The organism is Corynebacterium sp. ACRQK, assembly GCF_022345965.1.
Lineage (GTDB): Bacteria > Actinomycetota > Actinomycetes > Mycobacteriales > Mycobacteriaceae > Corynebacterium.
Map to the genome: position 1 here is coordinate 1 of NZ_JAKRMU010000006.1, position 57671 is coordinate 57671.

General features: G+C 61.5%; 50 protein-coding genes and 1 tRNA gene (1 of these 51 running past the window's edge). 23 read left to right on the plus strand and 28 right to left on the minus strand.

What is annotated here, in order from left to right; genetic code table 11:
- Positions 1–709: 709 nt before the first annotated feature.
- From MHX63_RS07540 to MHX63_RS07550, 3 genes are read right to left on the minus strand one after another with little or no spacing between them, the layout of a single operon-like run.
- Positions 710–2008 carry an ABC transporter permease gene (locus tag MHX63_RS07540; protein ID WP_239387961.1) on the minus strand — a complete coding sequence of 433 codons (1299 nt, stop codon included), beginning with the start codon at positions 2006–2008 and terminating at the stop codon, positions 710–712.
- A gap of 41 nt (positions 2009–2049) precedes the next feature.
- Positions 2050–2982, minus strand: a complete 933-nt coding sequence (locus tag MHX63_RS07545; RefSeq protein ID WP_239387962.1) for an ATP-binding cassette domain-containing protein — start codon at positions 2980–2982, stop codon at positions 2050–2052.
- Positions 2979–3353 (minus strand): GntR family transcriptional regulator, encoded by a 375-nt coding sequence (locus MHX63_RS07550; RefSeq protein ID WP_035010001.1) that lies wholly within the window; start codon positions 3351–3353, stop codon positions 2979–2981. Before MHX63_RS07550 ends, MHX63_RS07545 begins: the two co-directional genes overlap by 4 nt.
- 187 nt (positions 3354–3540) lie before the next feature.
- On the opposite strand from MHX63_RS07550, the gene MHX63_RS07555 reads away from it, so the two are divergent.
- From MHX63_RS07555 to MHX63_RS07565, 3 genes are all read left to right on the plus strand, one after another.
- Positions 3541–4926 (plus strand): NYN domain-containing protein, encoded by a 1386-nt coding sequence (locus MHX63_RS07555; RefSeq protein WP_239387963.1) that lies wholly within the window; start codon positions 3541–3543, stop codon positions 4924–4926.
- A gap of 80 nt (positions 4927–5006) precedes the next feature.
- Positions 5007–7043 carry a galactan 5-O-arabinofuranosyltransferase gene (locus MHX63_RS07560; RefSeq protein WP_239387964.1) on the plus strand — a complete coding sequence of 679 codons (2037 nt, stop codon included), beginning with the start codon at positions 5007–5009 and terminating at the stop codon, positions 7041–7043.
- Between the two features lie 183 nt (positions 7044–7226).
- The gene (locus MHX63_RS07565) at positions 7227–10691 is read left to right on the plus strand and encodes an arabinosyltransferase domain-containing protein (protein ID WP_239387965.1); all 3465 of its coding nucleotides are present in this window, start codon (positions 7227–7229) and stop codon (positions 10689–10691) included.
- Between the two features lie 351 nt (positions 10692–11042).
- Here the strand turns inward: MHX63_RS07565 and MHX63_RS07570 are convergent, their stop codons facing one another.
- The 3 genes from MHX63_RS07570 to MHX63_RS07580 form a co-directional block, all read right to left on the minus strand.
- The gene (locus MHX63_RS07570) at positions 11043–12470 is read right to left on the minus strand and encodes a glycoside hydrolase family 25 protein (protein WP_239387966.1); all 1428 of its coding nucleotides are present in this window, start codon (positions 12468–12470) and stop codon (positions 11043–11045) included.
- 123 nt (positions 12471–12593) lie between these two features.
- A complete protein-coding gene (locus MHX63_RS07575) occupies positions 12594–13586 on the minus strand; it encodes a PrsW family intramembrane metalloprotease (RefSeq protein ID WP_239387967.1) in 993 nt (330 codons plus the stop codon).
- Positions 13555–14367 carry a hypothetical protein gene (locus tag MHX63_RS07580; RefSeq protein WP_370644053.1) on the minus strand — a complete coding sequence of 271 codons (813 nt, stop codon included), beginning with the start codon at positions 14365–14367 and terminating at the stop codon, positions 13555–13557. Before MHX63_RS07580 ends, MHX63_RS07575 begins: the two co-directional genes overlap by 32 nt.
- 145 nt (positions 14368–14512) lie before the next feature.
- Between MHX63_RS07580 and MHX63_RS07585 the strand changes: the two genes are divergently transcribed.
- On the plus strand, positions 14513–16630 hold the full coding sequence (locus MHX63_RS07585) for a M13 family metallopeptidase (RefSeq protein WP_239387968.1): 2118 nt from the start codon (positions 14513–14515) through the stop codon (positions 16628–16630).
- A gap of 76 nt (positions 16631–16706) precedes the next feature.
- On the opposite strand, the gene MHX63_RS07590 is transcribed toward MHX63_RS07585, so the two are convergent.
- The 5 genes from MHX63_RS07590 to gltB form a co-directional block, all read right to left on the minus strand.
- Positions 16707–17540, minus strand: a complete 834-nt coding sequence (locus tag MHX63_RS07590; RefSeq protein WP_239387969.1) for a VOC family protein — start codon at positions 17538–17540, stop codon at positions 16707–16709.
- Between the two features lie 94 nt (positions 17541–17634).
- Positions 17635–18027: an RNA-binding S4 domain-containing protein gene (locus tag MHX63_RS07595; protein WP_239387970.1), complete on the minus strand. Its 393-nt coding sequence runs from the start codon at positions 18025–18027 to the stop codon at positions 17635–17637.
- Positions 18028–18047: 20 nt separating this feature from the next.
- The gene (locus MHX63_RS07600) at positions 18048–18743 is read right to left on the minus strand and encodes a LysE family translocator (RefSeq protein WP_239387971.1); all 696 of its coding nucleotides are present in this window, start codon (positions 18741–18743) and stop codon (positions 18048–18050) included.
- Positions 18740–20278, minus strand: coding sequence for a glutamate synthase subunit beta (locus tag MHX63_RS07605; protein WP_239387972.1), 1539 nt, complete (start codon positions 20276–20278; stop codon positions 18740–18742). Before MHX63_RS07605 ends, MHX63_RS07600 begins: the two co-directional genes overlap by 4 nt.
- Positions 20279–24886 carry a glutamate synthase large subunit gene (gene gltB / locus MHX63_RS07610; RefSeq protein WP_239387973.1) on the minus strand — a complete coding sequence of 1536 codons (4608 nt, stop codon included), beginning with the start codon at positions 24884–24886 and terminating at the stop codon, positions 20279–20281.
- Positions 24887–25239: 353 nt separating this feature from the next.
- On the opposite strand from gltB, the gene MHX63_RS07615 reads away from it, so the two are divergent.
- Positions 25240–27573, plus strand: a complete 2334-nt coding sequence (locus tag MHX63_RS07615) for an NADPH-dependent 2,4-dienoyl-CoA reductase (RefSeq protein WP_239387974.1) — start codon at positions 25240–25242, stop codon at positions 27571–27573.
- Between the two features lie 32 nt (positions 27574–27605).
- Here the strand turns inward: MHX63_RS07615 and MHX63_RS07620 are convergent, their stop codons facing one another.
- Positions 27606–28286 (minus strand): DNA-3-methyladenine glycosylase I, encoded by a 681-nt coding sequence (locus tag MHX63_RS07620; protein ID WP_239387975.1) that lies wholly within the window; start codon positions 28284–28286, stop codon positions 27606–27608.
- 448 nt (positions 28287–28734) lie between these two features.
- Here MHX63_RS07620 and MHX63_RS07625 point away from each other — a divergent pair, with 448 nt between their 5' ends.
- Entirely contained in the window at positions 28735–29040 is a 306-nt protein-coding gene (locus tag MHX63_RS07625; RefSeq protein ID WP_239387976.1) for a hypothetical protein, read from the plus strand.
- A gap of 42 nt (positions 29041–29082) precedes the next feature.
- Here the strand turns inward: MHX63_RS07625 and MHX63_RS07630 are convergent, their stop codons facing one another.
- The gene (locus MHX63_RS07630; protein WP_239387977.1) at positions 29083–29400 is read right to left on the minus strand and encodes a GlsB/YeaQ/YmgE family stress response membrane protein; all 318 of its coding nucleotides are present in this window, start codon (positions 29398–29400) and stop codon (positions 29083–29085) included.
- A gap of 267 nt (positions 29401–29667) precedes the next feature.
- Between MHX63_RS07630 and MHX63_RS07635 the strand changes: the two genes are divergently transcribed.
- Complete coding sequence (locus MHX63_RS07635; protein WP_239387978.1) at positions 29668–30015, plus strand: hypothetical protein; 348 nt, start codon at positions 29668–29670, stop codon at positions 30013–30015.
- A 25-nt stretch (positions 30016–30040) separates the two neighbouring features.
- Here MHX63_RS07635 and MHX63_RS07640 read toward each other — a convergent pair whose 3' ends face one another.
- Together MHX63_RS07640 and MHX63_RS07645 are read right to left on the minus strand one after the other, a co-directional pair.
- On the minus strand, positions 30041–30424 hold the full coding sequence (locus MHX63_RS07640; protein WP_239387979.1) for a DUF488 domain-containing protein: 384 nt from the start codon (positions 30422–30424) through the stop codon (positions 30041–30043).
- 12 nt (positions 30425–30436) lie between these two features.
- The gene (locus tag MHX63_RS07645) at positions 30437–31408 is read right to left on the minus strand and encodes a nitronate monooxygenase family protein (RefSeq protein ID WP_239387980.1); all 972 of its coding nucleotides are present in this window, start codon (positions 31406–31408) and stop codon (positions 30437–30439) included.
- Between the two features lie 120 nt (positions 31409–31528).
- On the opposite strand from MHX63_RS07645, the gene MHX63_RS07650 reads away from it, so the two are divergent.
- Positions 31529–31882, plus strand: a complete 354-nt coding sequence (locus tag MHX63_RS07650) for a hypothetical protein (RefSeq protein ID WP_035003382.1) — start codon at positions 31529–31531, stop codon at positions 31880–31882.
- 22 nt (positions 31883–31904) lie between these two features.
- On the opposite strand, the gene MHX63_RS07655 is transcribed toward MHX63_RS07650, so the two are convergent.
- On the minus strand, positions 31905–32438 hold the full coding sequence (locus MHX63_RS07655; RefSeq protein WP_239387981.1) for an NAD(P)H-dependent oxidoreductase: 534 nt from the start codon (positions 32436–32438) through the stop codon (positions 31905–31907).
- Between the two features lie 89 nt (positions 32439–32527).
- Between MHX63_RS07655 and MHX63_RS07660 the strand changes: the two genes are divergently transcribed.
- Positions 32528–33085 carry a gamma carbonic anhydrase family protein gene (locus MHX63_RS07660; RefSeq protein ID WP_239387982.1) on the plus strand — a complete coding sequence of 186 codons (558 nt, stop codon included), beginning with the start codon at positions 32528–32530 and terminating at the stop codon, positions 33083–33085.
- Positions 33086–33183: 98 nt separating this feature from the next.
- The gene (locus MHX63_RS07665; protein WP_239387983.1) at positions 33184–35580 is read left to right on the plus strand and encodes an acyltransferase family protein; all 2397 of its coding nucleotides are present in this window, start codon (positions 33184–33186) and stop codon (positions 35578–35580) included.
- Positions 35581–35586: 6 nt separating this feature from the next.
- On the opposite strand, the gene MHX63_RS07670 is transcribed toward MHX63_RS07665, so the two are convergent.
- On the minus strand, positions 35587–36273 hold the full coding sequence (locus MHX63_RS07670; RefSeq protein WP_370644067.1) for an NAD-dependent deacylase: 687 nt from the start codon (positions 36271–36273) through the stop codon (positions 35587–35589).
- Positions 36274–36495: 222 nt separating this feature from the next.
- Here MHX63_RS07670 and MHX63_RS07675 point away from each other — a divergent pair, with 222 nt between their 5' ends.
- On the plus strand, positions 36496–37266 hold the full coding sequence (locus MHX63_RS07675; protein ID WP_239387985.1) for an Eco47II family restriction endonuclease: 771 nt from the start codon (positions 36496–36498) through the stop codon (positions 37264–37266).
- Here MHX63_RS07675 and dcm read toward each other — a convergent pair.
- Positions 37246–38493, minus strand: a complete 1248-nt coding sequence (dcm, locus tag MHX63_RS07680) for a DNA (cytosine-5-)-methyltransferase (protein WP_239387986.1) — start codon at positions 38491–38493, stop codon at positions 37246–37248. The genes MHX63_RS07675 and dcm overlap by 21 nt on opposite strands.
- Positions 38494–38722: 229 nt before the next feature.
- Here dcm and MHX63_RS07685 point away from each other — a divergent pair, with 229 nt between their 5' ends.
- Complete coding sequence (locus MHX63_RS07685; RefSeq protein WP_239387987.1) at positions 38723–39040, plus strand: YbjQ family protein; 318 nt, start codon at positions 38723–38725, stop codon at positions 39038–39040.
- A 62-nt stretch (positions 39041–39102) separates the two neighbouring features.
- On the opposite strand, the gene MHX63_RS07690 is transcribed toward MHX63_RS07685, so the two are convergent.
- Positions 39103–39894: an SDR family oxidoreductase gene (locus MHX63_RS07690; RefSeq protein ID WP_239387988.1), complete on the minus strand. Its 792-nt coding sequence runs from the start codon at positions 39892–39894 to the stop codon at positions 39103–39105.
- A 145-nt stretch (positions 39895–40039) separates the two neighbouring features.
- On the opposite strand from MHX63_RS07690, the gene MHX63_RS07695 reads away from it, so the two are divergent.
- Complete coding sequence (locus tag MHX63_RS07695) at positions 40040–41035, plus strand: hypothetical protein (protein WP_239388095.1); 996 nt, start codon at positions 40040–40042, stop codon at positions 41033–41035.
- Positions 41036–41240: 205 nt separating this feature from the next.
- Positions 41241–42302: a hypothetical protein gene (locus tag MHX63_RS07700; protein WP_239387989.1), complete on the plus strand. Its 1062-nt coding sequence runs from the start codon at positions 41241–41243 to the stop codon at positions 42300–42302.
- 30 nt (positions 42303–42332) lie between these two features.
- Here the strand turns inward: MHX63_RS07700 and MHX63_RS07705 are convergent, their stop codons facing one another.
- Positions 42333–42749: a hypothetical protein gene (locus MHX63_RS07705; protein WP_239387990.1), complete on the minus strand. Its 417-nt coding sequence runs from the start codon at positions 42747–42749 to the stop codon at positions 42333–42335.
- Between the two features lie 12 nt (positions 42750–42761).
- The gene (locus MHX63_RS07710) at positions 42762–43925 is read right to left on the minus strand and encodes a cystathionine gamma-synthase (RefSeq protein ID WP_239387991.1); all 1164 of its coding nucleotides are present in this window, start codon (positions 43923–43925) and stop codon (positions 42762–42764) included.
- 169 nt (positions 43926–44094) lie between these two features.
- Between MHX63_RS07710 and MHX63_RS07715 the strand changes: the two genes are divergently transcribed.
- Positions 44095–44736, plus strand: a complete 642-nt coding sequence (locus MHX63_RS07715) for a DNA-3-methyladenine glycosylase (protein ID WP_239387992.1) — start codon at positions 44095–44097, stop codon at positions 44734–44736.
- Between the two features lie 7 nt (positions 44737–44743).
- On the opposite strand, the gene MHX63_RS07720 is transcribed toward MHX63_RS07715, so the two are convergent.
- Positions 44744–45520: an HNH endonuclease family protein gene (locus MHX63_RS07720; RefSeq protein ID WP_239387993.1), complete on the minus strand. Its 777-nt coding sequence runs from the start codon at positions 45518–45520 to the stop codon at positions 44744–44746.
- A 168-nt stretch (positions 45521–45688) separates the two neighbouring features.
- Between MHX63_RS07720 and MHX63_RS07725 the strand changes: the two genes are divergently transcribed.
- Entirely contained in the window at positions 45689–46456 is a 768-nt protein-coding gene (locus tag MHX63_RS07725; protein ID WP_239387994.1) for a PaaI family thioesterase, read from the plus strand.
- Between the two features lie 25 nt (positions 46457–46481).
- Here MHX63_RS07725 and MHX63_RS07730 read toward each other — a convergent pair whose 3' ends face one another.
- The 4 genes from MHX63_RS07730 to MHX63_RS07745 all read right to left on the minus strand — a co-directional run bounded on the left by MHX63_RS07730 (position 46482) and on the right by MHX63_RS07745 (position 48715).
- Positions 46482–46832 carry a transglycosylase family protein gene (locus MHX63_RS07730; RefSeq protein WP_034986285.1) on the minus strand — a complete coding sequence of 117 codons (351 nt, stop codon included), beginning with the start codon at positions 46830–46832 and terminating at the stop codon, positions 46482–46484.
- A 268-nt stretch (positions 46833–47100) separates the two neighbouring features.
- A complete protein-coding gene (locus MHX63_RS07735) occupies positions 47101–47682 on the minus strand; it encodes a hypothetical protein (protein WP_239387995.1) in 582 nt (193 codons plus the stop codon).
- Positions 47683–47760: 78 nt separating this feature from the next.
- Positions 47761–48051, minus strand: a complete 291-nt coding sequence (locus MHX63_RS07740) for a hypothetical protein (protein WP_239387996.1) — start codon at positions 48049–48051, stop codon at positions 47761–47763.
- Positions 48052–48157: 106 nt separating this feature from the next.
- Positions 48158–48715 carry an FBP domain-containing protein gene (locus tag MHX63_RS07745; RefSeq protein WP_239387997.1) on the minus strand — a complete coding sequence of 186 codons (558 nt, stop codon included), beginning with the start codon at positions 48713–48715 and terminating at the stop codon, positions 48158–48160.
- Between the two features lie 84 nt (positions 48716–48799).
- Between MHX63_RS07745 and MHX63_RS07750 the strand changes: the two genes are divergently transcribed.
- Both MHX63_RS07750 and MHX63_RS07755 read left to right on the plus strand, forming a co-directional pair.
- The gene (locus MHX63_RS07750; protein WP_239387998.1) at positions 48800–49768 is read left to right on the plus strand and encodes an NAD(P)/FAD-dependent oxidoreductase; all 969 of its coding nucleotides are present in this window, start codon (positions 48800–48802) and stop codon (positions 49766–49768) included.
- Positions 49761–50363: a DJ-1/PfpI family protein gene (locus tag MHX63_RS07755; RefSeq protein ID WP_239387999.1), complete on the plus strand. Its 603-nt coding sequence runs from the start codon at positions 49761–49763 to the stop codon at positions 50361–50363. The genes MHX63_RS07750 and MHX63_RS07755 overlap by 8 nt, the downstream gene beginning before the upstream one ends.
- A gap of 66 nt (positions 50364–50429) precedes the next feature.
- Here the strand turns inward: MHX63_RS07755 and MHX63_RS07760 are convergent, their stop codons facing one another.
- Positions 50430–51389, minus strand: a complete 960-nt coding sequence (locus MHX63_RS07760) for a TIGR00730 family Rossman fold protein (RefSeq protein WP_239388000.1) — start codon at positions 51387–51389, stop codon at positions 50430–50432.
- Between the two features lie 143 nt (positions 51390–51532).
- Positions 51533–51615, minus strand: a tRNA-Leu gene (locus tag MHX63_RS07765).
- 391 nt (positions 51616–52006) lie between these two features.
- On the opposite strand from MHX63_RS07765, the gene MHX63_RS10445 reads away from it, so the two are divergent.
- The 5 genes from MHX63_RS10445 to MHX63_RS07795 form a co-directional block, all read left to right on the plus strand.
- Complete coding sequence (locus MHX63_RS10445; protein WP_304504259.1) at positions 52007–53098, plus strand: DUF3662 and FHA domain-containing protein; 1092 nt, start codon at positions 52007–52009, stop codon at positions 53096–53098.
- A gap of 142 nt (positions 53099–53240) precedes the next feature.
- The gene (locus tag MHX63_RS07780; protein ID WP_239388001.1) at positions 53241–53738 is read left to right on the plus strand and encodes an FHA domain-containing protein; all 498 of its coding nucleotides are present in this window, start codon (positions 53241–53243) and stop codon (positions 53736–53738) included.
- Positions 53735–55330, plus strand: a complete 1596-nt coding sequence (locus MHX63_RS07785) for a protein phosphatase 2C domain-containing protein (protein ID WP_255710575.1) — start codon at positions 53735–53737, stop codon at positions 55328–55330. The genes MHX63_RS07780 and MHX63_RS07785 overlap by 4 nt, the downstream gene beginning before the upstream one ends.
- A 3-nt stretch (positions 55331–55333) precedes the next feature.
- Positions 55334–56641 carry an FtsW/RodA/SpoVE family cell cycle protein gene (locus MHX63_RS07790; RefSeq protein ID WP_239388002.1) on the plus strand — a complete coding sequence of 436 codons (1308 nt, stop codon included), beginning with the start codon at positions 55334–55336 and terminating at the stop codon, positions 56639–56641.
- A protein-coding gene (locus tag MHX63_RS07795; RefSeq protein WP_239388003.1) for a penicillin-binding protein 2 crosses the window boundary here: on the plus strand, positions 56638–57671 show its 5' portion. The gene runs 415 nt beyond the window's last position; the window shows 1034 of its 1449 coding nt (coding positions 1–1034); its start codon is at positions 56638–56640; its stop codon lies beyond the right edge, outside the window. Before MHX63_RS07790 ends, MHX63_RS07795 begins: the two co-directional genes overlap by 4 nt.

Sequence of the window (57671 nt, forward strand, 5' to 3'; positions counted from 1 at the left end):
AACTCTCCATAAAAATGCCATCAGACACATGGTGAGCCTGAAAACCAGGCAAACAAAAAAATTACTGACAAAAAAATTGAAAAAAGGATAAATAAATCACATCAACCAACACCAACAACACAAAACGCTGCTGGTTACTGATCAGACACAACATACATCCCAAAAACTTTTTCAAAACTTTTCCATCAGCCCAACAAGCACCCAAAAAAGGCAACTCCTGCTGGGATACGCACATTACATATCGTGGACACGTTAAAACCACGCTGGCGTAACCACCACCAACCCACAATCCATGCGAGCCAATGGAGCACTGAAACAAGTCACAAAAGCATCAAAGACATACAATGCATCAGAATCAACACAAAGGTTGGTCAACAAAGTATCTAAACTTGGTTCATCACGCTATTGAGTTCTCAAACAACCTACGCACACAACAAACACACCACACAATCGGTGGCAGCCACGTTGCGACGGATTACGAGTGTAAAGCAACCGTGAAGATAAAGCAAATTCCCGGTAAACAACCCGCTGCACTCGCACACACACGAACTGTTTTTACAGCTTTAAAATAATTGGCCAGACGCTTATGACTACCAGCGTTCCGAGAGTCTGTAACCCGCGGTGCTGTGTCGCGCTGACTTGGATAAATGTACACACACCCCACAACAAACACAAACCCGCAGGCCACAGGCCGTTTCTAAGAGGTGTTCTAGGCCTCCGAATCCAGGCCCAGATTCTCTTCGATTGACTCATGAGCCGTATCGAAGCGCCCGATGCCCCATCGCAGCGCTGCGAATACGAGCACTGTCACCACACCCACGACTCCAAAGATTGCGCCAACAGGCCCCAATAGGTCGATCCCAACCTCATCAATCTCTTGAACCGAGACGATGCTTACCGCCATCGCAGCAGACATCGGCATGATGGCCAGCAGGCTGACCACCCACTTCATCCATCCACTGAAGCGGTTGCTCACCCAGAAGCTCACGATTGCCATCAGGCCAAAGACCATTGCCACTGTCGCCGCAACGAGCAGGGTCATCAGTAGACCCTTTCCGCTTACGTGGAGTTCTAGATCGCCGGCCCCCGGGAAGAGCGCACTAAATAGCGCGAACTCCGCCGTCCCGATCAGCACTAGTAAAGCCACACCCGGCATCCACAAGACTAGCCGCCCCATAGCCTTCGCGTACCAGGGGCGTCGGTCACCCGAAAGCACGAGCCAAGTGCGCAAGCTCGAGTTCAGCTTCTCACCCAGGTAGTAGGCAGCTACCAGCAGAATCATCGCTGCTGGGTACAGCCACATCGCACCACTAGGCGTTAGCCCCGATGCGAACCAACCGATCACACCGATGACTATCGCAATGAATCCAGCCAGGTGCATCCAAGCCATGAACCCATCGATCCGCCAGGAGGCAAGGTAGTTGAGCGCCGTGGGGTTGTCGCCCTTCTTTTCTTGTCGACGCCACCTCGACTCCGCATTAAACAATCCAGCCAACGCGGCCTTATCCGCTTGGGCGGTCTCGTCTTCCTCGGCGTCGCTCGTGGAAGCCTTGACGACCTCACTATTATCCCCGACACGTGTCAGAGCCCCGATGATGCTGGCCACATGCACGAGGAAGACGAATCCTAGGACAACCCAGAATGCCGGGATGTGCCAACTGAAAATTAGCGCAAGAACGTAGCCTAAAAGCATCGCTCCGCAGACGACTGCCGATGCAACTGGCATGACTATCAGGAGGTTCCGGCGGATATCCGCCACACTCATTCCCAGAGCGCGAAGCTGCGCTTTGCCCCACACTGTATTGATCGGCTGCAGCCCCAGCGAGAGGCCAAATAGTAGGTATAGCCCCAGCTTAAACCCGTTGATTTCCTCTCCGCCCATTGCGAAGAAGAGGATCAGCAGGATAAACACGTTGCTAAGACCAAGGTTCCCAGCTTTAGGCAGCAGCTGGCGCATGGCCAGTTTCCAGTGCGTTCCCCAGGGCAGTGGCTGGGAAACGTTCGCCACTTTCGAGGTCGCGACTGTAGACGTTGGGGTTTGCATCGCGATTAGAACTCCCTTCCGGTCAGCGCTAGCACCGCCTGCTCTAGGTCCGCGCTGCTCACACGCACTCCACTGCCCTCAATGCGGGCGGCGAGGCCCTGCACGCTACCGGTTTCCAGCCCGTGAGTATCTAGGACTACCCGGCGTAGGCCGGAGGACGTGGCGTCATTAAGAACAGAACCAGTAGCCCCAACCTCGCCGAGTGTGGCTTCGACGGCCGCGGCGGAACCAGAGAGGATCGCGATGCGTTCGGTGATGGCGTCGAGGGTGCCGACTCCCGTAATGCGGCCCTTGTCGAGGAGGACGACGGAATCGAGGATGCGAGCAGCGTCGTCGACGTGGTGGGTGGAGAGGATGAATGTGCGCGGGTTGCGCTCGACATCCTGCAGCAAGAGCTTGTAGAACAGCTCGCGATTCTGCACGTCAAGGCCCAGATAGGGCTCATCGAGGAGGGTGACGGGACACTGCGCAGCCAGACCAATGACGATCGAGACCAGGGACTTTTGTCCGCGCGAGAGTTTAGACAGGGGTTTGCGCGTATCGACCTCGAAGTCTTCGCAGAGCTGGTCCGCATAGCGCTGATCCCAGGTCTCCCAGCGGGCGGCGACCACACTGAGTAACTGCTTGACCTTAATATCTGCGGGCCACGGCACATCGGGACCAGACAGGATCAAGCTGTTCAGTACTTCCGTGTTGTCGTACACCGGCTGACCACCAATAAGGACCTCGCCCTTGGCGCGCAGTTGTCCGGCAATTGTGCGCAGCAGAGTGGTCTTACCTGCACCGTTGCGGCCGATCAGGCCATAGACGCAGCCACCTGGCAGGTGCGCCGTCACGCCATCAAGAGCGTGAGTGAAGCCGAGCCTGCGCCTGACATCACGCAGCTCGATATCGGGGGCGACGCCAGAGGCTGCGTCGGGATACGTAGTGGCAATCATTCGTAGAGTCCTCGACTTTCTGCGACTTTGTCCATGAGGGTTTTCAATTGTGTGCGATTCATGCCCAACTTGGCAGCCTCGTCGACGAGGGGAACCAAATAGCTGGCGGCGAAAGCCTCCTTACGCAGGGCCAGGATTCGCTCGCGGGCGCCGTGCTCAACGAACATTCCCACGCCGCGCCTCTTGGCCAACACGCCTTGATCGACAAGCAGCGCCAACCCTTTTCTGGCGGTTGCGGGGTTGATGCTGTGAAATTCTGCGAGTTCATTTGTCGATGGCGCACGTTCGCCCTCAGGAAGCGACCCATCCACAATCGCATCCGCGATGAGGTCTGCTACCTGCTGAAAAAGCGGAGTCGACGATTCATTCACGGGGCACCTCCTTCGGTCTGCGTCTTAACAAGCTCCCAGTACGCTCTGCGCTTCAGCGCATTCTCAACACACTTAGTTAGTTGGTTGGTTACTTGTGTAACTAACCATACAACAAAGTTTTCAGGCATGCTAGAGGGAAAGAACACGCAAGAACTAGTTACGAACGAAACGAAAAGAGCAATGAACAATGTTGGAACGAACTCAGGTCTATGTCGACACGTCTTACCTGTTAGCGAGCTTTTATAACTCCTGGGACACCGGGGCCCGCGCCCAGTTAGAGATCGACCTCCCGGAGGTCGTGGCGGTCCTCGGCCAGATGATCCAGGACCAACTGAAACAGCCCGTCCACCGGCAGTTTTGGTACGACGGCATCCCCGATTCCGGCCCCCACCGCTACCAGCGCTCCCTGCGCAGCGAGCCAGGCGTGCAGCTGCGCGCAGGGCAGCTGATCGAATGGGGTGACCGCCGCACCCAGAAGGCAGTGGATACGCGCCTGGTCGCCGACATCGTTATCGCCGCAATGAAGCGCCAGGTATCCGACATCGTGCTCGTATCTGGTGACGCCGACATGCTGCCCGGTGTTGAAGAGGCCGTCGCCGCAGGCATCCGTGTGCACCTGTATGGCTTCGGCTGGGATTCCATGTCCTCCGCCCTACGCTTCGCCTGCGATACGACCACGATCTTGGACCCGCGCGAAGACTTCCGCGACACCATGCGCTTGCAAGTACTGGAAGGCCCCCTGCCAGCTGGCGAACAACCCGAACAGCCCGAAGACAAGCCACTGGGCGACGCAGAAGAGCCCACGGACTCGAGCCCATGCGTGCTTACCGCCGCCGATGCTCCCGGAGATGGCTCCGACGGAGACGACGCCGCCGGGAAAAGCTCAGCCAAGGAGGGCGCCGTCGGCAATGCGGATGCGACCGGGCCCGCGGACTCGACCAAACCACAGACTCCGGGTAGTCCCCAGATTCCGGAACCAGTGCGCAGTGGCCCAGCTGCCACCTCCCGGGGCGCCACCCATCCGAGCGTTAACCAGGAGGGCACCCCAACCTCGGCAGCTCAGCCCGCCACAGAAACCGCAGCTGAGGCGGTTGAGGCGGCCGAATCTGCACAAAATGCAGACAGCGCACACCCCACACCCGCGGAGCCCAGCACGTCGACTGAGGCGGCTGCCGAACCGGGGGCGGTGGCGTCACCAAACAAGACAGCAGAAACACAAGAAGCAGAAGCACCTAAGCCGAAACCGCGCCCGAACCCCGGCATGATGGCGCGCCACCGCAAGCTACGCAGCCGCTACGTGCCGCTGCCGAACGAGGTGTGGGCGACCGCGGGCGAGCAGAGCCCGTCTGACATTGGCCAGCAATACGCGGTGTGGTGGTACGACAATGTGGCGAACGAAGAACAGCGCGACAACGCTCACCTGCTTTCGGGCGGCGGACTGCCCCCGGAGATCGACCGGCCACTGCTGCAGTTTGCTTGCGAGACGCTGCACGAATACACGCTCTCCGAAGCGCAACGCGTAGGCCTGCGCGATGGCTTCCACTCGGGAATTAGGGCAATCATGCTGCGCTAACACAGCGGATCAGTGCGAACACGACCCGCACACGGCTTCGAACGACAGGGGTTGTCCGGGGCGTGTGCAAGAATGAAGCAATGAGCTCAAGTTCCGCCACGCAGGCCGATCGGACGGTTCCCTTCACCAAGGACGCACTGTCCGTCCGCCAGACCCTCGTGCGCCTCGTAGCAACCGCTGCGCTTGCATTCGCCGGAACCACCCTGGGGTGGTACCTGATGGCGCACACGAACTTCCCCGCCTTTACAAATAGCTTCGTGCTGCGCGGACTGACCACAGCGGCCATAGTCATCCTGATCGTGTTCACCGGACTGGCTTGCTACTGGTGGATCTACCCCGCGAAGTGGATGCTCAGCGGGCAAACTACCAGTGCCCGGGGCGCGGGTGCGCGGGGATCACAGCGACCAGCGCTACGCGGATGGGTCTCCGTCCTACTGCAGTTAGTCATGCACCTTGCGCCTGCCATGTTGGTGCTGGCAGCGCTGGGAATCCCCCTGGCGGCAACCCAGCTTTACCTCGGCGGAATCAGCGTAGACCAGGCATTTCGAACGCAATTCCTGACCCGCATGACCGACCAGCTGGGCTGGGAGGACATGGCTTACATCGACCAGCCATCCTTCTATCCCGGCCTGTGGTTCTTCAGCGGCGGATTGTTTGCCCGCGCCTTCGGTCTGACCGGCTGGGTAGCGATGCAACCCTGGGCACTCATCACGATGGCGATGGCCGCGAGCATGCTGGTGCCGGTCTGGCAACGCATCTGCGGATCCCTGCCGATCGCCAGCGCCCTAGCACTGATGACCGCGGCGGTTACCCTGACCGTCGGTGGCGACGAGCCCTATGCGGCGATCGTGGCCATGGGAATGGCACCGGCGTTTATTATTGCCCGGCGCGCGCTGCACGGTGGGCGCGTCGCGCTGCTGGGATCCATCATCTACCTAGGGCTTTCGGCCAACCTCTACACGCTGTATACCGCCATCTCGGCTCTGACAGTAGTGGTAGTTGCAGTGGTCGGCGCGATAACTGTGCGTGGCACAAAGCCGCTGATCCGACTTGTGGCTATCGGCGTAGGCTCCATCGCCATCGCCCTGCTGGGCTGGGCGCCGTACCTATGGAGCCTAGTCACCCAGCCCCATGGCTCCACCAACACCGCACAGCACTATCTGCCCGAGGTCGCCACACAGGTGCCCACCCCGTTCTTTGAGTCCGCGGCCATCGGCATCCTCTCCATCATCGCGTTGATCTGGATGGTATTCCGCCGCAAAGACGGCGACGTTCGCGCTCTGACGCTCGGCCTTGTCGTCTGCTACGCATGGGTGATTCTGTCGCTGCTGATGACGGTCTTCGGCACCACCCTGCTGGGCTTCCGCGTGGCCGTGCCAATCAGCATTATCCTCGCCGTTTCAGGCGTGCTGGCCATTGCGGATTGGCGGCTGGTGTACGTTCCGCAGCTCATGACCGCGGCAGGGCGCAAGCCTGAGAATGGCGTGCTGATCAGCCGCGTGATAGCTATCGTGATGGCCGTTTGTGGCATTCACTACGCAACGCAGATCCCCTACGAACACGAAAACCACATCGACACTGCCTACACCGATACAGACGGCGAAGGAAAGCGCGCGGACAAGCTTCCAGGCGATTCCGCCGTGTACTACTCGCAGGTCGACGAAGTGCTCTCCGAAGAGCTCGGTGGCCGGTCTGGCAAGGTGCTACTCACGGACGAGAAGAGCTTCATGGCTTACTACCCGTACCACGGCTACCAGGCCTTTACCTCGCACTATGCCAACCCGTTGGGTGATTTCGCTCGCCGTAACGAGGAGATCGAGGGCTGGAGCAAAATCACGGATCCCAAGGATCTGCTGGCTGCAATGGACGACGCAGAGAAGGCAAACGGATGGAAGACTCCCGACGCGCTGCTCATGCGCGGGCAATTGGATTCTGCCAAAGGCAGCGCTGACAGCACTGACGACGACGGCACATTTACCTACCTGGTGTCAGATGACATCTACCCCAGCCAACCGAATGTACGGTTCCGCGCGATCCACTTCGACGCCTCCGCGTTCTCCGAGGGGTGGAATCTGCACCAGGTCGGGCCGTTTGTCATCGCGGTGCGCCAGCGCTGAGTCACCCAGCGCTGAGCAATCCAGCGCTAGATAACGGAGCCGCGCACCAGCAGATCCCTGACGCTGCACACACTGTAGGTGGCGTCACAAAAACCTTCCTGAGTAACAGGAACTAACAGAAATCCCGGCGAATAGGCTAATTGAGTTCTGTGTTAGCCCGGCCGTAGCCTACAATTACCTGTTGTGTCTAAAGTTCAGCAGCCAACAGGGAAACTAAAGTTAGCGTCCATCGTCTCCGGCCTCATCGGCATGGTGATGTTCCTTTCTTTGCCTTTCCTGCCTGTAAACCAGGTACAGTCCTCGTTCAACTGGCCTCAGGACGATGAACTCACTTCCGTCCAGGCGCCCCTGATCTCCTACGTCCCGCAAGACGTAGACATCACGGTTCCCATCCAGGAAGTCCGCAACCTGGATGAAGGTGCGACAAATGTCTTGTCCACCCTCCCGCCAGAATCCACAGAGGCCACCCTGCGTGGCATGTTCGTCCGCTCCACCGACGACAGCCTCGACGTGGTCGTGCGCAACGTCGTTCCGCTGTCCATTAATAAGGACGCTCTGCGGGAGCTGCCGGACGACGCGCAGCTGCGCATCACCTCCGACTACGAATCCACCCGCGCCTGGGTACCGGACGCAGACAAGCACCTGGACTATGCACTGGATTCCACCATCGATGCCGACGTTCGCCCCGTCCTCACCGGCATCTATACGGATATCAAGAACACGGAGAAGAACTCCAACAGCACGATCGACGCGGGCTTCCAGGCACACGTCACCGTCGATTCGCGCTTCACCTCCTCCCCCTCGGTCATCAAGTACCTGGCCATCTTCGTAGGCATCATCGCCACCGCGATCGCCCTGTACTGTCTGTACCGCATCGATATCCTCGACAAGCGAACCACGTCCCGCCGCCTGTTCCACCGCAACTGGTGGAAGCCCCGACCTCTCGACAGCGTAGTCGGCTTCATCCTGCTGGCCTGGTACTTCGTCGGCGCCAACACCTCGGATGACGGCTACCTGCTGACCATGGCCAAGGTCTCCCATGAGTCCGGCTACATGGCCAACTACTACCGCTGGTTCGGCGTACCGGAATCCCCCTTCGGATCGCCGTTCTACGACCTGCTGGCACTGATGACGCAGGTCTCCTCCGCATCCATCTGGATGCGCCTGCCCTCCCTGATCGCGGGCATCGTCACGTGGCTGGTCCTTTCCCGTGAGGTCATGCCACGCCTCGGCGCCAAGATCAACCAGCGCCAAGTCGCCCACTGGACCATGGCGGCAACGTTCCTGCTGTTCTGGATGACCTTCAACAACGGCACGCGCCCGGAGCCGATCATCGCCGTGCTCTCCCTGCTGGCTTGGGTCTCCTTCGAACGCGCTATCGCCACCCACCGCCTGCTGCCCGCCGCGGTCGGCACGATCATCGCCACCCTGGCACTGGGTGCGGGCCCGACTGGCCTGATGGCCGTCGCTGCCCTGCTGGCTTCTCTGGGCGCGCTGATCCGTATTCTCACCCGCCGCCTACCTCTGCTGGGCGCGCCGAAGGGTGCCCCTAAGAAGACGGTCATCGCCGCCATTCTGGCGCAGATCGCACCATTCCTGGCTGCTGGCACTGCGATCCTCACGGCCGTGTTCGCAGACCAAACGCTGCGTACCGTCACCGAAGCCATCAAGCTGCGTGGCGACATCGGCCCGTCGATGCAGTGGTTCGAGGAGTTCCGTCGCTACGAAGCCCTCATGGAGCAGACCGTCGACGGCAGCTTCCCGCGCCGCTTCACCATGGTCATGCTGTTCTTCTGCATTGGCATCGTCGTGGCCGCCATGCTGCGCAACGGGCGCATCACCGGTGCCGCTAAGGCTCCGTCCACCCGCCTGTTGCTGATCGTTCTGGGCACGCTGTTCTTCATGACGTTCACACCCACCAAGTGGACCCACCACTTCGGCGTGTTCGCGGGTATCGGTGCTGCGTTGACGGCTCTAGCAGCCGTTGCCGCCTCGCGTTTCGCGCTGCAGACCAGGCGCAACCAGCTGCTGTTCCTGGGCTCTACCCTGATGCTGTTCGCCTTCACCCTCGCCGGCCCGAACGGTTGGTGGTACCTGTCCTCCTACGGCGTGCCGTGGTGGGATAAGCCGGTGCAGCTCTCTGGTATCACCGCTAGCACCGTGATGCTTGCTGTATCTGTTGTGGTTCTTTTCTGGGGTGTAATCGTTGGGTTTCTTGCCGACGCCAAACGCGCCCGTGCCACCACTGAATCTGAAGTGGCCGATCTGCAACTGGCCGAGAGTAGGAAGCTCCACCAGTTCCGTGGCCTGACGGCCGCACCGATCGCCGTGCTGACGGCTTTCACAGTCGTGTTTACTCTGGCTTCCCTGACGAAGGGCATGGTCAGCCAGTGGCCCGCCTACTCCGTGGGCAAGGGCAACACCATGGCTCTCACGGGCCAGAGCTGCAACCAAGCCGCGGACGTACTGGTGGAGACCAACACCAATGAGTCTTTCCTCGAGCCCGCCGACGGCAGCTCGTTGAAAGATTCCCTGACCAGCGGTGGTGGCCGTGGCTTCGAGCCAAACAACATCCCCGCGAAGATCGACTCCAAGTCCTCCGGGGACTCCCAGTCGAGCGTGGCCTCCGCCGACCAGTTCCGCAACGAGGATTCCAGTTCCGATGCCACGAGCTCTTCCTCTGAAAGTGACGACACGCAGGCTGCGGCGTCACAAGAAAAGACAACGGACGAAACCACCGGCGAGCAGAGCAACGATACCGGCAGCGACGCATCCGGCACCACCGGCGGCCTGAAGGCCACCAAGGGCGTGAACGGGTCCTACGCTGTGTTGCCGTTCGGCATCGATACGAACAAGGTGCCAGTGGTGGGCTCGTTTACTGAGGGACTACAGACGCCCGCGAACACCACGACCAGCTGGTACAGCCTGCCGGAGGACCGCGAGGGCCTGCCGCTGCTGGTGTTCAGCGTGGCCGGGCAGGTTGGCCACTTCGACATGGACGGCATCTTCAAGTACGGCCAGGAGATCAAGGTCCAGTTCGGCAAGTCCGGTGGTTCCAAGAAGGCTGAGGACTTTGAGGTGCTCGGCGAGCAGATTCCGCTGGATCCGGGCTACGCGCCCGAGTGGCGTAACCTGCGCATCCCGATGGACGAGGTTCCGGAGGACGCGGACTCGGTACGCATTGTGGCGAACGATCCGAACCTGACGCCCACACAGTGGATTGCCGTTACACCGCCGCGCGTGCCGGAGATGGAGTCGCTGAACGACTACGTGGGCTCCGAAGCGCCGACGCTGCTGGACTGGACAATCGCATTCCAATTCCCGTGCCAGAAGCCGTACGACCACTGGGCGGGCGTGGCAGAAGCCGCTGAGTACCGCATCTCGCCTGACCACGACGTGCGCAGCAACCACACGCCGGTGATGGACTACTCCGGTGGTGGCTCCTACGGACTGGTGCAGATGACCTCGGAGGCTGAGGAAGTGCCGACCTACCTGCAGGACGACTGGCAGCGGGACTGGGGTGTGCTGGACAAACTGACTCCGTTCCCGAATGCGAACGGCGATAAGCCGAAGCCGGTGAAGCTGGATACGGAGACGAATAAGCGCTCTGGGCTCTGGTACAACGGGCCGATGAAGTTCTCGGACTAGGTTCCGGGGGCCGGCCACTGGGCAGGGCTGGGCGGGGTGGTGATTTACCATCCCGCCTTTTTCATGTCTTGATCCCTCTTCATGCTCTGGCGCTTATGCATGCCCCTAGGAACCCTGCGGCCTCCACGGTCTGAGGACTCCCCAGCCGCATGCCGCAGTGCCCCGATCCTCCGATGCCACAGCGCCGCGATGCCTCAGCGGATGCCCTGCGCTAGGGGGGACATCCACCTGGTTCCAGCTCGCCGAGGAAAGGATGCTAGACCGTTAGAGGGATGCAAAAAAGCGCCGCCCTGTCAGGGCGACGCTTCTCTCTTTTAGCCGCTAGCTCCCTAGCGCGGAAGCACCGTGTGCTTAGTTAGTAGCGGGAGCCGGGGCTGCCGGCGGAACCGGAGCGGCCGGAGCCTGGTCAGCGGCCGGCGCGGCGGCAGCGTCCGCCGGAGCGGTGCCATCCGGGTTCGCGGACTTGGCGGCGTCAGCCAGCTCAGCAAAGGCATTCGCGTCGGGCTGAACCTCGCCGTTCTCCAGCTTGGCGCTCCAGTTGGAGATGCCGCCGAACTGCTGCAGCAGGTTCAGGATCTGGCCGATGTTTACCGTGCCGCCCTGGTCACCAGCGCCCGGCGCGTAGCCCTGGACCAGCTTCAGGATTGCCTCGACCGGCAGCTTGTTGCCACCAGCGTTGAACTCCTTCAGCGCACCGGACAGTGCGGTGTAGGCGGTCAGCACCTCCTGGGCAGTCTTCACGGAACCGCTTGCCTGAGCGCCCTGGTCCGGGCCCCCAGCGGATCCTGCGACCTGTGCCGGATCCATGCCCTGCAGCTGCTGCTTACCCTGAGTCAGCAGAACGTCCGGGGACACGCGGCCGCCGATAACGCCCAGCAGCTGCATCATGAAGTCGGAGGCCAGAGGGACGTTTACGCCGGTGGCGTGCTCAATCTTGTTGGCGATCTCGGCCTCGCCTTCAACGGCAGGACGCACCGGATCCATCGCCTCGGAAGCCTGGCCTGCAGCGCTATCCGCAGGCATGCCGGCTGCCAGGGCGTTCAGGGCAGCATCGTCACCGTAGTACTTGTTCAGGTCCACCTGGGTCTGTACACCGTTGACGCGGCCGGAGCCGGAGTACTGCCAGAAGGTGACGTGATCCCAACCGCCCGGGATCTTATCCGGCAGGGTGTCGCGGTAGTAGGCCAGCCACAACGGGTACTCGGAGAACTCGGTGGTGTTGGCCATCCGCTGGATCCAGAAGCTGTAGTAGGTGTAGATGATCGGATCGCGACCGGTCTGGACCTTAATCTCATCGATCCACTCGCGGACCCAGTTCTGCAGCTGGGTCGGGTTCAGGCCCTCGTGCTCCTCCAGGTCCAGAACCGGGGGCAGCGAGGGCTGCACGCCGGTGGCCAGAACGCTGGCGTAGTGGCGAGCCTCGGCGCGCGGGTTGCCGCTGCCCGGGCGGGCGTAGTGGTAGCTACCCGGAACCAGGCCGGCCTGCTGAGCCTTTGCGGAGTCCGTGGTGAACGCCGGGTTGGTGTAGGACGTGCCCTCGGTCGCCTTGACGAAGACGAAGGACTGGCCGGACTGCTTCACGGCAGTCCAGTCGATTGCTGCACCACCGGGGTGCTGGTGGGAGGCAACGTCGATGCCATTCAGAGCCCACGAGGGGACGGGAACAACATCGGTGGCGACGAGCGCTGCAACCGTCAAAGCGGAGCCAGCGAGTGCCGTTGCGGTGAGGCGTTTCGGTACGGACGTGCGCGTGGAGCGGCGCCATGGCAGTGAAATCATGAATCACACCATACCCAAAAACCACACGTTTCACATTATTCACATGAACCCCGTGGGGAACATCTTTCACTCCATGAAACCATTAGCTGGAAAACCCCTGCTCAACCGCCTATGTGATATTCGTCACACTCGCTGGTAAAGCGCCACAGCTGGGCAAACACCGCGCTTTTTCCACCGCAGAAACTCCACACTCGTCCACACAATCATCCATACCGCGAGCGCCGCCAGCGCCACCCAGACAAAACCCATCCACAGCAGCTGAAACACTGGCGATACATCTAGCCAGCGAATATTCCACGCAAAGTGCGTCAAGAAGCCCAGGCCACCCCACAACACGACAGCCCCCAGGCGCCAGGCAACGCCGCGCGGCTTCCCCGCCTTCGCCCCCACGAACATCGCGAGGCCGATGCCATAGCCGACAAGCGCGCTGAACATCATGTGCTTCGCAGGTCCGGCGATCACGCGCACGAGGTACGTCGACAAGGCTCCTTGCATGTCAGACACCGGATCCATCACCGCCAGCATCATCGCGTACATCATGTTCTCGAAGACCTCGAAGCCCAGCCCCACCAGCAATCCGGCGATAATGCCATGCCACGGGCGGTTCCACCATGCGCGCCCCATCCACAGCAGGAACCAGATGCCCAGCCCCTTAGCGATCTCCTCCGGGTAGGCGCCTCCGAAGCTGGCCGTCAGCCCGTGCCAGCCCAGCTTGTCTACGGTGCTCACCACTGGCGGCTGAATCACTACTGCCGCCAGCACTACGGACGCCGCCCCTCCCCACAGCACTGCAAGCGCAACCAGCCGCTTAGGCGTACCCCTATATATAGGCAGCGCCCACACGCACAGCAGCGCCCCAGCCAAGTGCAGCGCGCCGATCAGTAGCACCAGCCCCAGAGTTGGGCTCACCAGCGAAGGATTGTTTCCGACCAGCAGAAACACCGACATCACGAGGCTCGGAACAACCAGCAGCCAGTACGCCGCCAGCCAGCCGTCGCGGAACAGTCGCAGTTTCGGGCGCTGCTGGGGCGGGTGCTTCAGGTGAAACTCGAGCGGCACCTCAAACACGCGGTAGTTGCGCGCCTTAAACATCGGATTCACCTGCACTTTCTGCATTGTCGTCCAAGCTGACGCCGCGCACTAACTCATCGACTTCTTCTAGCTGTTTTTCTAATGACGCCGACTTCACCGGCATCTGCACCACCACCATTGGGGCCGTGCCATCGGGTTCGAGGCTGTGCTCCAGTTCGCTATTAGGCTCCCCACCGGCGCCATTGTCCGCGCCGGCATCAGCTTCCGCACCGCCGTCCGATCCCGCATCTGGGTCCCGCACAAACGCGACTGCCACGAATCGCTTCTCCCCTAACTTGTAGGTGTCCGTCACACGCAGTTCCGTGACCTGCATTTTCTTCAACAGTTCCCGGTTCTCTCCCGCGACCCTGTTCAGTACGTCGACCGACTGCAGCTCCACTCCGTCCTGGAAGATCAGCGCGCGCACGGCGCGGTTCACGGCCTGCGAGACGGGTTCCTCGCCGCCCTTCACGTCCACGCCCGACAGGCCGGTCATGCCGTAGCTTTCCCCATCGCAATCCAGTTGCATTACCCCGGGGCGCCCCAGGCCGGGTGAATCGTGGCAGTCCTCCAGGGACGCAAACCGCAGCGGCCACTCAGAATAGGTGAGGATCGAGTCCGCCATCCCCTCCGCGACGGTCAGGGACTGGGGTTCGTCTTCCAGGGTGGCGTCCACAATAAAAACACCCCCAACCAGCAACAACAGCGTGCCTAGAAGATAGGCCGAGTACGCACCGCGGCGCTTCGGACTGGTCGGTGCGGGGCGATATGTGGTCGATGGGGCGGGCTTGGCAGGCTTTGCGGGCGGTGCAGGACGAGCGGGCACTGGAGGAACCGGAGCCATCGGTCGCTGTGGTGGCCGGACGGGCGGCCCCTGTGGCGGCCCCTGTGGCGCGGGATGATGGAACATACGCCATAGCCTAACCACTGTGCGGGACACCCTGTCCGCGGCGGTGTCTAAGGTGGTGGGCATGGTAGAAAACAACGCCGCAAAAACTAACGCTGTAGAAATTCCCGACGACATCTCCGAAGCCGCGCCGCAGAACCAGGCCGGCGAGGCCACCCAGCCTTCGCCGGCGCAGGACCTGTACCGGCACGTCAACGGCGCCTGGCTGGCGACCCACAAGATCCCCAGCGACCGCCCCGTCGACGGCACCTTCCACCAGCTGCGTGACCTCGCCGAGCAGGAGGTGCGCGAGATCGTAGAGGCCGCCGCCACCGACGCGCCGAACGGCCGCGTGGGCGCCCTGTACTCCTCTTTTATGGACGTGCAGGGCATCGCCGCCGCGGGTCTGGCCGGCCTGCGGGAGCCTTTGGGGCTTATTAATGACGCCACCTCGGTCAGCGACCTGGCCAAGGTACTCGGCAGGCTCGATGTGGAGGGCACCGGTGGTGTTGCGGGGTATTGGATCGAGAAGGATTCCAGCCAGGACATCGAGCGTGCCTACCTAGTGCAGACCGGGCTGGGTCTGCCGGATGAGGCGTACTACCGGGAGGAGCAGCACGCGCCGACCCGCGAGGCCTACCGCGAGTTCGTAGAGGACATGTTGGAGCTGGTCAGTGAGCTGGAGCTCCCCGGGAGGTATGCGGATGCGGGCGCTGATGCCGCGGCGGATGCGATCTGCGCGTTCGAGACCGAGCTGGCTCGCGGACACTGGGACAACGTGGCCAGCCGCGATGCCGAGAAGACCTACAACCCGACGAAAGTGGAGGATCTGCCGACGGGCTTCCCCTTCCGCGAGTGGCTGGCGGCCACGGGCGTGGATACGCAGAGCGCGGGCGGGGGCACGATCGTGGTGTGCCAGCCCAGCTACCTGGAACACGTCGCGGCCATGGCCACCGGCGAGGGCGAGAACCCGCAGTTCAGTGGCCTAGACGAGTGGAAGCTGTGGGCCTACTGGCGGGTGATTTTGAGCAGCGCGGCATACCTGCCGACGGAGGTGAACCTGCGGAACTGGGAGTTCTACGGGCGCACCCTGTCCGGCGCTACGGAGCAGCGGGCGCGGTGGAAGCGCGGCGTCGCCCTGGTCGAAGGCGCTGTGGGCGAGGAAGTCGGCAAAAAGTTCGTCGCCCAGCACTTCCCGCCGGAGCACAAGCAAAAGATGCTGGAGCTGGTGGATTACCTGATCGCCGCCTACCGCGAACGCATCAGCGACCTGGCCTGGATGACTCCCGCCACACGCGAGAAGGCGCTGGCGAAGCTGGAGAAGTTCGAGGCAAAGATCGGCTATCCGGATAAGTGGCGCGACTTCGACGGCCTGGAGTTCGGCTCCACCGGCGCGGACCTGCTGGCGAACGTGCGGGCGGCCAGCCGCTTCAACCACAACTACGAGGTTTCCAAGTTGGGTAAGCCCAGCGACAACGAGACCTGGTTCACCACCCCGCAGACGGTGAATGCGTTCTACAACCCGGTGAAGAACGACATCACCTTCCCGGCGGCGATCCTACGCCCGCCGTTCTTCGACCCGGCGGCGGACATGGCCGGCAACTTCGGCGCCATCGGCGCTGTGATTGGCCACGAGATCGGCCACGGCTTCGACGACCAGGGTTCGAAGTACGACGGCGACGGAAATCTGAACTCCTGGTGGACCGAGGAGGATCGCGAGGCATTCACCGCGCTGACCGACAAGCTGGTGGCCCAGTACGACGGCCTGGTGCCGACGGGCCTGCGCCAGCGCGGCATCACCGAGCACACCGTTAACGGCAGCTTCACCCTGGGCGAGAACATCGGTGACCTGGGCGGATTGGGAATCGCCATCGTGGCCCTGCGCCGCTATCTGGCGGACCAGGGGCAGACCTTCGAGACGGCGGAGAAGCTGCCGGTCGAGGGGCTGGTAGATGCCGACGGCAACCCGGACACAACCGAGTACACCGCCCTGCAGCGCGTTTTCCTGCGCTGGGCGCGGATCTGGCAGACCGCGATCCGCCCGCAGATGGCGGCTCAGTACGCCTCCATCGACCCGCACTCGCCGGCGGAGTTCCGCTGCAACGTGGTCTCCAGCAACATCACGGAGTTCTACGAGGCCTTCGACGTCTCCGAGGGCGACGGAATGTGGCTGGCCGAGGACGAGCGCGTCTGCATCTGGTAGCGGTGCTCGCCGAGCTCGCCGAGCCTAACCGGGCGCTCGCTGGGCTTGCCCGACTCGCGAAGCCCAGCCCGGCGCGCTAGAACGCCTGGAAGTTCTCCGGGGCCAGCAAGTCCGGCTCGTGTGCGTCCTCGTCGGGGATGAACTCCTCGATCTCGCAGAGGTTCACCAGAGCGCCCGTCGGGTCCTCGATGGTGGCCATGCGACCGAACTCGGATTCCCAGGCCGGGCGAATCACCTTTCCGCCCAGCTCCGGCGTGTTGGCGATGGCGGCATCCACATCCGCCACACCCAGGTACACGGTCCACATGCCGGGCACCTCCAGCTTGGAGGTATCCCACAGCCCCACCACTGCTGCACCGTCGAACTCGCCGGTGGCATAGCGGAACTCCTCAGCCCCCGCGCCATCCCCTGCGCTCTCCCCCGAGGCCTTGATATCCCAGCCCGCCAGCTCGTGGTAGAACTCCAGCGTCGTATCCCAGTTCTGGGCCACCATCAGCTCGAACCACACCGGGGTTCCGGGCTCACCCGCGGCGATCAACGCATGCTCGTCCGCGGGGTTGCGCAGGCCGATCGTGGCCCCCGACGGGTCGACGATGATGGCCATATCGCCACGCTCGCCCAGCCCCTGCGGCTCCAGCACGGATTTCGCCCCCGCCTGCACGGCCTTGTCGTGCGCTTGCTGCACGTCCGGGGTGTACAGCAGTACTCCCCATACGGACTGGTTGCCCTCCGGGATCTGCGCGATGCCCGCCACCGGCATGCCTTGCTTCTTCGCCACGGTGTAGCCGTCGGAGACCCGCTCGAACTCCCAGCCCAGCAACTCGCTGTAGAACTTCTCCGCCCCTGCCGCATCGGTGCTGGCCAGGTCCAGCCATACGGGCATTCCGGGCTGGGCGATCATTGCGGGCATGGTTCCTCCACTGCTCTTTCTTGTGTTCTTGGGGTGTGTCTGTTGTTTCTTATTGACGCCAACCGGCCTCCGCAGGCCAGGCATTCACCTAACGCTAGATCGCGTTATCCTCGCGGACATCTTCCAGGCTGACATTGCGCCACTTCTCCGGGTCGAAATCATCGTCCGCGGTGGACTCGTCGAAAAACTCGCCGAGGTCATCGTCGGATTCCGCTCCATTCGCATCACCTTCAGCGCCCGCCGCGCCCCTCGCGCCAGCCACCACGGCTCCCGCCAGCACGTCGCCAGTGTCCGCATCCACCAGGGTCACCTCGTCGCCCGGGCGCAGCGCCTTGCCGCGGCGGGTATCCACCGCGCCGTTGACCTGTACAACCCCGGCGGCGATGGCCTCCTTGGCCTCTCCGCCGGTCTCTACCAGGTTCGCCAGTTTGATGAACTGCCCCAGCTTGATTTCGGAATCGCGAATGCTGACCAAAGGAAACTCCATGGGCCTCAGTCTAGCGGGCTTTAGCCACCCACCAGCATCTGCACGCCCTCGAAGGCCAGGAACGCGCCCAGCACGACAAACAGCACCCCGGCCACCATCTCGATAAAGGGGTTGATGCGCTGGATTTTCTCCGCTCCCGCGGCCACCGCCAGGGCGAATCCGCAGAACCACGCCACGCCCACGACAGTCATCAAGACCAGCACCAGCAGCCGGTCCAGCAAGGAAACGTCCACCGGGATGAACTGTGCGAACACCGATCCGAAGAACAGCAGTGCCTTCGGGTTGGAAAGGTTCGTCGCAAGCCCCAGGCGCCAGGAAGCGAAGTCCCCCAGCGGTGCACGCGCAGCAGCCTGTGCTCCATCTGCGGCCGTTGAGGTGCTGGTGGCGTCATTAATAGAAACAGCGGGCAAGACCGCCCGGGCGCGCCAATCGCCGTACCCGGAGCGGAACGCGCCTTGGCCCATGTAGATCAGGAAACAGCCGCCGAACAGGTACAACGCTGTCAGGATCCACGGGAAGGTCGCGATCAGTGCGGCCAGGCCGAGCATCGTGACCACCGGCCACAACACATTGCCCGTACAGATTCCCAGCGCGGCGAACACCGCCGAGCGGCGCGAACGGGCACCCAAACGAATGAGCTGCACGGTGTCCGGGCCTGGCATCGTAATGGCCAGCACCCAGGCACCGAGCAGCCCTAGGTAAGCGGCTAGGCTCAAGCCTGCATCGCCACGTCAGTCGGGTTGATCGGGCGCGGCAGGGCGGTCTCGCCCATCAGCTCGCGATCCAGCTCCGCGGCGGCGGAACGGCCTTCGGAGATGCCCCACACGATCAGGGACTGGCCACGGCCCGCGTCGCCGGCGACGAACACCGGAATGTCCGCGAACTCGGCGTTGGTGGGCTGGGCGCGGAAGGTATCGTCGCGTTCCAGGCGGCCGCGCTCGCCGATCTGCAGTCCCAGGTCCCGCACCACCGGGGTCTCCTCGACGGAGACGAAGCCCATCGCCAGCAGCACCAGGTCGGCATCCATCTCGAAGTCGGACTCCGGGATGTTCTCCAGGCCGTTCTCTCCGAAGCGGCACTCGGCGCCCTTCAGGCCGGTGACCTTCTCGCCGTCGCCGGTGATCTCCACCGTGTTGATGGAGTAACGGCGGATACCCAGCTCGTCGCCCGGCTGGCGCTCGGCCAGACCCAGGGCGGCGATCTCGTCGGCGGACTCGTTGCCGGTCACGCGGTACTCGCCCTCCTCGTGGGCGGACGCCACACGCCAGATACGCGGGTAGGTCGGCCAAGGGGTGGATGCACCACGGGTCTTCGGCGGTTTCGGGGTGATGTCGAACTGGGACACAGAGATGGCGCCCTGGCGCAGCGCGGTGCCGAAGCAGTCAGTACCGGTATCGCCACCACCGATGATCACCACGCGCTTACCCTTGGCGTTGATGGTGGATACCTCGCGGTCGCCTTCGCAGACCTTGTTGGCCTCCGGCAGGTACTCCATCGCCTGGTAGACACCCTGCAGGTCGCGGCCCACGACGGGCAGATCGCGGCCTACGGTAGAGCCGATGGCAACGATCACGCCGTCGAACTCCTTCAGCTGCTCACCGGTGGGCGAGGTGTTGACGACGAACTTCGTGCCCTCGGCCTCCATCTGCTCCAGACGGCGGTCGATCCACTTCTTTTCCATCTTGTACTCGGGCACACCATAGCGCATCAGGCCGCCGATGCGGTCGGCGCGCTCGAAGACGGTGACGTCGTGGCCCGCGCGGGTCAGCTGCTGCGCGGCGGCCAGCCCGGCCGGGCCGGAGCCCACGACAGCCACGCGCTGGCCGGTCTTGAAGCTCGGCTTGATCGGCTTGACCCAGCCTTCCTTCCAGGCGTGCTCGACGATGGTGTACTCGACGGTCTTGATGTTCACCGGGTCGTCGCCGATGCCCAGCACACATGCGCCTTCGCAGGGTGCGGGGCACAGGCGGCCGGTGAACTCCGGGAAGTTGTTGGTGGCGTGCAGGCGGTCGTAGGCCTCGCGCCAGTTGCCCTTGCGCACCAGGTCGTTCCACTCGGGGATGATGTTGCCCAGCGGGCAGCCATCGTGGCAGAACGGGATGCCGCAGTCCATGCAACGGCTGGCCTGGGTCTGCACCTTGTCGTCGGAGAAGTCCTCGTAGACCTCGTTCCAATCCAGCAGGCGCAGCGGGACGGGTCGGTGTGCCGCCGACTCGCGGCGGTGCTTCAGAAATCCGCGTGGATCAGCCATTTACTTCACTTCCTCCATGATTGCGGCGGCGATGCCGTCGTTGTCCAAGCCTTCGGCTTCGGCCCGTGCGATCGTCTTGAGCACACGCGCGTAGTCGCGGGGCATGACCTTGATCAGATCCGCGGCGTTTACCTCCACGGTAGATCCAGTCAGGTCGCGGTGGGTCTGGATCGTCTGCTCGACCCAGCGCAGTTCTTCCTCGTCAGTGATCTTTTCGATGTCGACGAGCTCGGTGTTGATGCGGTCGGTGACGCCACTACCGTCATCCACCAGGTAGGCAATGCCGCCAGACATGCCGGCTGCGAAGTTGTTGCCGATCTTGCCCAGCACGATAACGCGACCACCCGTCATGTACTCACAGCCGTGGTTGCCCACGCCTTCGACGACGGCGGTGAGGCCGGAGTTACGCACGCAGAAGCGCTCGCCCACGGTGCCGCGGATGAACATTTCGCCGTGTACGCCACCGAAGCCCAGCACGTTGCCGGCGATGACGTCGCTGGTCGTATCCTCCGCACCGTGGTTGGCGGCCGGGCGGATGACAATGCGGCCGCCAGACAGACCCTTGCCCACATAGTCGTTGGCGTCACCGTTAAGGGTGAGCGTCATGCCATGGGTGGCAAAGGCACCGAAGGAGTTACCTGCGGAGCCCGTGAACTGCAGGTTCACGGTGTCCTGCGGCAGGCCATCGCGGCCGGCAACGCGGGAGATCAGCGAGCCGGTCATGGTGCCAACGGTGCGGTTGACGTTGGTGATCGGGTAGCTGAGGTCGATCGAGACGTCCTCGCCCGCAGCGGCGCGGCGGATCGTGTCCTCCGCATCAGAACGGATCTGGTTGTCCAGCGCCTTGTCCAGCGAGTGGTCCTGCTCCTTGGTGCGGTGCAGGTCCTGGTGCATGAAGGGGCTGTCCGGCTGGGCGAAGATGGGCGCCAGGTCCAGCTTGCCCGCGGTCTTGTGCTCTACTTCCATCTCGCCGCCGGTCAGGCACTCGGAGTGGCCCACGGCCTCTTCCAGGGTGCGGAAGCCCAGCTCGGCAAGATTTTCGCGGACCTCTTCGGCGATGAACTTGAAGAAGTTCACCACGTGCTCCGCCTGGCCCGTGTAGCGCTTTCGCAGCTCCGGGTTCTGGGTTGCCACGCCCACCGGGCAGGTATCCAGGTGGCAGACGCGCATCATGATGCAGCCGGAGACCACCAGCGGGGCGGTGGCGAAGCCGAATTCCTCAGCACCCAGAAGGGCCGCCACCATCACGTCGCGCCCGGTCTTCAGCTGGCCGTCACACTGCACGGTGATGCGGTCGCGCAGGCCGTTCATCAGCAGGGTCTGCTGGGTCTCCGCCAGGCCGAGCTCCCACGGGCCACCCGCGTGCTTCAGCGAGGTCAGCGGGGAGGCGCCGGTGCCGCCATCGTGACCGGAAATCAGCACCACATCCGCGTGTGCCTTGGACACACCGGCGGCGACCGTGCCCACGCCCTGCTCGGCGACGAGCTTGACGTGGATGCGGGCATCCGGGTTGGCGTTCTTCAGGTCGTGGATCAGCTGCGCCAGGTCCTCGATGGAGTAGATGTCGTGGTGCGGCGGCGGGGAGATCAGACCCACGCCCGGGGTGGTCACACGCACCTCGGCGATCCAGGGGTACACCTTGCTCGGCGGCAGCTGGCCGCCCTCGCCGGGCTTGGCGCCCTGGGCCATCTTGATCTGGATGTCCGTGCAGTTGTTCAGGTAGTGGCTGGTCACGCCGAAGCGGCCGGAGGCCACCTGCTTGATGGCGGAGCGCTTCCAGTCACCGTTCGGCTCCGGCTCGAAGCGGGCCGGATCCTCGCCGCCCTCACCGGAGTTGGACATGCCCTTCAGGCGGTTCATGGCGATCGCCAGGGTCTCGTGCGCCTCTGCGGAGATAGAACCGTAAGACATCGCGCCGGTGGCAAAGCGCTTAACGATCTCGCTGACCGGCTCGACCTCCTCGATCGGGATCGACGGGCGGTTGGACTTGAACTTGAACAGGCCACGCAGCGTAGCCAGACGCTCGGACTGCTTGTCGACCTTTTCGGTGTACTCCTTGAAGATGCGGTACTGGCCGGTGCGGGTCGCGTGCTGCAGCTTGAATACGGTCTCGGGGTTAAACAGGTGGTATTCGCCCTCGCGGCGCCACTTGTACTCGCCGCCGATCTCGAGCTCACGGTGGGCCCGCTCCTCAGGGCGGGGCAGGAATGCGGCGCGGTGGCGCTTGGCCACGTCGTCGGCGATCTCGTCCAGACCGATGCCGGAGATGGGGCTGAAGGCGCCGACGAAGTACTCATCGAGCAGGCTCTGGTGCAGACCCACCACGTCGGCCAGCTGGGAGCCACGGTAGCTCGCCACCGTCGCGATGCCCATCTTGGACATGACCTTTTGGATGCCGGCGGTCGCAGCCTTGATGTAGTTTTCCTCGGCCTCTTCTGCGGTGACGCCCACTCGCCCGTCGTTGGCCATCTCATTAACGGTCTCGAGGGCCATGTACGGGTTGATGGCATCCGCACCGAAGTTGATGAGCATGGCCAGGTGGTGCACCTCGCGGGCTCCGCCGGACTCGATCACCAGCGATGCGCGGGTGCGCGTCTTCTCCTGCACCATGTGGTGGTGTACGGCGCTGGTCAGCAGCAGCGAAGGGATCGGGGCGTAGCGCTCGTCGGACTCGCGGTCGGAGAGGATTAGGATGGTCGCGCCACCCTCGATTGCCTCGGTAACCTGGCGACGGATGCGGTTGATGGCCTCGCGCAAGCCCTTACCGCCGTGGGCGACGGAGTACAGCCCCGGGATGCGCACGGCCTTGAAGGCGCTCAAGTCCACGTCGGAGCCGGCGGCCGCGGCGTTCTCCGCCGCACTCGCCAGGTTGGCCAGTGTCTGGTTACCCAGAATCGGGCTGTCCAGGTGGATACGGTGGGCGGCGTCCGGACCGGGGTTAAGCACATCCGCTTGCGCACCCAGCTGGGTGAACATGCTGGTGACCATCTTCTCACGGTAGCTATCCAGCGGCGGGTTGGTCACCTGCGCGAATCGCTGCGCGAAGAAGTCGTACAGCAAGCGCGGGCGGTCGGATAGGGCGGCGATCGGGGTATCCGTACCCATCGAGCCGATGCCCTCGGCACCCTTGTCGGCCATCGGGCGCAGTAGGGTCTCGAGGTCTTCCTCGGTGTAGCCGAATACCCGCTGGCGCAGGACGATGCGCTCGTGGTTCATATCGATCGGCTTGGCGGTCGGCAGGTCGGACTCGCGGACCAGGTTCTCCTCTACCCACTGCTGGTAGGGCTGGTCGGCCAGCGCCTGCTTGATCTCCTCGTCCTCGATTACGCAGCCGCGGGAGGTGTCGACCAGGAACATCTTGCCTGGCTCGACGCGGGTGCGCTTAACGATCTCGCTGTCTGGGATGTCCAGCACGCCGGCCTCGGAAGCCATGACGACGAGGCCGTCCTTGGTGATCCAGATGCGTCCCGGGCGCAGACCGTTGCGGTCCAGGGTGGCGCCGATGAGGGTGCCGTCGGTGAAGGTGATGGCGGCCGGGCCGTCCCAGGCCTCCATGAAGCTGGAGTGGTACTCGTAGAACGCACGGACCTGCGGGTCGATGTGCGGGTTGCGTTCCCACGCCTGCGGAACCATCATCAACACGGCGTGCGGCAGGCTGCGGCCGGCCAGGTGCAGCAGCTCCAGGGCCTCGTCGAAGCGGCCGGTATCCGAACCCTCCGGGTCGCATATCGGCAGTACGCGATCCAGGTCACCCAGCACCTCGGAGCGCAGCTGGGATTCGCGGGCGCGCATCCAGTTCTCGTTGCCGCGGACGGTGTTGATCTCACCGTTGTGAGCAACCAGGCGGTAGGGGTGGGCCAGCGGCCAGGATGGGAAGGTGTTGGTGGAGAAGCGCGAGTGCACGATGGCCAGCGCGGACTCCATGCGCTCGTCCTGCAGATCCAGGTAGAACTCCCGCAGCTGCGGGGTGGTCAGCATGCCCTTGTAAACGACCGTGCGGGAAGACAGGGAGGGGAAGTACACGGTGTCTCCACCGGAGCCCTCGCCTGCACCCTTGGTGCCGAGTTCACGCTCTGCACGCTTGCGGACAAAGAAGGCGCGACGGTCGAGCTCGAGGCCCTCGAGGGGGGAGCCGTTGGCGTCAACACCAGAGATAAAGAGCTGGTGGAACAGCGGCTCGGCGTCGCGCGCGATGGCGCCCAGGCTCGAGTCGTCGACGGGGACGTCGCGCCAGCCGATGAGGTTAAGACCCTCTTCCTTCACAATGGCCTCGACGGCTCGCACCGCGTCCAGCGCGGCCATGCGGGAGTTCGGCAGGAAGGCGATGCCGGTGGCGTACTGTCCGGCCGGCGGCAGGGTGATGTCCTGCTTGGCCATCTCCTCCCGGTAGAAGCGGTCGGGGATCTGGATAAGAATGCCGGCGCCATCGCCGGTGTTCTTCTCCGCTCCGGCTGCGCCGCGGTGATCCAGGTTCACCAGAGCCTGAATACCCTTGTCCACAATGTCGCGTGTCGCGCGGCCGTGCATGTCAGCCACAAAGGCGACACCACACGCATCATGCTCAAACTGGGGGTCGTAAAGACCCTGGCGTGCAGGGTAGTTTTTCATGATTTACGGCCTAACTTTCGTCACAAGTACTGCATTTGCATATGCGAATAAAGTTGCAATCAGATCACAGGACTGGTGGTGACGTGAGTCTCCACCAGAAAACAGCTGTAGTTCCGGTCACACCATTTCGTCTTGGGTTATCTAGAGTGCACCTGCCGGTGCGAGCAGACAAAATTAGGCTTGCCTTACTCTTTCTAGCCTCTCCTTAGCGTGTGATCGAAGTAACTCTGAACTGCAATGATTGTCATGCATTACTCACATTTTGATACATACTTTAACGCGCGGCAGCCTGAATGATCTTGGTTTCCTCGAAAGCCCCACAAGTTTTTGCACGGTTAGGGATAATTGCGCCCATGACCAACCAGCCTTCTAACAACTCCTCTGACGCTTCCGTCCGCACCCTGCTGCCGCTGGCTACGGCGCCGGGCGCCACCGCCCTTACTGCCACCCCGGTGGAGGATCCCGCCGCCGCCTACAAGACCCTCCTCGCCCCTATCCAGGTAGGAAAGACCACCTTCCGCAACCGCGTGATCATGGGCTCCATGCACACCGGCCTGGAGGATTCCATCGAGGACGTGCCAAAACTCGCCGCCTTCTATGCCGCCCGCGCCGAAGGTGGCGTGGCCGCGATGGTCACTGGCGGTTACCCGCCGGTTCTGGAAGGCAACCTGACTCCCTACGGCACTCCGTTTAACACTCCGGAGATCGCCGAAGCTCACCGTGAGATCACCGACGCAGTGCACGCCGGCGACGCGAAGATCCTGCTGCAACTGCTCCACGCCGGCCGCTATGGCTACCACCCGATGGCGGAATCCGCCTCCGCCTCGCAATCGCCGATCAGCCCCTTCCCCGCCCGCGAGCTTACGGGCGAAGAGGTTGAAAAGCTTATTGACGCCTACGCCACCTCCGCCGCACTCGCCGCTGACGCAGGCTATGACGGCGTGCAGGTGATGGGCTCCGAGGGTTACCTGATTAACCAGTTCCTTGCGGAGCGCACGAATCAGCGCACCGACAAGTGGGGAGGCTCGGTGGAAAACCGCCAGCGCTTCCCCGTGGAGATCGTGAAGGCCATCCGCGCAAAGGTGCCGGAGGACTTCGTTATCGACTACCGCATTTCCGTGCTGGAGCTCGTCGAGGGCGGCCAGAGCCAGGAGGAAATCCTGCAGCTGGCCAAGAAGATCGAGGAGGCCGGCGCCGACCTGCTGAGCTCCGGCGTGGGCTGGCACGAGGCGCAGATCCCGACCATTGTGACCTCCGTCCCCCGCGGCGCCTTCGCTTGGGCGACCCAGAAGGTGCGCGAGCACGTGGACATCCCCGTGGTAGCCTCCAACCGCATCAACACCCCGGAGGTTGCCGAGTCCATCCTCGACGGCAGCTGGGACGGCGGCAACGGCGAACCCGCTGGCACCCCGCAGGCCGACCTGGTCTCCATGGCCCGCCCACTGCTGGCCGACCCGGAGTTCGTCAACCGGGCTACACGCGGCCTGAACACCGAGATCAACCACTGCATCGCCTGCAACCAGGCCTGCCTGGACCACACCTTTGAGAACAAGCGGGCGACCTGCCTGGTTAACCCGCGCGCCGCCTACGAGACCGAGCTGGAACTGCTGCCTGCACAGGGAACCAAGAAGGTCGGTGTGATCGGCGGTGGCGTGGCCGGACTCTTCGCCGCCGAGGCGCTGGCACTGCGCGGCCACGATGTCACCGTCTTCGAAGCAGCCGACACCCTGGGCGGCCAGTTCAACCTGGCGATGCGCGTGCCGGGCAAGGAGGAGTTCGTGCAGGCGCTACACGCGGTGGTCAACCGCCTGGAGGGTCTGAAGGTGAACATCTCCACTGGCAAGGCCGTTACCCCGGAGGAGCTTAAGGCCGACGGCTTCGAGGAAGTTGTTGTGGCCACAGGCGTGCGCCCCCGCATCCCGGAGTTCCCGGGCGTGACTGAGGGTCTGGAAGGCAAGATCGACGGCGTGACCGTCGCCACCTACGCCGAGCTGATCTCCGGAAAGAAGGCGCCTGGCGAGTACGTAGCCGTCATTGGTGCTGGCGGCATTGGCTACGACGTTGCGGAGTTCCTGTTGGAGGATCGCCAGGGTGCGCCGCAGTCCCTGACCTCCTGGAACAGTCAGTGGGGTGTGGTTGAGGACTCGGATGTGCACGGCAACCTCTCTTCCCCGCAGCCTGAGCGTCCGCAGCGCCGCGTGGTGATGCTGCAGCGTAAGCCGACTCGCATGGGCCGCACACTGGGCAAGACGACTGGCTGGGTACACCGCGCGGCGGTGGCCATGGGCGGTACGGAGCAGATTGTCGGTGTGACCTACGAGAAGATCGATTCCGACGGCCTGCACATCACCGTCCCGGTGGAGGACCCGAAGGTCACCCTGAAGAAGATCAAGCAGATCAAGTCCGGCACTTTCGAGGGTCGCACGCTGGACCGTGTCGAGAAGCAGGAGCTGCTGGAGCAGATCGAACGCGAAACCAAAGAAAACCGCGAACCGCAAGTCATCGACGTGGACACGGTCGTGCTGTGCACGGGTCAGGAGTCCGTGCGCCCGGAGGGCGCCGAGAAGAGCGACGCCGAGCAGGACGAAACCTCTAACGTCCACATCATCGGCGGCGCGGATGTCGCCGCGGAGCTGGACGCCAAGCGTGCCATCCGCCAGGCTGTGGAGCTGGCCGCGCGACTCTAAGCACCCTAGAGCACAGGCTTGGCTCTTCCGGGCTATCCAGTCTGGGTGGATCCCTCGGACGGCTCCACGATCCGGTCGTCGACCATTCCGATGGCCTGCATCAGCGCGTAGCAGGTAGTGGGGCCTACGAACTGAAAGCCCCGGCGCTTCAGCTCCTTCGCCAGCGCCTTGGATTCCGGCGAGGTCGAGGGCACCTCAGCCAGCGTTGCTGGACGGGAGTGTTCCGCTGGGGTGAACGACCACACAAGCACCGGCAGACCCGGGGCCAGTCGATTGGCCGCCCCGCCCAGAACCTCGCGGGCGGGTGAATCCTCCGGCAGCTTTTGGTATTCCTCCACACGGCGCAACTCTAGCGTCGCCTTGGCGTTTTCATAGAGCGCCCCGTGCTTGCGAGCATTACGAATCAAACGTTCGTCCTGCAGAGCGGCGCGCCTTTGGGGCTCGCTCATTTCGGTGATGCGCTGGGCGTCAAAAAGAAAGAACACAGAGCGAAAATCCCGCCGCTTGCGCAGGATAGTGGCCCACGACAACCCGGATTGGAAGCCTTCAAGGGCGATGCGTTCCAACAAGCCATGCTCAGTGATGACGGGGCGACCCCACTCGTTGTCGTAATAGTCCAGCTCAATCTCGCTGCGGAAGGCCCACGGCGGACGCGCGACCCCTGATTCATCAACAAGCTGCCCGGTGTTGGTGGTGAGAAGTTGGCCTTCCATCGGGTTCCTTTCAACTACGGCCAGGCACATGAGACAAACATGTGACATGGACTTGGTGTGCGGGATTTGGTGTGCGCTCGCGAGCGCTGGTAGACATTGAACAGCGTAACGAAAAGGTTGGACGGGTTGGCGTGTAGGCGGGCCGCCAACCCATCCAGACAACAGGGTTATCCACAGACAACCCTGCCTGTGAATAGCCCTACTTGGGGGTGGGAACAGGTGGAGGTCATCTGGCATTACACCCCTGGAATTGGGATAGCCCCACAACGAAGGGGCCGACGATACTAGGCTTAAAGAAACCCAACAGTTTCGACTGTTCGTTCCTCTTGCTCTTTAAGTTTTTGTAAGGCTACACGCAGCCCTGCAGAAGCCATGCAGAGTTTCGCCGCTCCTGCGCATGCAGCTGAAACAGAAAGCCCCACTAAGATCTACGAACCGGAGAGGACCGATGCAAAGCCAGCAACGCGATACGGGCACGTTCCGGGCGGTATCCGTCCAACGTGGCGGCTTCGTCGATGAGACGGGCACACCGGCCGTAGACCCACAGAAAAAAGGCCCCCAACCGATGGTTGAGGTGCCTCTGCAGGAAGAGTCCAAAAGTGGCCCCTTCCGCTCCTATTTCTTTATTGGCACGCTGATCTTTATCATCTGCGCACTGATTATCCTGCTGCTCGTACTATGGCTGGACCTTGGCCTTGAAAACGAAAGCACACGCTTGGGGGAAGGCACGCTTTCTATGTTGCCGGTAAGCTAAACCCAGATCCGGCCAGTAACTGCAGCTACTTCTGGCGGTTGCCTATTTCTTGCGGTTTCCGGTGACCAAGCCGACGATGAAGAGCAGGATGCAGGCGCCCAGCAGGCAAGTCAGGAAGCTCCAGAACTTGCCGCCACTGCCGACCCCCAGCAGGCCGAGGACCCAACCGCCCAAGAAGCCACCGATAATGCCGACGATGATGTTGAGGAAGAAGCCCATCTGCTCGTCGGTACCCATGATCTTGGAACCGATCCAACCAGCCAGGCCACCGATGACAACCCAGCCGATCATGCCCAATGGCGGAACTGCAGAGCCCTCAGCGAGTAGGAAAGCATCTGCCGCAAAAATTTCAGTAATCATGCTACTCAGCATACCGACCATGATCAGGAACTTCGACAGCGCGAGCTCCAACGCAAACTCCAGCTAGCCAGATTTCCCCAACCAAATTGGCAGGGTATTCACATATATGTATAGTCACAATCGTGAATCGATCTCTTAGTTCCTTCTTGTCTTCCTTTCAGCGCTTTGCAGTAGCTCAGTAGCTCTGTCGCTCGTGCTCGCCAGCAGGCCATCAAGATCTTCCCGGAGTCCATCAAGCACGGCTGGGAGGGTGCCCCGTACGCAGTAGTGAAGGGTGGAACGGACCTGAAGTTCATCCTGCAGATCATCGATGAGATCGACCGTACCTACAACATCGACCGTGGCCGCATCTACGCCACCGGCCACTCCAACGGTGGCTACCGCCACAACGGCGCCCACTACTTGGCTGTTCGCGACCTGGTGGGTAGCTACGCGAAGCGTAATGGCTGTGGCTACCCGCCGCGCGTCACCCGCATCCGGGGCGGCGAGCGCCACGTGTACCCCTGCGCCCGCAAAGAGCTGCAGTTGATCCTAAACCCGCAGAACCACACCTGGAACCGCGTTCCGGATGCTTCCCAGGAGGTTTGGAACTTCCTGTCGCGCCAGCGCCTCTAGCGCGACCGGCTAGTTAGCCGGCGCCTTAGCTTTCCAGCTGGGGTGCCAGCCAATCTCGGAGCACAACCGCATGGTTGTGCTCTTTTTCTTTCGCGGCATACAGCAGCAGGAGCTCCGGAGCGCCTTCATCGGTCGCCCGCTTCTGGTAGTCGCGCAATTCGGTCAGGGCATCGTCCAGTTCCCCTGCGACTTTCCGTTCCTCCAGCTCCGCCACGTACTTCTCACGGAACTCAGCAAAGCTCAAGCCATTGTGGAACTCTCGGCGCAGGTCGCTGCTGGGCGTTAATTCTTTCGGCCAGCCGGCCAAATCTAGGCTTTCTTTCTTGACGCCCCTAGGCCACAACTGATCCACTAAATACAGACCTTGGCGCTGTCGGTCGCGCCAGTTGTACACGCGGTCGATGTCCATGGGGTTTCCTCCTTAGGAGAAACGTCCGAGGCAGTGCAGCGCTTCGTCGTACATACCCTGCACGACCTCACCGGCGGGCACCTCTGCCCGCAGCAGTTCCACACCCTGCCCCGCGTGCAGCTTCAACTCGCCTGCAAAGTCTCCACCCTCAGCACGAGCTGCTACCAGTTCCTCATCGGTAACCTCCCCTGCTTCGGACAGCGGGCGATACACGTCCACGAATGCATTGCGCACGGTGCGGGTGGGCCACTGCTCCGTATCCCACTTTTGCTTTTCGGCGCGGTCGTAGATGTCGGTCAGCACGGTCCGGCTGGCCGTGGCCTTGATCGCAGCCTGTCGCAGCTCGGGTGCCCCGGAGGCTTCCGGGGAGGCCAGCAGTGCGGTGCCAACCCATGCTGCGTCGGCGCCTGCCACCAACACAGAGGCCACACCCCTGCCGGTGGCAATGCCACCCGCCGCGGCGATCGGCACGCCCGGCGCGTTGACCTGCATGTATTCCATCACGATCTGCAGCAGCGGCAGTGTGCCGATGCGCCCGGTGTGCCCGCCGGCGTCCGTTCCCTGTACACACACGGCGTCTACACCCGCGGCCAGTGCCTGACGCAACTGCGCCATGGTGTTGATGGGAGCCACGACGGAGATCCCCGCCTGGTGGGCGCGGTCCACGTAGGGCTTGGGGTCGCCGAAGCCCAGGCTTACCACCTTCGGCTTGGCTTCCAGCACTGCATCGAACTGGGCCGGATTGTCTTCCAGCGCCCACACCATCAGGCCGATTCCGTAGGGGCCGGCCTCTGCGGCGATGCGTGCGTTCTCCAGGATCCATTCGGGTTTGGTTCCCGCGCCTGCGCCGAACATCCCCAATCCGCCGGCACGGCTCACGGCGGCTGCCAGGTTGCCGTCGGACCGTCCCGCCATCGGTGCGCCGATGATGGGCTTATCGATTCCCCATAGTCTGGTTAACCGGGTATCGATGCGTTCAACCATGGAACACATGCCTCCTCATGGTTTTGGATGGGCAGAGTAGTTGGGTCTGGTTGCCACCCTAGTCCTACTTCTGATTCATTTGCGAAACTGCTCCCCTTATACCCGCGTAGAGTTATGGGCATGTCGAAGAAGAATCAGCTGAACAAGCTCAAGCCCACCGCCTCCCTGAAGCCCGCTAAGGAAGTCAACACCGCATCCGTCGTCATCGCTGGCCTGGTCGGTGGCTGGCTTACCGCCCGCGAGACGGGTATTCGCCCGCTCGGCGGCGTGATTCTGGCCGCTGCAGGTGGCTACGCTGCCCGCTCTTGGAACGCTAAGGCTGGCGCGGGTGTTGCCACGGGCCTGACCGCCGGATACCTTGCCGCGTTTGGCCTTTCCCACCCGCTGGCCAAGAAGATCGGCGCCTGGCCTGCTGTCCTGACTGTCACCACCGCCGCCGCGGGCGCTGCGTGTGTCCTGTCCGACCTGCGCTAACGAGCTCTATCTTTAGGGCTCTTTAAACTATTGACGCCACAGCCTGGCCCACCACCGCCTGAGCCATCGCCTCTAACTCCGCCAGGTGGGGCTCAATATCTCCCGTGAACTCGACGGGTTCGGCCACCGTTTCCCATTCCAGCCCCGTGAGAATGGAGCGCATGGCTTTCTCCGCGCCCGTCGTATCGTAGCCACCTCGGATCCACCAGCTGGTCGGGGTGGCTTTCTTCTCTTCGAGGACGGGCACGTAGACCGTGTCGAAGTAGTGCTTCAGGGCTCCGGAGATGTAGCCGAAATTGGCGGTGGTGCCCAGGATTACAGCGTCTGCTCCACGTAGCTCCTCCACATCCGGCTCCAGTGCCTGGCGTTCCAGCACCTGCACGGCGGGCTGGCCTGACTCCTCGCCTGCGGCGGCGCCCAGCTCCACGTTCACTTCCTCCGCGGCGGCGCGTGCTGCCGCGAGTACCGTGTCGGCGAGTTTCTGCGCCTTCTCGGTCGGGCTGTGGTGAACGACGAGGATCGTTACTGGTTTTCGGCTGGTAGCGTTCTCGCTCATGGTTTCAACGCTACCGATCCTGCAGGGTTGGGTGGGGCATTCGAGGTAAAGGGAAGCGTGGGCGTCCAAAAATAGTTAGGCTAGGAAACATGAATGCAGCACCGATTATCCTTCCGTATCAGGGCAAGACGCCGCGGATCCACCGCAGCGCAATGATCTCCCCGGGTGTGACGATCATTGGGGATGTGGAAATCGGGGCGGATTCCTCCGTCTTCTACGGGTGCGTGCTGCGCGGCGATGTGGGCGCGATCCGCATCGGCGAGCGAACGAACGTGCAAGACAACTCTGTGATGCACGTGGAGCGCGGACAACAATGTGTGTTGGAAGACGATGTAACGATCGGCCACCAGGCGCTGGTTCACTCCTCGCATGTGGGGGCAGGAACACTCATTGGCATGCAATCGGCACTACTATCGGGTTCCACTATTGGAGGCGGCAGCCTCGTCGCCGCGGGTGCGGTGGTACTGGAAGGCCAGCAGATTCCGGCGGGGTTCTTGGCCGCAGGGCTGCCCGCGAAGGTGCGTCGCGAGCTAACGGAGGAAGAGCGCCAGGGCTTCATCGCTCACGCTGCGCGTTATGTAGAAACTGCACGTAACCAGGCCAGCGCTGCAGAGGCGCTGTCTTTGGAGGACGTGTACTTCGAGTAGCCCTCTGCGCCGCCAAGTATGATCGCCACTTCGTTTTGCACCTTCCCGGGTGAGTCGTTTCGATATTTTTACCGCTGGTCAATAAACTTATCCGAGTTATGGCACAGGGAAATTCTTCGGCGGACGATAACGCAGCCAAAAAGGCAGAGCAGTCGAACGCCACAAAGGTAAAGCAACCGGCGGAGGCCAGCACTTCAACCAAGGGCAACTCCGGGAAGTCCGGCGCACGTTCCAGCACGATGCGCTACGACATCGAAGGTTTGCGCGGCCTAGCCATTGGCCTGGTCGTTATCTTCCACGTCTTCGTCGGCAAAGTCAGCTCAGGCGTGGACGTGTTCTTGCTGCTCGGCGGCATCTTCTTCTTCGGCAGCCAGCTGCGCAACGCGCAGAACGCGAAGGGGCTTACCTTCATTCAGTCGCTGATCCGCATCATCCGGCGACTATTCCCGCTGCTGGCAGTGGTGGTCGCCAGCGTATTGGCGGCTTCGATACTTCTAATGAATCGGCTGGTGCACGTGCAGATGGCAAAGGATGCGGTGGCCTCCCTGGGCTACTACATCAACTGGCAGCTGGCGTATTCCGGCCGCGAATACACCTCTGTGCGCACCACCGTGAGCCCCTTCCAGCACCTGTGGTCCATGTCTGCGCAGCTGCAGATCTACGTTGCGTCTCTGGTGGTCGTTACCCTGCTGGCCCTCATCTTCCGGAAGTACGCACGCCAGGCCCTGCTGGTTGTGCTGACCGCCGCGACGGTGCTCTCCTTCGCCTACGCCACGTACTTCCACTTTGAAGACCAGACCATCAACTACTACTCCACGCTGAGCCGCTTCTGGGAGATCGGCCTGGGCGGCCTGCTGGGCATGCTGTTGCTGCGCCGCGACGCAAACGGCAACCCGGTGCTGCGCCCGCTGGGTCGGTGGACCCGCACTGTGATGGGCATTGTTGGCCTGGGCATGATCATCAGCACCGGTCTCTTCCTGGACGGTGCGGATCAGTTCCCCGGCCCATGGACACTGATTCCGCTGGTAGGTGCCCTGATGGTGGTCCTTTCCGGCCACTCCGGCGAGCCCGTCGGCGTGACCCGCTTGCTGTTGACGCGCCCTTTCCAGTTCCTGGGCCGCATCAGCTATGCACTGTACGTATGGCACTGGCCGATTCTGGTGCTGTGCGTCTACTACTTCAACGTTCCGAAGGTCAGCCCCGCCCTCGGCGCAGCCGTGATCGCGGCCAGCGTGGTGCTGGCCTGGCTCTCAAACAAGCTGATTGAACGCCCACTGCGCCAGGGCAAGAAGCCAGAGCGTAACTGGGTGCTGCTCAGCCCGAAGTACTGGGCAAAGTCCCTGTCCGCCTGGCCGAAGGCTGTCTATGCCGTACTGATTCTGGTGCTCGCTGGTTCTGTGGTGGCGTCACCAAAGTATCTACAGCACCGCGAGGACGTGAACAGCGAACAGCTGTGGGACCTGGCTGCGGATAGGTCGATCTACCCCGGCGCGGCAAGCTTCCTGGTGAACGCCCCCGTGCCGGAGAACATGCCGATCGTGCCGCCGCTGGAGGACTTCCATGCGCTGCTGCCGCAGACGCAGCCGGATGGTTGCCAGATCGGCTTCGATAGCGATGCTTTGATCCTGACGAAGAATTTCAACCGTTCCGACGAGGAATGCGCGTACGGCGACGTCAACTCTGACAAGACCATCTATGTGATTGGCGGCTCGCACTCCGAGCACTACATTCCGGCGCTGGACATCGTGGGCCGCAACCGGCACGTGAAGATGATCCCGCTGCTGAAGATGGGCTGCCCGGTAAACGCCAAGATCACGCGCGTCAATGGCGAAGAGTACCCCTCCTGCCTCAGTTGGTCGGAGAAGGTCGTGGACTACATCAAGGAGAATCCGCCGACAGAGGGCATCTTCATGACCGGTACGCGCCCGAGTTCGATCAGTGGCGCTGGCCCGGAGCAAGTGCCGCAAGAGTACAGGGATCTGGTGCAGAGCTTCACGGACCAGGGCATCCACAGCTGGCTGATGCGCGATAACCCGTGGCAGACCACTGACAAGGGTGCACCCCGCGACATGCGCGCCTGCGTTGCCGAGATGATGGAAGGCAAGCAAGGCGAGGTTGCGGAGAATGAGGACTTCCCCGGCCTGGCCAACCCCGGCCGCCCGAACTTCGACGAGGTGCTGGCCATCAACGCCGAGTGCGGCCAGAGCGTCTGGGATTCCCTGCTGCCTGTGGATCCCTCCATCGAGGCGTACAAGGGTATGGACGTGACCCTCATGGATCTGACGGCCGGGATCTGCCGCGAGGATTGGTGCCCGTCCATCATCGGCAACATGGCGGTCTACCGCGATGCGCACCACTTCAACAATATCTTCGCGGAGACGCTGGCTCCGGAGATCGAGGCGCAGATGTTCAACCCGAACCACAAGATTCCGCCGATGAACGTCGGCCTGATGCCGAAGCACAACCAGCAGGCACCGCCGAATCCGCAGAACTAGCGGGCGCTAGTCGGCACCCTCCGCAGCCTCCACCAGCAGCGGCGCCCCGTTCGCCGCGGTGGTGCGCAGAGACCATGTGCAAATTTCCGTCAGGTCGGTGCGCGCGGGCGAGATCTCCACGATGGGCGTGCCGCGCTGGGTCGCGATCGCGGGCAGGCCTGCGGCGGGCCACACCACGCCCGACGTGCCAATGATCACCACCAGATCCGCCGCCCGCATTGCCTCTTCGGCGGTCTCCCACTCCCGGTGTGGCAACGGCTCGCCGAACCACACCACTCCGGGCCGAACCGGATTTCCACACAGCGAGCACGTCGGTGGTGTGGCTCGCTCCACCTGCTTCTCGGGCAATTCGGGCATCCGCGCGGGCTTGCTGCAGATGCTGCAGCGGTAGCTAAACAGGCTGCCGTGCAGGTGCGCCACGTTCTTACTGCCGCCACGCTCGTGCAGGTCGTCGATGTTCTGGGTTGTTACATGTACGGTGACGCCCCCTCGTTCCGCCCACTCACCTATCGCCCGGTGCCCCGCATTTGCCTCTGCGCGGCGGCATAACACCGCCCGCCACAGGTACCAGGCAAGCATGGGCTCGGGATCCTTCGCCCAGGAATCCAAAGTGGCCATCGCCTGGGGATCAACATGCGACCAGATGCCGGTCTGCGCGTCGCGGAAGGTATCCAAACCGGAATCGGCGGACATGCCCGCCCCTGTAAACACTTCCACGTACTTGGCACCGCGCACTGCGGCGACAAGATCCTCCGGCAGGTCCTCCAATCTCAGCGGCTGGAGATTATCGGAGGTGGACTGCGGGCTGGCGATCACGGCGACCATGCCCCCACCCTAGCCGGGCCAGAAAACAGCACATTTTGTTCTCCGGCCAGTATACTCAAAGCTGAATATTGGCTAAGACCGGAGGCACACATGTCGGATACGACAACTTGGACGATCGACTGGATTACAAAGGACAAAGTCGAAGCTATCGCCCGCAAGAGCTTTGCGGGAGCCATTAGAAGAATCAAGGCTAAGCAAAAGAAGAATCTCCAGACGGATCCAACGCTCGTCATCGCACTCAATGCATTGCTTGACATGCCTTATAAAGACGTAATTCGTATCGCTGACGATGTATCAATCGTAAAAACCCTGCAGAATGCTATCGGTGATTTTCATCAGGCAGTTCTTGGAGCAGCCCATGGTTGGAACGATTCCGGAAGCAGCGGTGGAGTTTTCGACATCTACTCTGATGAGAAGATTCCCCTGGCTGGGGATCGCAATGTCGTGGCAGAAGTAAAGATGCGCTACAACACGATTAAGGCCTCGGATGAAGCCAAGACCTGGGACAAACTAAAGGACGCAGTCAACTCAAGGGGTGGAAGTTCTCAATGCGTCGCATATCTGATTCAGATTGTCCCGAAAACTCAGGAATCATACGACCGCCCCTGGAAGGTTTCCGGCCGCAATCAACTACCATATGTTCGCTGTATTGATGGCACCACTGCCTACCATCTCGTAACGGGAGAGCCCGACGCACTGAACCAGTTACTCCACGCACTCCCTGCGATCCTTAAAGAAATCATTCAAGATCCTTCTGACTTGGATATAGACCAAACCAGTTTGATCACTGATGTCTATATCGACCAATCGATACAGAAGAGCCTTCCACCCCAGTCGGCACTAGTCGAAGATAGTCGCTAGTACCTTTTCCTCAGGCTTAGCCTCTTCGTAGCCCTCGGGTACTTCACCGTCAAGCATCGCTTGGATACCGATTCCGACGTGGTAGGCCAAATTTACTGGCACAGCGTTGCCAATTTGCTTGTACTGCTGCGAAACGCTTCCCTGGAAATCCCACTCATCAGGGAAGGACTGAATACGTGCGTACTCTCGCACGTTCAATGGCCTTGTTTCACTCGGGTGGCATCGCTCCGTCTGCTTCTGTGCTGGATTACAGGTAAGTGTCAAGGATGGTTCATCCCAGGAAAGCCTGCGAGCCATCCCGGTTTTTCCGCCGCCTAGGAAGAAGCTTGCCTTCATATACGACCGCTGAATATCTTCAGGGAGGTCACGCCAGTTTCCTCCTTCTGGGACGCGTTCCATCACCTCGTGCTTCCAGTCGTTGTATTCCATTCCCGGCCCGGCCGGGACATCAGAAATAGTCTCCCTGAGGGAAAGCGTGTAGTTTTTCTCCTTCGGGAAGAGAATCGGCAGATCAAGATCTCCGCGTACTGCCAAAATAATCAAGCGTTCACGCTTCTGAGCCACGTCTAGGTATTGTGCTCGCAACAATCTGTAGGCCACTTTGTAACCAAGATCTTGAAGGATTCCAATCATGGTTCTCAAGGTTCGCCCGTTGTCGTGCTTTAGCAGCCCTCGAACATTTTCGCCCATAGCTACCTTCGGACGTGTTTCCCCTACGATCCGTGCGAATTCGTGAAACAGAGTACCGCGGGTATCCGCGAAGCCCTTCTTGTTTCCTGCATAGCTAAATGCCTGGCATGGAAACCCACCCTCAACAAGATCCAAATCCGGATAGCTATTATCAAATGTGAGTTCATGAACGTCACCTTCGACAACATTCCATTCTGGACGATTAGCTCGTAGGGTTTGCGCAGCCCATTTGTCGATTTCATTAACTAGAACGTGCTCAAATCCTGCATTTTCAAGACCAAGCGCTGTCCCCCCGGCTCCTGCGAAAAGATCGATAGCGGTGCGTCCGGTCGGTTTACTTTCAAAGACTTGAAAGCCTCGGCCAGTAGACTCCCCGCTAAGTTTCTTTGCTAGAAGTTCAATCTCATCGAAATCAAACTCTCGTTGACCACGAGCATTTCGGTAAGCCTTTACCAGACCTTTTTTCTCCCAGCGTCGGATCGTGTCTACCGAAACGTCCAGCTTGGTCGCTGCTTCCGAAATCTGGATTAAGCTCATTTTCCGCCCACCTGTCTGACCTATGCAATGGTTACCATAACTCTAGCCAGTCCTTAAGTCTCGGAGCAAACGTGCACTTCGATCCACATTCCGTTGACGCCACCCCTCCACCAACTGAAGTTTTCACGCGCGCGCAGCCCACGCAGTCCTCTATAGTCAGTTGCATAAGCGCTCCCACGGCAGACGTGGGCGTCATTAAGAAAAAACTCGCAGAAAGGCCAACAACGCCATGATCGTCACTACCACCAACAACGTCGAGGGCCACACCATCGGCCAGTACCTGCGCATCGTCTCGGGCGAGACGGTGGCCGGTATCAACATGTTCAAGGACATCGGTGCGGGCTTCCGCAACATCACCGGTGGCCGTTCCTCCGCATACGAGGGCGAGATCCTGCAGGCTCGCGAGTCCGCGCTGAAGGAGATGGTGGATCGCGCGCTGGAGATGGGCGCGCACGGCATCGTCGGCGTGGACGTGGACTACGAGTCCCTGGGCCAGGGCGGCATGGTGATGGTCAGCGCGACCGGCACCGCCGTCACCTTCCAGTAGGCGCTGGTTGCCGGGCTTAGCCCGGCGCGACAGACCCGCCGAGCCATCCCGAGCGCCAAACTTTAGACCTGGTCGAGCGGGCGGATCATGATGGACTCCACGTCCATGTGGCGGGGGCGATCCGCGATCCAGCGGATAGCCTCGCCGATGTCCTCTGCCTGCAGGTTTAGCTTGTCCGCGTAAACCTCCTCGGCGCGCTCGGCATCGCCCTTGAAGCGGTTCAAGCTGAAGTCAGTAGCCACTCGACCCGGGTCGACCTGGCATACGCGCACGCCCGCCTCGGCGAACTCCATGCGCATCACGTCGGTCAGCGCGGTCTGTCCGAACTTCGCCGCGTTGTAACCCGCACCCCCGCGGTAGGCGCCGCGACCGGCGACGGAAACCACGTTAATAACCTGCGGTGCGTCCGCTACCTGCAGCTGATCGAACAGCGCGCGCGTGACCTCTAGGGTGCCCATCACGTTCGCCTCGAACATCCAGCGCCAATCCTCCGGATCGGCTTCCAGCACAGGGTCGAGCCCCCGCGCGCCACCTGCGTTGTTGACCAGCAGGTCTACCTTGGAGCCCGTCAGCTCGGCGAGCGCTGCGGTGAAGTTATGTATTGACGCCCTATCCGTCACATCCAGCACAAGGGGCGTAGCCTTGCCGCCCTCCTGGGCGATCGTTTGTGCTACCTGCTCTAGCTTTTCTGCACGGCGCGCGGCCAGAACCACATACCAGCCATCCGCGGCCAGCAGCTTAGCGGTGGCCTCGCCGATGCCCGCACTCGCGCCGGTGACGACGGCGACGCGGGAGTTGGTTGGTGGGTTGGACGTGGACCCGGCAATCGTGGACTCTGCATTAGTAGAACTCATGAATTCCAATGTAGCGACCAAGTGCAGGCCGCGGGGCTGTTTAATTTTGGTTGGAGGCAATCCCTGCAGAACACTGCAATAGAGAAAGCTATGCATTAACCTTTTCCTTTAGTAAAGGTTAATGGCATACTCTTAAGGAATTCTTATGACTAATAATTACGGAGGCGGTTACCCCGGCTCCGGAGACGGTTCCCAAAACAACCCAGGCCAGAATCCGAATCAGCCCCAGAATCCCTTTGGTCAACAGGGCTACGACAATCAGCAGTTCCCGGGCGGCCAGAACCAAGGCCATCAGGGACAGCCGGGCCAGCAGGGCTACGGTCAACAGGCGTACGGCCAGCAAGCTTTCGGGCAACAGGGGTACGGCAATCAGCAGTTCCCGAATGGGGAGAACCAGGGCCAGCCGGGGCAAAACCCGTTTAATGCGCAGCCCTATGGCGCGTACGGCCAGCCAGGTAACGCCGGAGGTAACGGTGGCGGCGGCAACGGTGGCAAGATCATCGGCATCATCGTCGCCGCAGTTGTCGTAATCGGCCTGATTGTTGGTGGCTACTTCCTGCTGGGTAAGGATGACGAAGAGAGCACGGATGCTTCCAGCTCCTCGTCGAGCTCCGAAGAGTCTGGCTCGTCGGATGAGTCCAGCGAGAGCTCCTCCGAATCCAGCTCGGAATCCTCCACCTCGGAGACCTCGTCCTCCTCCAAGGAGCCCGCGAAGGCCGGCGACGTCGGCGGCCCGGATGATTCGATGGACAAGACCTACGCCGACGCGATGCCCAAGAAAATCCAGGACTTGGTGTACGACTGCAAGAACGGCACCTACGAGCTGGCCCGCGATAACAACCGCAAGGTCAAGGGCATGCAGTGCACCGGCGTGTGGGACTCCGCCTGGGAGTTCAAGAAGGTCGACTTCGTTAGTGATGCGGCGTTCGTGCCCGAAGAGATCGACTACGTGAAGGAACAGGGCGCAGAAATTTGGTCCGATGACCCGAACAATTTCGCCGGCTACCTCATGGAGGACTCCAAGCCGTTCGTATTTGTAATGAACAAGTCCAAGGGCATCGCCATGGAAACCAAGATGTACTTTGAAGACGAATCCACCCTGCAAGAGGTCCTCACCCAGCTGGGCTACGAGAAGCCGTAGAACCTCTTCGTAAGGAAATTTGCCCCCGCTATTCACCCCTATTTCAGTAGAAGAATAACGATTCGGAACATCCCGCAGAGTTCGTACCATTTGACCTACCGAGCGCCGCGGGAAGGCGCCCTTCACACGGAGAGGGCGCCATTGGTTTCCCAGGCCCCGACAACCAAAAGACGACGTTTCCAGAGATTTAAGGACCTGTCCCCTCATGACGAACAACAATCCCTTCGATAACCAGCCCAACCAGGGCGGAAATAACGGGGAGAACAACCCCTTCAACAATGGCTCCAACCCAGGTGACGAGACCACCCAGTGGGGTGCAAACCAGAATCAGCCCCAGGGTGGCCAGCATTACGGCGCACAGCAGCCACAGGCCGGAGGCTATGGCCAGCCCGGTCCGCAAGGCGGGTACGGTCAGCCCGGTACCAATGGTCAGCCTGGGCAGAATCCTTTTAACCAGGGCGGCTACGGTCAGTCCGGACAGCCTGGCCAAGCGGGCCAGAACCCTTTCGCTGGCGGTGCCGCCAGCGCCTATGGCCAAGACCTAAACTCCGGCGGAGGTGGCGGAGGCACCGGCAAGGTTATCGGCATCATCGCCGCCCTCGCTGTCGTCATTGCCCTGGCAGTAGGCGGTTACTTCCTGCTGGCCAAGGATGATGAAGGATCCGACTCCGACGAGACCTCGACTTCCCAGACCGAGGGCGCCGAAGAAAACAGTGAGGAAAACTCCGAGGAGAGCACCGAGGAGACCAGTGAGGAAAGCTCCGAGGAGTCCACTACCTCCGAGACTCCGAGCGCGCCGAGCTCCACCGCCGCGAAGAGGGGCGACGTCGGCGGGCCAGATGATTCCCTCCCCGCCGCCTACAAGGATGCAATGCCTGAGAAGGTCAACGACCTGGTCAATAAGTGCAAGGACGGAACCTTCACCCTGCGGTACTACGACTCCTCCAAGGAGAAGCGCGACATGACCGGCGCGAACTGTAAGGGCGTGCGAGGCTCGGGCTGGGCCTACTGGAACGTGGACTTCATCAACGACAAGGAGTACGTCGAAGTCAAGGAAAAGGAGTTCAAGGATGGCGGCGCGGAGATCGTAAACGACAAGCCGAATGAATATGCCGGCTACGTTGAGGACAGGGGCAACACGATCGTGTTCATCTTTAACAAGGACAAGGACATCGTTCTAGAGTCCAAGCTCATCAACCCGAAGCGCGGCGAGGTCAAGCAGGTATTCGAGGAGCTTGGCTACCCCGGCGTTAGCGAGGACGCCTAACTCACGCCAGGTAGCTAGCGCCTAGCCCCCTTACAGCGGTTGGATCCAGCCCTGCTGCACAGCGTGCTGGTAGCCACCAACCAACGCCGCGCCCAGGGCAACCGCACCTACGATACCGCCGACCCAGGCCAAGATGCCTGCGATCGGCGGTGCATCTTTACCTAGGGAACCTGCGGGGTCGGTGCTACCCAGAGGGAAGGTCTTCAGCAGCCATTCAGCTGCCGGATTCGCGGCTTCAATACTGCCGGCCAGCGAGCCTTCGTTGTTAGCCTTCGGGTTGTTCGGGTTGGAATCGGGGTCGGTGGGCTGGGTGATCGGGGCGGTGCTGGAGCCCTTGCCCTCGGACGGGGCGATAGCCTGCGCCGGGGCGGCTGCGACGGCGCTGATGGTCAGGGCGCTTGCGGTGGCCAGTGCGGTCAGGGACTTGGAAGAAGAAAAGGACTTCATAAGTCCAGTAGTTTAAAGCTGCTCCAGCGCCTGCGCGACATCTGCGAGCAGATCCTCCAGATCCTCAATGCCGATGGAGATGCGCACCAGGTCGCGCGGAACCTCCAGCTGGGAGCCCGCAACCGACTGGTGGGTCATCGTCGCCGGGTGCTCCAGCAACGATTCCACGCCACCCAGTGACTCCGCCAGACAAATCAGCTTGGTGGACTGGCAGAACTTCAGCGCCGCTTCCTCGGAGTGGAAGCGTACGGAGATCATGCCGCCGAACCCCTTGCCGGTGGACTGGCGCTTGGCTACCTCGTGACCAGGGTGCTGCGGCAGACCCGGATACAGGACGGTGGCGACTTCCTCCCGCTCGTCCAAGTATTCGGCGATGGCCTGCGCGTTCGAACAGTGGCGGTCCATCCGAACGCCCAGGGTCTTCAGGCCGCGGGCATTCAGGTAGGCATCGAAAGGCGAAGCAATCGGGCCCGCGCCGCCGAGCAGGAAGTCCAGATCCTCGTCCAGCTGCGCATCGTTGCTGACGATCGCGCCACCGACCACATCGGAGTGCCCGCCGATGTACTTCGTGGTGGAGTGCAGCACCACGTCCGCGCCGTGGTCCAGGGGGCGCTGCAGGTAGGGGCTGCAGAAGGTGTTATCCACGATCAGCTTCGGGCGCGTGGGGGCGTCATTACCAAACTCATCCGCGAGCACCTCGGCGATGGCGGCGATATCGGTCACGGCGAGCAGCGGGTTGGTCGGGGTCTCCAGCCACACCAGTTTCGTCTGCGGGGTCAGCGCCGCACGAACGGCCTCGGGATCAGTGGTGTCCACCACGGTGAAGTCCACGTTCCAGTCTTTGAAAACGGTGGTGATCAGGCGATATGTGCCGCCGTAAGCGTCGTGCCCCATGATCAGGTGGTCGCCGGGCCGCAGCAGCACACGCAGCAGGTGGTCGGTGGCGGCCATGCCGGAAGCGTAGACGCGACCATGCTTGCCACCTTCGAGGGCAGCGATCGTGCGGGCCAGCGAGTCGACGGTCGGGTTCGCCACGCGGCCGTACTCGTAGCCTCCGCGCAGATCGTTCGGCGCATTCTGGGCGAACGTGGTGGAGGCGTAGATCGGCACGTTGATGGAGCCCATGAACTCGTCGGGCTCGTAGCCTGCGTGGATGGCATCTGTGTTGTGGGCCATGGAAACTCCTCTTCGAACTAGTGCTTGGTAGCGCGTCTTAGTGCTTATCTGCGCCGGGAAATCACAGCCCGGTGCGCATCGTTTCAACGATTATAGACCAAGCGGTCTAGTTTTCGGCAGCAATGGGCCAACCTTGGCGGGTTTAGGGCAAGAGCACCACAATGGCTACATGGATCGAAACGCACAGAGAATCGATTTCACCCAACCCGCCGACGTCGTCGCCCCTCTTTTGTTGGGCGCAGTCTTGCGCCACGACGGAGTGGCTATCGAGTTGACCGAGGTCGAGGCCTACCTAGGGACTGCAGACGAAGCCTCCCATGCCTTCAACGGCCCGACCCCTCGTTGCGAGGTTATGTTTGGCCCTCCCCAGCACCTCTACGTGTATGCCAGTTACGGCATCCACCGCGCGGGCAATCTGGTGTGCAGCCCCAATGGCGAGGCCGGAGGAGTATTGCTGCGCGCGGGGAAAGTCATCGAGGGGCTCGATATTGCCCGTGCTCGGCGTGGCCCAAAGCCCGCGGATGAAGCACTAGCGCGTGGTCCGGGAAACCTGGGCGCCGTACTCGGTTTGAACTTGAACCTTAATGGTTCGGCTATTGATCAAGTGTTTTCTGGCACAGACGATACCTCGCCCACCGCTGCCTCATTTACCCTGACCCCACGCACAGCTATCCCAGAGATCACCCGTGGCAAGCGCATAGGGATCACCAAGAACGCGGATGCCCTACTCCGCTTCTGGGTGCCCGGCGATCGCAGCGTTTCCAGCCCTCGCGGCCGACAATTGGGAAACCCACAGCGCACATCCTCGTAGTGGACCGCTAGCAGCGGCCTAGCTCGCGCTGAATCGCCTCCTTTTCCGCCTGCGTGACCCACAGCTGGTACTCCGCCTTCACACGCACCTGGGTGGAGACATAAGTGCAGCGGAAACCCTTATTCGCCGGTAGCCACGTCGCGGCATCACCCGCACCCTTTTGCATATTCGCCGGCCCATCCACAGCCAGCAAGTTCATCGGATCGTTGGCAAACTGCTCGCGCCGCTCCGGGGAAAGCTGCTGCGCGCCCTTCTGCCAGGCATCGGCCAGCGCCACCACGTGGTCGATCTGCACCGCCTGACTAGTTTTCTGCCCGCGGACGAAGTGGATGTGCTGGCCGGTATAAGGATCCTGCAGGTCACCACTGAGCACCTTGCAACCCTTCGGCGCCTCCACGTTGGTGAGGTCACGCGAGAGGATGTCGTTGCGCTGATCGCAACCGTTGCGGTCGATATCCTTCCACCGCTGGCCGAACTCATCGCGGTTATAGCCCGTCTTCGGCGCGCGCCCCTTGACCGCAAGCGTTTCCAGCAGGTCCAGCATGTTCTGCTGGTGCAGCGACCGTTCCGGCGCTGCGGGTTGCTCTGGTTCTTGTTCCGGTTCCGGCTGCTCTGGAGGCTCGGATTGCTCTGGCTGCTCCGGCACCGTTTCTGTGGCCTGTTCTACCGGTGCTTCCGAGATTTGTGACGCCGAACTTCCGCCCTCTAGAAACTCCGCACCCTCGGCACACCCACCGAGTAGCAAACTCACGCCCACTAGCAGCGCACTTACCCTCTTGCTCATAACCCAACACGCTAGCAATCGCCCCGGACAGTCCCGGTAGCCCCGGTAGCTATCCACCTAAAGTTTCGAACAAGCGTGCGGGGCGGCGCGGACGTAGGGGCGTCAATAAAAAGAGAATACTTTTATACCTGCTTGCCTCTGGCGGTCTCGCGGTAGCATAAACGCATCATGAAACCTCTGAAGAAGATTTACCAGGCACAGATGAAGGCAGTTCCGGCCTTCGTGAACAAAATGACCGAAAAGCCGGACCGCATGCGGCGCATGATGAACCTATGGCCGCCGCTGCTATTTTCCGGCATCAAGATGACCAGCGTTTCGCAAGACTGGTCGCGTTCGCGCATCGTGCTGAACCTGCGCTGGTGGAACGCAAACATGCACGGCGCAGCCTTCGGCGGCACCCTGTTTTCTATGACAGATGTGCTGTTCGGCACCCTGATCGCCCGCCGCCTGGGCACCGAATACGAGGCCTGGACCCGCACCGGCACCTTCCAATTCCTCAAGCCCGGCCGCAGCGGGGCATACATGGAAGTAAACCTCACACCAGAGCTGATTAGCTGGATCACCTCCACCGTCGACGAAGACGGCTACTGCAATGTGCCGTACACCTCCATCATTTACAACAAGGACGGCTCCATCGTGGGCATCGGCCAGCAGGATCTGCACGTCCGCCCGCGCGGTGGCGGCAAGCGCGCCGACCGGCCGAAGCAGGCCCTGCAGCCACGCGGCCTGGTGCTGGAGTCGCTGGCAAACGCCGTGGTCTGGCACTGCTTCAAGGATCAGCCGGAGATCCTGACCGTGCTGATGTCCGAACAGCGCCGTATCCCCGATCCCGAGGATCAGATGCGCCACGTGGTGAAAGTTGCGCTAGAAAAATCCACCAAGTCCCGGGAGGACCTGGTGGCTCTAGACATTCCGGAAAAGTACCTGGACGCTTAAGTCAGCCCGGCACTTAGCTCGGCGATTAGCCGAGCACCTTGCCGCAGTTCGGCCAAGCGCCTGCACCCTGCGTGGCCAGGACCTTCTCGGCGATCTCGATCTGCTGCGCCTTCGTGGCCTGGTTAGCGGTCGGGGCGTATTTCGTGCCGCCGAAGCCAGACCAGGTCTGGGCGCTGAACTGCAATCCGCCGTAGTAGCCGTTGCCCGTGTTGATGCTCCAGTTGCCACCGGACTCACACTGTGCGACCTGATCCCAGGCGCTTACCGGTGCGGCCTGTGCGGCCGGGGCTGCCACAGCTGCGGCGGCCGCCGGGGCAGCAACCAGGCCTGCGGCCATGCCGATGCGGGCGAAAGCGGTCTTTACGGACTTATTCATGTAGACGAAAACTCCTTCTGCGAAGCCGGCCGGGTGGCTGGCTTCATATCGATTGTTTGATGTCTACGCGGCCGCGCTTTTGCGACTGCACGCTGGCAGTTACGCGAAGTATCGCGCCCCGGCTACTTGCCGGGCGGCTGCCACTAAGCACGCAAACTTACGCACTATCCCCCGGGGTGCGTCAACCGAAAAAGCGCCGAATTCCGAAAAAATCTCGGATTGATAACGAACATTAAGGGGCTTCTTAGACCCCGCCCCCCTTTTTGAACTATCGGCGCGGGCCGTAGACCGCAGCCGATTCGATGCGGGAAGGCACCACGTACGCGATTGCGGCGGTGCAAACAATCCCCGTGAGCGTGACCAACGTCCCCCAGTCACCACTCAGCAGTCCGCCCGCGAGCACCCATGCGATCGCGGCAACTGCCGCCAGTGCGATAACGGCCATACCAAAGAGGTGCTCGTTGCCCGTACCGGAAACCGGGATGTACAGCAGTCCGGCGAGTACACCGATGACGCCCGCAATCACTCCAGTTAGTACAGCAGGTCCCACGCCCGCGGACGCTTCACCTGGAATCAAGCTCACCAGGAGGTCCACGATGAACACCGCAGCAAAAGTGACAGCTGCGGCTAGAACGGCGAGGACGATGAGGTTCATCGCAACCTTCTTGCCGTCGTAGCGACCGGCCAGCAGGCCTTCGCGCGGGTCTTGCTGGGGCTGGTTGTAGCCAGAGTTATAACCCTGCGGATACTGTTGCTGGTTGTTGTAGCCAGGGTTGTAGCCACCATAACCGCCGTTGCCCTGCGTGTTGAACATGCGGGTCTGATCGTCGTTTCCTTGCGGGTACGTCACCTAACGCTCCTTTCACCGGCGTTTCAGGTGGCCTATGTTACCGGAGTGACTATTGAGTAGTCACCCCTCTCCGCGGCTTTAGTGATCGTCCCAGTGGTCACCGTGCTTGGCGTGGCGGTGACCGTCGTGGATGTAGTCCACGTGATCGCCGTGCGGAACGGCAACGTGGCCGCAATTCGGGCCGTGCTCGTGGTCGTGATCCTCGTGGACCTGGTGCTCCGCGGTCTCACACTCATCCCAGTGGCCTTCGTGCTCGCGGTGCAGGTGGCCGTCGTGGACGTAATCGACGTGATCGCCGTGCGGAACGGCAACGTGGCCGCAGTTCGGGCCGTGCTTGTGATCATGGTCGGCGTGGGTGGTACAGCTCATGATGAACTCCTTCAATACAGGGCAACCATGGAGCCACTGCCATGGGTTAGGCGAGCCAGTAGGTTGCTTCGACGCTTTCTATACTGCCCTCTCACCTGCTACGTTGTCAATACGTTTTCATTAAATATTGATGAGAACCAGTCGGCACTGCACGCAAATACTGTTTCTTCAGCCGATTTTCCACACTGGCGATAAGGCTACGAACGTTGGCGAGTGCACGTTCTTCCTTTTCCTCCAGAGTCAGCGTCTCCGCCATCTGCGTGGTTCCGTCCGGAGTTTTCGTTCCGCGCACATAATCCACACACGCCAAATCACTGCACATGTACGTACCGATGCTGCCGTAGTTATCCTGCGCGGACTTCGTGGTGACGATCGACATCAGCGAGGCGCCACTCGAGGGGTGCAGCGTGCGGCAAATCTGGCACATACGTGCGCCGCCACCGGCCGGGGCCTTACGGATCTCCATGGTGAGGCCCTGCAAACCCTGCGCGGTCTCCGCGACGAGGTATGCCCGCTGGGGCGCCTTGGGGTCCACCCAACTCACAAACACCTGGCTCCCCCAGTCCGCTCCCAGAACGTGTGCCGGAATGTGAATGCGCGCAGCGGCACCCTTAGAGCAGTTGATGAAGCTCTTTCGAATCGCTTTCTCAGAGTAGGTCTGCACGATACTCCACCTTTCCGTCGCGCGAGTTGCACCAAACATGCAGGTACGGTGGCCAAGTGTAACAATCCTCGAAGGGAGCAGATCATGGCACATAATGCGACTGAACCACTCGACGTACTCATCATCGGCGGGGGGTTCGCGGGCACTGCGGCGGGTGTTACCCTCGCCCGAGCTCAGCGGAACGTCCGAATCATCGACAACGGAAAACCACGTAACCGCTTCAGCACCCACTCTCACGGCATCATGGGGCGCGACGGGGCGAACCCAATGGAGCTACTCGACCAAGGGTGCAACGAATTCATGACATTCGGCGGTGAAGTAACCCAGGATGAGGTCACCTCACTCGAGCAAACAGACAACGCATGGACGGCCACTACGGCCGACGGACGACAGTTTCGGGCTCGACAAGTACTCATGTCGACGGGCATTACCGACGAACTGCCGGACGTCCCGGGACTCAGTGAGCTTTGGGGATCACGAGTTTTCCACTGCCCCTATTGCCACGGATACGAGGTCCGAGGGCGCAACCTTGCCGTCATCGGCGGAAGGAATCTCGGGTTCACGACGCGCATGGTGCACCTGATGCGGAAGTGGACTGATCGCGTTACGTTCTTCACCAACGGGCTCTCCCTTGACGAAGCTGACCGCGCACTGTTCGAGAAGCGCGGTGTTGTTCTTATGGACGCCCCCGTCTCCAGCGTGCAGCCCGACCCAGAATCGGAAACGGGAGTTCTGGTGAGCGCCACCGATCCCAACGAAGCTGGTGACTCCACCTCCACAACCCGCGCCTTCGAGGCGTGTTTCACCGGCCCGGATTTCCACCCCAACGATCAACTACTGCTAGCCGCCGGCTGCGAATCCGACAATGGCTGGGTTGTACGACAGCCCAATGGCAAAACCTCCGTGGCGGGCCTATGGACTGCAGGCAACGTCACCAGCTCCCCTGACCAGGTGTCTCAGGCGATGGGCACAGGCGTGGCCACCGCTATCGCGATCGATCAGTTCTTGCTGGACGAAGAGCTGCAGCAGGCTCGAGGGCAAGCTCATGAATAACGAACGACCACAGAGCGTAGCGTTTATTCTTTTCGACGGATTTGAGCTGCTGGATGTCTTTGGCCCTGCCGAAATTTTCTCCAAGGTTCCTGGCCTTCAAGTGAAGTTTGTATCCGCGGATGGGGAACCTGTAGCCAGCTCCCAAGGTGTGAAGATTCTCCCCGACACAACCTTCGATTCCCTCGTGTGCGACACCGTTATCGTCCCCGGTGGTCAGGGAACGCGAGCGCTCGTCAAAAATGCGGATTTCCTGGCCCGCATCTACGAAATGGCGAGCTGCACCTTCCTTGTCTGTTCCATATGCACGGGTTCAGCGGTTTTAGCCGCAGCTGGTTTGCTGGAGGGATACGCCGCCACCAGCAATAAACTTGCGTTTGATTGGGCCACGTCTTTCGGCAAGGACATCGACTGGAAAAGCTCTGCCCGGTGGGTACACGACCGAGATCGCTGGACGTCGTCCGGTGTGGCAGCGGGTATAGATATGGCCGTCGCCTTCGTCTCCCACTTCTTCGGCGCTCCACTTGCGGAGAAGATCGCCCATGACCTAGAGATTCAAGTTAACAGCGACCCCGAGCACGACCCGTTCGCGGTATAACGTTCAACCCAACAAACGCCAACAAAGATCGCTTTACTCGGTACCTACTGCAAAACAATTTAGAAACTAATTCCACTTGGGGCACGGCGCAGCCCAAGAATTGAGCGCGACGAGAAGTTCATCAACGGTATCGGCAACAATAAGCGTGTCGACATCATCTTGACGAATAAATCCCTCGTCTGCCATATGCTTGAGCATCGATACAGTAGGCGCCCAAAAACTTGAACCAAAAAGGGCAATGGGCTTGCGATGAAGCCCGAGTTGTTGAGCTGTCCACGCATCAAAGAATTCGTCTAGGGTTCCAGCGCCACCAGGCAAACACACATAGGCATCGACCAGGTCACTCATCCGTTGCTTACGCTGATACATCGTGTCAACAATCTCAAGGTGCGAAAGACCCGGATGTGCAATTTCGCCATCGACAAGATTCTGGGGAATCACACCGATTACACAGCCACCGTTAGCCAGACAAGCATCCGCCACAGCACCCATAAGGCCGACTCTACCGCCACCATAAATCATCCGTACCCCCTGCTCAGCTAGACCCGCCCCTAGGGCTTCAGCAAGAATTGCATTGGTATGGTTGCGACCACTGCTCGACCCTGTAAATACGGCTACAGAACGCACAGGATTGGCAATCAACTCCGGAAACACTTCATCTTTCAAAAGCGGTGCCAGTTTAACGTTCGACACAGACGGGTTTACCCATGCGCACTCAGCAATTTCTGCAGCTGCCACGGGCTCTACCGAATCTGAATAGTAAAAAAGATCGGCAACAACATCTCTACCGGCTTCGTTAGCCGCAGTTGCACGGTATGTTCCCATCGGAACCAAGAGAGCAGCATCAAGCGAAATCCCCAGCTCTTCATTGACTTCCCGTATCACCGCATCAAGCGAGGACTCCGCAAACTCGAGCTTGCCACCCGGAAGCTGGAACAGCGCGGTGCCCTTCTTACGCACGCATAGGACTTCTCCTCGCGAATTTCTCACTACAACAGCGCTGACATGAATATCAGAAGAAGGCATGCGTGCAAGTTTAGGGCAATCTGTTCGAATCGACGCACCTGCAATCCTCGACTCTTAGACACCAGAAAAACAAAGAAACCGAAGGTCACGAACCCTTTCGAGTTTGTTACCTCCGGTGTCGCAGTTTGTTCAACTGCTTGCTGTGGGCGAAGGGGGACTTGAACCCCCACGTCCCGAAGGACACTGGCACCTGAAGCCAGCGCGTCTGCCATTCCGCCACTCGCCCGAGCGACTATGTAGGACACATGGTCTTTACACTGTCTTACCTGCTAAAGCCGCACATTCCTTTTCAGGAGCGCTGCTCGCTGGCAACGAAATGAAACTCTAGCACGATGCACGCACGCTTCCAAAAAACACATCTGACCTGCAAGAAAATGCACGTGGCCCGCCACTACCCCTATAATGGCCAACTAAACACTCGCAATGTGAGTGATTTTTCGCGCAGGGTAACCCCGCCATGGACTCGCAGCCTCGGGGTTTAGCTATAACGCATAACTTGCCAACCGGCGCCCGTGACTTAAGTTCTTGGGCTCCCCGCCAGGCAGAGCTAGCGCCTGGCACTTAAGGCGCGCGACTGCAGTGGAGAATCACAGGACCACACAGGAGGACTACGGACAATGAGTCTGTTTGGACGTTTCAAGAAGCTCGACAGCTCGCTTCAACGCGGGCTGGACAACGGCTTCGCACGTGTCTTCGGCGGCGAGGTCGTTCCTACAGAGATCGACGAAGTTCTTAAGCAGTACGCCGAAGAGTCCGTCATGACGGATGCCCAAGGTCAACGTTTGGCCCCCAGCTACTTCCAGGTGCTCGTCAGCACCCGCGACTACGCAAGCCTCACCGAGTCCCGCCCGCGCCTGGCCGAGGAAATGGGCGATCGGCTGAGCCGCTTCATCCGCAACCAAGGCTGGCGTACAAACGAGCCGGTCAAGGTGAACGTTTCGGCCCACAACGACTTGCACTCCGGGCAGATGCGTGCCGACGCACGCTTCGACGTTCCGCGCACCGAGGATGGCTCCAGCGCAAACGTCGCGATCGGCGGGGATGCCCAAGCGCCCAGCTCCGGACGGTCTCTAGGGGATCTGGTTTCGTCGGCGGATGGCCGTGCAGCCAGCGCGGCAGGTGTGCACCGTGCCGCCCCGGATTTCGCGCAGAACCAGTGGACGGATCAGACGCAGCAAGAGGAAGATTCTGAGTCCCCGGCATCCCCAGTATCCCAGCAGCCCCAGGAATCTTGGGATTCCCACGACCCCCAACCCCAGGACGAACAGAAGGAAAGTGTCGTGCAAAACCAGCAGGACTGGCAGAACCAGCAGGAAGGCAATGATTTCGAACGTCCGGTGAGCTACCCGGGCACCGAGGTCATTGTGCAGTCCACTCCCTCCCCTGTGCGCGGAGGTGTGGGCGCGGACGGCGGCGAGCGTGAATTGCGGGTCACTCTCACCCTGCACGATGGCTCCGACCGCACCTACGAACTACGCAAGGGCAGCAACATCATCGGGCGTGGCAACGGGGTGGATCTGCGCATCCCCGATACCGGTGTCTCCCGTCAGCACGCAGACATCACCTGGGATGGCTACGATGCGGTGCTGACGGACCTGCAGTCCACCAACGGCACCTCCGTTAACGGCACCCCGATCGAAAACTGGCTGCTGGCCAGCGGCGACGTGATTTCGCTGGGCCACTCCGAGATCGGCGTGGAGTTCCACTAGCCCTGTTTTTCCTTTCCGCCCTACTCCTTCAGGGTCATCTAAACTAGGCTATTCACATACGCATGTGCCCCTCGGGGCTGTGTGCGCCTGTGTCTATTGAGTACTCACTGAGCCCGCCGACCTTAATGAGGAGTTGAATACCGTGCAGACCACGCTGCTTTTGCTGGTCAAGATTGGCCTGCTGCTTTTGCTGTGGTTCTTCATCTGGATGACTGTTCGCTCCCTCAAGAAGGATGCGGATCGTACCTCCGGCTTGGCTCCTGCGGGGATGGCTCCCATCGCGGCGGGATACGCCGGCCCCATGAACGAACCCTCATCTTCCGGACATGCTTTCCGCAGGCACAAGGCGCCTCATTCCCTAGAGCTCACCAGTGGCCCGCTGACCGGCACCACGCTGAACCTCGAGGGATATCAGGATGTCTCCATTGGTCGCTCACAGTCGTGCACTTTGGTGTTGGAGGACGACTTTGCCTCCGGTACTCATGCGCGTCTGATCCGCCGGGGCTCGGATTGGTACGTCGAAGACCTCGACTCCCGCAATGGCACCTGGATCGGTAACGAGCGCCTGGACCAGCCCGTTAAGCTTTCCGCCGGTATGGAAATCCGCATCGGCCAAACCCACGTGAGGATGGACGCATGACCGAGGGTAAAAACGGAAACATCGGGCGCACTCTGAACTACGCGGCGTGCTCTGACCGTGGCCTGGTTCGCGGCAATAACGAAGACTCTGCCTATGCTGGCCCGCGTCTGCTGGCTTTGGCTGACGGCATGGGTGGCCACGCCGCCGGCGAGGTTGCCTCCCAGTTCCTCATTAATGCTCTCAGCCCCCTGGATTCCCCGCTGATCGACGAGCCTAACAACCGCGATCAGCTGGAGAATCTACTGGCCACGGCCACGGACGAGGGCAACCAGGACATCGCCGCACACGTCGACGAGCACCCAAACTTGGACGGCATGGGCTGCACCCTGACCTCCATGCTTTTCCGCGAGGACGAGGTCGCCATCTGCCACATCGGCGATTCCCGTGGCTACCGCCTGCGCGACGGCGAGCTGCGCCAGGTCACCAAGGATGACACGTTCGTGCAGTCCCTCGTCGATGAGGGCAAGCTCGACCCCGCGGATGTAAGCAGCCACCCACAGCGTTCCCTCATTCTCAAGGCCCTCACCGGCCGCCCCGTCGAGCCGACTCTATGGCGCGAAAAAACGCAGGTCGGCGACCGCTTCATGCTCTGCTCCGACGGGCTTTCGGATCCCGTCAGTATCGACACGATCCGCGAGATTCTCTCCCGTGGCACCCCGGAGAAGGCTGCCCGCAAGCTCGTTGAGATGGCGCTGCGTGGCGGCGGCCCGGACAACGTCACCGTTGTTGTTGCCGATGTTGTTGGTTTTGACGCCGACTCCAACGCCCCGACGGACCCAGAGCTCACCCTGCCACCCCGTCCGGTGATGGCGGGAGCTATTGCAGGTGAGGCAGTGGATATGCCACGACCGAATTCTTCGGCAGCCCGCGCAGCGGCAATTCAAGGGCTGTCGACAACGACGGCGGCGTCACCAGAAAACGATAAGGAAGACGACGAACCCGAACCTGCGACGGCCAAGGGTAGCCACGATCGCACAGGTAAAGGCAACAATGTCCACGGCGATGGTCAAGCCGCAGGCGATGCAGAGCCCAGCGCGGCCAAAAAGCCGAAGAAATCCCGGCGCGGGCTGTGGGTGACCCTGGCGATCATTCTGGCCGTTGTGCTGGCGGGTGGCGCGGTGACCTATGTGATGTACCAGCGAGTGAAGGACACGTACTACGTCACCGCGGATAACTCGCAGATCAAGGTGATGAACGGCACTGATTCTTCCGTGATGGGACTCAAGCTGAACTCTGTGCACCAGGACGTCTGCCTGGACGACGAAGGCAAGGCAACCTTCGTGGATCCGGGTGCGGGCGGCGATTGCCACCTGTTTAAGACCTCCGATCTGACTCCGGCAGCGCAGGGCGCACTGTCGGACCTGCCGGAGGATTCCTACGACAAGGTCACCGGCCAGGTCAACCGTTTGGCGGAGCAGACGCTGCCGGTTTGTGTGACGCGGGTGCCGGCGGACGGAGGCAAGAGCGGCTCCGACAAGGACAACGAGGACGACAAGGCCAAAGACAAGAAGGACAGCAAAGACAACTCAAAGAAGAGCGAAGCGCCCGAAGACCTCACGACCCCCGGAGTCTCCTGTCGCGAGGTGAAGTAACTTATGAAGCTTTTTAGCCGACGCACCGAGGCTGGCCTGTTGCTGCTGGCCGCCGTTGTTTTGCTGCTGGCCATCGTGGCGCTGGAGATCTCGCAGGGCAAGGAAATCAGCTCCGAGGTGTTCTACCTGGTCGGTGGATTCTTCGTAACCTTCCTGGTGGCGCACCTAGTGGTGTGCTGGACGGCCCCGGAAGCCGACCAGATCATGCTGCCCATCGCTGCCCTGCTCAATGGCCTGGGGCTGGTGATGATCTACCGGCTGGACCTCGGCTCAGGGCTCACACTGGCGAAGTCGCAGATTATGTGGACCGCCCTGGGTGTGATCCTGTTCTGTCTGGTTATTGGCTTCCTGCGGGACCACCGTTCGCTGCAGAACTACTCTTATCTGCTGGGCCTGGCGGGCCTCATCCTGACGGCCCTGCCGATCATCTGGCCTACCTCCCTGAACGCGGACGCAAAAGTGTGGATCAGCATCGGCCCGTTCTCTATCCAACCCGGCGAGTTCGCAAAGATCATGCTGCTGCTGTTCTTCGCCGCACTGCTGGTGAATAAGCGCCGCCTGTTCAACGTGGCCGGCAAGTCCTTCCTGGGTTTGCAGTTCCCGCGTCTGCGCGACCTGGGCCCGCTGTTTCTGGTGTGGGGCATCGCGCTGATGATCATGGCCGCGCAGAATGACTTCGGCCCTGCCCTGCTGCTGTTCGGCACTGTGCTTGGCATGCTGTACATAGCCACCGGCCGCGCCTCCTGGCTGGTGCTGGGCCTCGGCCTGGCTTTCATCGGCGCATTCGGCGTGTACCAGATTTCGGCGAAGATTCAGGATCGCGTGTCCAACTTTGTGGATCCTCTGGCGAACTACGACGGCAACGGCTTCCAGCTCTCCCAGGCCTTGTTTGGCATGTCCTTCGGTGGCGTGACCGGCCGCGGCCTGGGCGAGGGTTACCCGAACAACATCCCCGTCGCGCACTCCGACTTCATCCTGGCCGCCATCGGCGAGGAACTGGGGCTGATCGGTCTGGCGGCCGTGCTGCTGGCTTACACAGTGTTCGTCTCGCGCGGTTTCAACACGGCCATGCGAGCTCGCGATTCCTACGGCAAGCTCGTTGCCGCGGGGCTGTCGCTGACGATCGCCATCCAGGTTTTCGTGGTCACCGGTGGTATTTCCCGCCTGCTGCCCATGACCGGCCTCACCACGCCGTTCCTGTCGCACGGTGGTTCGTCGCTGTTGGCGAACTACATACTGTTGGCAATTATTCTTCGTATTTCTCATGACGCCCGCACGCCCCTGGCCATTAAGGAAAGGGAGGAAGCATGAACCGCTCTATCCGCGCGGTAGCCATCTTTAGCTTCATCTTGGTGGTCGCCCTCATCGCAAACCTGACCTACATCCAAGGCTTCCAGCAGAAGTCGCTGGCGCAGAATCCGCTGAATTCGCGTCAATTCCTAGAGGCCAAGTCGAAGGAACGGGGCAGGATCATCGCCGGCGACCAGGTGCTGGCGAAGTCTGTGAAGGATTCCGACGACTTCTACGACCGCGAGTACCCGTACATGTCCGCCAAGTACGGCTCCGTGATCGGCTACCTATCCGACCAATATGGTGCCTCGGGTATCGAGTCTTCCCAGAACTCCATCCTGACCGGCGAGGACGATTCCCTATTCGCCACCCGCACGTGGGACATGCTGACGGGCAAGGAAGCCGGCGGGGCGAACGTGGAACTCACGCTCAATCCGCAGGTGCAGGAGGTAGCCTACGACCAGTTGGCCAACAAGGGTTACTCCGGTTCCGTGGTGGCCCTGCGCCCGTCCACGGGCGAAGTGCTGGCAATGGCCAGCACCCCCTCGGCCGACCCTGCGCAGATTGTCGGCCCGCCGGCCGAGCAGGCCAAGACGAACTTCGAAAACTACGCCAACGACGATTCGGCCCCGCTGTTGAACCGCTCCACGCAGCAGATCCAGCCGCCGGGCTCGACGTTCAAGGTCATCACCACCGCGGCCGCACTGGAGGAGGGCGACACCCCGGAGACCTCCGTGACCGGCGCGCCGCAGATCACCCTGCCGGATACGACCACAACTCTGGAAAACTACGGCGGCGCGGCCTGCGGTGGTGGCGGCAACACCACCCTGCGCGAGGCCTTCAAGCGTTCCTGCAACACCGCCTTCGTGGACATCTCCACCCGCCACGGCGCGGATAAGTTCAAAAAGATCTCCGAGAATTTCGGCATCGGGGAAAAGGACGACTACCTGGGCTTGCCGGTGGAGCCTTCTCGCCTGGGTGACATCCCGGACGGTGCGGCTCTGGGTCAGTCCTCCATCGGCCAGCGCGACGTGGCGCTGACTCCGCTGCA

Coding starts and splice junctions, on each gene's coding strand:
- MHX63_RS07545 (WP_239387962.1), bottom strand. CDS start 2,982: ATGATTGCCACTACGTATCCCGACGCAGCCTCTGGCGTCGCCCCCGAT.
- MHX63_RS07555 (WP_239387963.1), top strand. CDS start 3,541: ATGTTGGAACGAACTCAGGTCTATGTCGACACGTCTTACCTGTTAGCG.
- MHX63_RS07560 (WP_239387964.1), top strand. CDS start 5,007: ATGAGCTCAAGTTCCGCCACGCAGGCCGATCGGACGGTTCCCTTCACC.
- MHX63_RS07570 (WP_239387966.1), bottom strand. CDS start 12,470: ATGATTTCACTGCCATGGCGCCGCTCCACGCGCACGTCCGTACCGAAA.
- MHX63_RS07575 (WP_239387967.1), bottom strand. CDS start 13,586: ATGCAGAAAGTGCAGGTGAATCCGATGTTTAAGGCGCGCAACTACCGC.
- MHX63_RS07585 (WP_239387968.1), top strand. CDS start 14,513: ATGGTAGAAAACAACGCCGCAAAAACTAACGCTGTAGAAATTCCCGAC.
- MHX63_RS07590 (WP_239387969.1), bottom strand. CDS start 17,540: ATGCCCGCAATGATCGCCCAGCCCGGAATGCCCGTATGGCTGGACCTG.
- MHX63_RS07595 (WP_239387970.1), bottom strand. CDS start 18,027: ATGGAGTTTCCTTTGGTCAGCATTCGCGATTCCGAAATCAAGCTGGGG.
- MHX63_RS07605 (WP_239387972.1), bottom strand. CDS start 20,278: ATGGCTGATCCACGCGGATTTCTGAAGCACCGCCGCGAGTCGGCGGCA.
- gltB (WP_239387973.1), bottom strand. CDS start 24,886: ATGAAAAACTACCCTGCACGCCAGGGTCTTTACGACCCCCAGTTTGAG.
- MHX63_RS07615 (WP_239387974.1), top strand. CDS start 25,240: ATGACCAACCAGCCTTCTAACAACTCCTCTGACGCTTCCGTCCGCACC.
- MHX63_RS07620 (WP_239387975.1), bottom strand. CDS start 28,286: ATGGAAGGCCAACTTCTCACCACCAACACCGGGCAGCTTGTTGATGAA.
- MHX63_RS07625 (WP_239387976.1), top strand. CDS start 28,735: ATGCAAAGCCAGCAACGCGATACGGGCACGTTCCGGGCGGTATCCGTC.
- MHX63_RS07630 (WP_239387977.1), bottom strand. CDS start 29,400: ATGATTACTGAAATTTTTGCGGCAGATGCTTTCCTACTCGCTGAGGGC.
- MHX63_RS07640 (WP_239387979.1), bottom strand. CDS start 30,424: ATGGACATCGACCGCGTGTACAACTGGCGCGACCGACAGCGCCAAGGT.
- MHX63_RS07645 (WP_239387980.1), bottom strand. CDS start 31,408: ATGGTTGAACGCATCGATACCCGGTTAACCAGACTATGGGGAATCGAT.
- MHX63_RS07650 (WP_035003382.1), top strand. CDS start 31,529: ATGTCGAAGAAGAATCAGCTGAACAAGCTCAAGCCCACCGCCTCCCTG.
- MHX63_RS07655 (WP_239387981.1), bottom strand. CDS start 32,438: ATGAGCGAGAACGCTACCAGCCGAAAACCAGTAACGATCCTCGTCGTT.
- MHX63_RS07660 (WP_239387982.1), top strand. CDS start 32,528: ATGAATGCAGCACCGATTATCCTTCCGTATCAGGGCAAGACGCCGCGG.
- MHX63_RS07665 (WP_239387983.1), top strand. CDS start 33,184: ATGGCACAGGGAAATTCTTCGGCGGACGATAACGCAGCCAAAAAGGCA.
- MHX63_RS07670 (WP_370644067.1), bottom strand. CDS start 36,273: ATGTCCGCCGATTCCGGTTTGGATACCTTCCGCGACGCGCAGACCGGC.
- MHX63_RS07675 (WP_239387985.1), top strand. CDS start 36,496: ATGTCGGATACGACAACTTGGACGATCGACTGGATTACAAAGGACAAA.
- dcm (WP_239387986.1), bottom strand. CDS start 38,493: ATGAGCTTAATCCAGATTTCGGAAGCAGCGACCAAGCTGGACGTTTCG.
- MHX63_RS07685 (WP_239387987.1), top strand. CDS start 38,723: ATGATCGTCACTACCACCAACAACGTCGAGGGCCACACCATCGGCCAG.
- MHX63_RS07690 (WP_239387988.1), bottom strand. CDS start 39,894: ATGAGTTCTACTAATGCAGAGTCCACGATTGCCGGGTCCACGTCCAAC.
- MHX63_RS07695 (WP_239388095.1), top strand. CDS start 40,040: ATGACTAATAATTACGGAGGCGGTTACCCCGGCTCCGGAGACGGTTCC.
- MHX63_RS07700 (WP_239387989.1), top strand. CDS start 41,241: ATGACGAACAACAATCCCTTCGATAACCAGCCCAACCAGGGCGGAAAT.
- MHX63_RS07705 (WP_239387990.1), bottom strand. CDS start 42,749: ATGAAGTCCTTTTCTTCTTCCAAGTCCCTGACCGCACTGGCCACCGCA.
- MHX63_RS07710 (WP_239387991.1), bottom strand. CDS start 43,925: ATGGCCCACAACACAGATGCCATCCACGCAGGCTACGAGCCCGACGAG.
- MHX63_RS07715 (WP_239387992.1), top strand. CDS start 44,095: ATGGATCGAAACGCACAGAGAATCGATTTCACCCAACCCGCCGACGTC.
- MHX63_RS07720 (WP_239387993.1), bottom strand. CDS start 45,520: ATGAGCAAGAGGGTAAGTGCGCTGCTAGTGGGCGTGAGTTTGCTACTC.
- MHX63_RS07725 (WP_239387994.1), top strand. CDS start 45,689: ATGAAACCTCTGAAGAAGATTTACCAGGCACAGATGAAGGCAGTTCCG.
- MHX63_RS07730 (WP_034986285.1), bottom strand. CDS start 46,832: ATGAATAAGTCCGTAAAGACCGCTTTCGCCCGCATCGGCATGGCCGCA.
- MHX63_RS07740 (WP_239387996.1), bottom strand. CDS start 48,051: ATGAGCTGTACCACCCACGCCGACCATGATCACAAGCACGGCCCGAAC.
- MHX63_RS07750 (WP_239387998.1), top strand. CDS start 48,800: ATGGCACATAATGCGACTGAACCACTCGACGTACTCATCATCGGCGGG.
- MHX63_RS07755 (WP_239387999.1), top strand. CDS start 49,761: ATGAATAACGAACGACCACAGAGCGTAGCGTTTATTCTTTTCGACGGA.
- MHX63_RS07760 (WP_239388000.1), bottom strand. CDS start 51,389: ATGCCTTCTTCTGATATTCATGTCAGCGCTGTTGTAGTGAGAAATTCG.
- MHX63_RS10445 (WP_304504259.1), top strand. CDS start 52,007: ATGAGTCTGTTTGGACGTTTCAAGAAGCTCGACAGCTCGCTTCAACGC.
- MHX63_RS07785 (WP_255710575.1), top strand. CDS start 53,735: ATGACCGAGGGTAAAAACGGAAACATCGGGCGCACTCTGAACTACGCG.
- MHX63_RS07790 (WP_239388002.1), top strand. CDS start 55,334: ATGAAGCTTTTTAGCCGACGCACCGAGGCTGGCCTGTTGCTGCTGGCC.